The organism is Curtobacterium sp. PhB78 (genome assembly GCF_003751685.1).
In the GTDB taxonomy this organism is placed as follows: Bacteria; Actinomycetota; Actinomycetes; order Actinomycetales; family Microbacteriaceae; genus Curtobacterium.
Window position 1 is genome coordinate 514,666 of record NZ_RKIA01000002.1, and the last position, 56,600, is coordinate 571,265.

Genomic DNA, 56,600 nt, shown 5'->3' on the forward strand with positions numbered 1-56,600 from the left:
CCTGTTCCGCGACGAAGCACGCGTCGTTCGACGAGTGGTCTGTCGCAGAAGTGGTGCCACCCCCGTTCGGGGCGAGGGCTAACGCGGCCGGGGACGGGCACCGATAGCGCCACACGAGCACGGATCGCTCACCAGTTCGGCCACGGATCGGCCACCACCGCACGGCGACGCCCCACGGGCGACGCCTGACGAGGGGACCACCGTGTTCGATTCCGTGACGAGCGTCGCGCTGCAGAGCGCACTCGACGGCCTGTCGATGCGCCAGAAGGTGATCGCGAACAACATCGCGAACATCAACACGCCGAACTACCACGCCGAGAAGGTCCAGTTCGAGGACGCCCTGGCGAAGTCGATCACCGACGGCAGCGGGAACACCGCGCCGACGGTCGCCCGCAGCCTCGAGCCGACGAACACGAACGGCAACAACGTCAACCTCGACGAGGAGACGCTCTCCAACGTCGACACCGTGCTCCGGTACCAGTTCGCCACGCAGGCGATGAACTCCGAGCTCACGAGCGTCCGTGCGGCGATGCGGACGAACTCGTGACGACCTTCGACGCGATCGGCATCGCGAGCACCGGCATGACCGTGCACCGGAAGTGGCTCGACGCCGTCGCCGACAACATGGCGAACGCGAACACCGTGAAGTCGATGGACGACACCGCGTTCCAGGCCCGCTACGTCGAGGTCCAGGAGGGCAACGGCGTGTCCGGCGCCTACGTCAAGGGCGCCGCGTTCGGCAGCGCCGCCGGCCGCGTGACCTACGACCCGGACAACCCGCTCGCGAACGACGAGGGCTACGTCCGCATGCCGGACATCGACCTCGGCACGCAGATGGCGGACCTCATCATGGCCCAGCGCGGCTACCAGGCGAACGCCGCCGTGGTCGACCGTGCCAAGACCGCCTACGAGGCGGCACTGCAGATCGGGAAGAACTGATGCCCATCGACGCCGTCAACGGTGTGACCACCAACGCGATGACGAACGCACTGACCAGTGCGTCCGGCACCTCCAGCGACGTCACCGGCGCTGCGGGTGCGACCAGCACCGACGGCAGCGGGTTCGCCGCCAGCCTCGGGAACGCCGTCGACGGGCTGCAGGCTCTGCAGAGCGACTCGAAGACCCTCGCGCTCAAGGCCGTCACCGGCAACCTCGACGACATCCACGACGCGACCATCGCCGCCACCCGCGCGCAGGTCACGCTCGAGCTCGTCTCCGCCGTCCGCAACAAGGGCGTCGACGCGTTCAACGAGATCATGAGGATGCAGGCCTGATGCCCGTCGCCGTCAAGAACGTCTTCGCGCGCCTGTCCGCGTACGTGAAGGGCTTCTCCGCCGCCCAGCGCACCATCGCGATCCTGGTGATCGCCGCGCTCGTGCTCGGTGGGATCGCCCTGGCGTCGTGGCTCGGCAAGGCGTCCTACGCGCCGCTCTTCACCGGGCTGGCCGCCGCCGACGCGAGTTCCATCACCGACCAGCTGCAGACGGACGGTGTGCCGTACCAGCTCACCGACGGTGGCGCGACGATCCTGGTGCCGCAGGCGCAGGTGTACTCGGAGCGTCTCAAGGCCGCGTCGAACGGGCTGCCGTCGTCGAACGAAGGCGGCTACTCGCTGCTCGACCAGATGGGCGTGACGAGCTCGGAGTTCCAGCAGGACGTCACCTACAAGCGGGCGATGGAGGGCGAGCTCGCCAAGACCATCGGTGCGATGGACGGCGTGCAGACCGCGACCGTGCAGCTCGCGATCCCGGAGAAGTCCGTGTTCGTGTCCGAGGAGAAGGACCCGACGGCGTCGGTGTTCATCGCCACCGACAACGGCACCCAGCTGAGCACCGACCAGGTGCAGGCGATCGTGCACCTGACCAGCGCCTCGGTCGAGGGCATGCAGACCACCGACGTCTCGGTCGTCGACGCCAAGGGGCAGACCCTGTCCGCCGTCGGGACCGGTGCGACCGGCAGCGGCGCCGACCAGGCCGCCGACTACGACGCCGCCACCAGCAAGAAGATCCAGGACCTCCTCGACACCACCCTCGGCGCCGGCAACGCGACGGTCGTGGTCTCCGGCACGATGAACCAGGAGTCCGGCACCCGCACGTCGGAGAGCTACACGTCACCGACCTCCGGTCCGGTCGCGCTCAACGAGTCGAGCACCACCGAGCAGTACGGCTCGGGTGCCGCGGGCGCGTCGAGCGGCGCGACCGGGGTCCTCGGCCCGGACAACATCGCCGTGCCGAACGGCACCGCCACGAGCGGCACCGGTGACGGCGGCTACACCAACGAGTCGGCGACGAAGAACAACGCCGTCGACCACACCACCGAGACCACGCAGATCCCCTCGGGGTCCCTCGACCGGCAGACCATCTCGGTCGCGCTGAACTCGAAGGCCGACGCCGTGCAGAACGCGAACCTGCAGAGCATCAACGACCTGGTGTCGGCCGCCGCCGGCGTCGACCAGAACCGCGGCGACCAGGTCAAGGTCGCGATGATGGACTTCGACACCAGCGGCGCCGACCAGGCCGCGAAGGCCCTCGAGGCGCAGCAGAAGGCCGACCAGCAGGAAGCCCTGTGGTCGTCGATCCGCACCGCCGGCATCGTCATCGGCATCCTGCTCGCGCTCATCGCCGTCATGTTCGTCATCGCCCGTCGCAGCCGGAAGCAGGAGCGCGAGGCCGTCGACCTCGGAGAACTCGACGCCTTCGCCGGCGAGACCTTCCAGCTGCCCCTCGCGATGGACGGCGCCGCCGACCGCGCGACCCTCGGTGCCGGTGACGCCCCCACCGCCGTGTTGTCGACGATGCCCGCCGGTGACCCGCCGACCGAGGTGCTGACGACCGACGAGATCACGGCCGAGCGCCGCCGTCAGGACATCTCCGCGCTGGCCGAACGCGACCCGAAGCGCACGGCCGAGCTCCTGCGCGGGCTCCTCGACGACCGGGCACCGGTGTGAGCGCCCTGATGCCGAGCGGCAGCAACGGCAACGGCAACGGCCCGGGCACCGGCAAGGGTTCGAACGACCGAGCGCTGACCGGCGCCCAGAAGGTCGCGCTCATCCTCATGCAGATGGACACCGACCGCGCGGCCGAGGTGATGAAGCAGTTCACCGAGATGGAGGCCGAGGAGATCTCGGCCGAGATCGTCCGGATGCGCCGCGTCGAGGACACCGTCGTCGACCAGACGATGTCGGAGTTCCACCGGATCACGATGAGCGGCCGACTGCAGAAGCGCGGCGGCAAGGAGACCGCCCTCGGGCTGCTCGAGGCGTCCTTCGGCGCCGAGCGCGCCGCGGGCGTGATGGACCGACTCGCCTCGAACCTGGCCGGCCAGTCCTTCGACTTCCTCGACGACGCCGAGCCCGGGCAGGTCATCACCCTGCTCGAGGGCGAGCTGCCGCAGACCATCGCCCTCGTCCTGGCGCACCTCAAGCCCGGCCAGGCGAGCGCCGTCCTCGCGGGTGTCGACGAGCGCGTCCGCACCGACGTCGCGCAGGCGTTCGCCACGATGGGCAGCGCGACCCCGGAGGCCGTCGGCATCGTCGCCGGTGTCCTGCGCCAGCGCGCCGGCGCCGTCGTGTCGCCGCGCGAGAGCGTCGAGGTCGTCGGCGGCATCGCGCCCCTGGTCGACATCATCAACCGCTCCGACGTCGCCACCGAGAAGGCCGTGCTCGACGGGCTCGAGGCCCGCGACCCGGAGCTCGCCGAGGACATCCGCTCGCGCATGCTCACCTTCGAGGACATCGTCAAGCTCGAGTCCCGCGACATCCAGCAGGTGCTGCGTGGCATCGACTCGAAGCTCCTCGCGACCGCCATGAAGGGTGCGGCCGGACCCGTCGTCGAGACGATCCGCGCGAACGTGTCCGAGCGCAACCGCTCGCTGCTCGACGACGAACTGCAGGCCATGGGCCCGGTCCGCGTCTCGCAGGTCGAGGAGGCCCGCGCCGAGGTCGTCCGTTCCGTGCGCGAGCTCGAGGCGCAGGGCGTCATCACCGTGCACCGTGCCGAGGAGGACGAGCTCGTTGACTGACACCACGACCGCCGGCACCGTGCAGCGCATCGCGTTCCCCGCGATCGGCACCGCCGCCGCGACCGACCGTGCGTCGGGCGCCGACGTCCGCGGCCACGCCGCCGGATACACCGCGGGACTCCGCGCCGCGCAGGCCGAGACGGACGCCCTGCGCGCCCGCCTGCAGGCCGAGCACGCCGCGCTGACCGCGTCGCTGCGCGCGGACACCGTCCGCCGCATCGCGGTCCTCGACGCCGCGACGAACGCGATGCTGTCCACGGTCGCGCCCGTCCTCAGCGACGCCGAGGCGTCCGTCGCCAGCGCGGCCACGGACCTGGCCGAGGCGATCGTCGGGTACGAGATCCGTGCCTCCCGTCCGGCGGTCGGTACCGATGACGACCGGGAGGCCCGGATCACGTCCGGTGCCGAGACCACCGTCCGGCGGGCGCTCGCGTCCATCGACCGCAGCGTCCCGGTGGCCGTCCGGCTCAGCCCGGCGGACGCCGCCCGCGTCGCCGACGTCGACCTGCCGGTGCCCGTGGTCGCGGACCCCGCGCTGCGGGACGGCGACGCCGTCGTCGACCTGCCGGACGGCATCCTCGACGCCCGGATCGCCACCGCACTCGACCGTGCCCGCACTGCACTGGGTGTCGAGCTGCAGGGGGTGTCCGCGTGACCGCCACGCTGCTCCGCCCGCGCGGGCTCGACGACGCCCTGCGGCAGGCTGCACCCCAGCGGGTCGGCGTCGTCACGAGCGCCGTCGGCCTCGGGCTGACGATCGCCGGGCTCGACGCCCACGTCGGGGAGGTCGTCATGGTCGGACCGGAAGACGGCGTGCAGACCGCCGTCGAGGTCGTCGCGACCGACGCCACCGGCGTGCGCTGCATGCCCCTCGGACGCCTCACCGGTGTGACCGCCGGCACCCCCGCACGCCCCACCGGCCGGCCGGTGCTCGTGCCGACGGGTGCCGGGCTGTTCGGCCGTGTGCTCGACGGCCTCGGCCGACCGATCGACGACCGCGGACCGCTCGTCGGTGCCGGTGGCGAGCCCGTCGACTGGGTGCCGCTCGACCACGCGACCCCGAACGCGATGGCACGCACCCGCATCGACACCCCGATGCAGCTCGGCGTGCGGGTGCTCGACACCCTCACCACGGTCGGCCGTGGCCAGCGCATGGGGCTCTTCGCGGGCTCCGGTGTCGGCAAGTCCTCGCTGCTGTCGATGATCGCCCGGGGGAGCGACGCCGCCGTCAACGTGATCGCACTGGTCGGGGAGCGTGGCCGCGAGGTGCGCGAGTTCCTCGAGGACGACCTCGGCGCCGAAGGCCTCGCCCGCTCGATCGTCGTCGTGTCGACCTCGGACGAGCCCGCCCTCATGCGTCTGCGCGCCGCGTTCGTGGCCACCCGCATCGCCGAGTCGTTCCGCGACGCCGGCCAAGACGTCGTGCTCATGATGGACTCGCTCACCCGCGTCGCGATGGCGCAGCGTGAGATCGGGCTCTCGGTGGGGGAGCCGCCGGCCACCCGGGGCTACCCGCCGTCGACGTTCTCGGTGCTCGCCGGGCTGCTCGAGCGTGCCGGGACGGACCGCGTCGGCAGCATCACCGGCATGTACACCGTGCTGGTCGACGGCGACGACCACAACGAGCCGATCGCCGACGCCGCCCGCAGCATCCTGGACGGTCACGTCGTGCTCGACCGGAAGCTCGCGATCACCGGGCACTTCCCGTCCGTGGACGCCCTCGGCTCGGTGTCCCGGGTGGCCTCGAAGGTGACGGAGCCCGCGCAGCGCGGTGCCGCGACGACCCTCCGCAAGGTGATGGCAGCGCGTGCCGCCGCCCAGGACCTGCTCGACGTCGGCGCGTACCAGCGCGGCTCGAACCCGCTCGTCGACGCCGCCGTCGACCACCAGGGCTCGATCGACGCGTTCCTGCGCCAGGGGATGGACGAGCGGGCGACCGCCGACGCGTCCTGGCAGCGACTCGGTGGTCTCGTGCAGCAGCTGGGGGTGTCGTGATGGCCCGCCGCTTCCCGCTCGCGGGGCTCCTGCGCCTGCGGCACACCGAACAGGACCGCGCCGCAGCCTCGCTCGCCACCGCGAACGAGCGCGTGCGCGACGCCGCCGACGCCAGGATCGCCGCGCGCCGCAGCCTCGCCGACGCCGAGGGCGCGCAGCCGATCGAGGACGCCGCGACCCTGAGCGCCGTCGCCGCTGCGCGTGCCGCGACCCGCGGGATGCTCGAGGAGCTCGACGCCGTGGTCCGGACCCGCCGCGCGGACGCCGACCGGGCACAGGAGGAGTACACCGCCGCACGACGTGCCGCGGTCGGCCTGGAGAAGCTCGAGGGCAAGCACGCCGCCGAGCAGGCCGCCGAGGAACTCCGCACCGAACAGAACGCCCTCGACGAGATCGCGGCACGACGCCGCACGGAAGGTGGTGCCCGATGAGCGTCGAAGCGGTGCTCTCCCGGATCTCCGAGATCCGGTCCCAGATCGACACCCTGCGCGGTGGCTCGGCCTCGGCGACGAGTTCGTCGTCGTCCGCCGCGTCGACCAGCGCGTCGTCGAGCGCCTTCGCCGATGCCCTGGCCACGGCGACCGGGACCACCGGCACCGGGACCGCGACCGCTGCTGCCGGCGCTGCGGCGGCCACCAGCAGCGCGCCCGCCACGTCCGTCGACGCCGGCGCGGGCACGCTCGCGACAGGCAGCGGCGCCACCGGCTCCGACGTCGTCGCGGACGCGAAGAAGTACCTCGGCGTGCCCTACGTGTTCGGCGGCACCACGACCGCTGGCATGGACTGCTCGGGGCTGGTGCAGACGGTGTTCAAGGACCTCGGCGTGACCATGCCGCGGGTCGTGCCGGACCAGGCGAAGATGGGCGTCGAGGTCGGCTCCCTGAAGGACGCGCAGCCCGGCGACCTGATCATCCCGAAGGGCGAGGGCCACGTCGTCATCTACGTCGGCGACGGCAAGGTGCTGCACGCGCCGCGCCCGGGCAAGGACGTCCGCATCGTCGACAACTGGTACTCCGACGCCGACATCGCCACCATCCGCCGCATCGTGCCGGCCCAGGCGTCCGCCACCCCGGCGACGACCGCGACCACGGCCGCGAGCAGTGCCACCGACCTGCAGACCGCCGCGCTGCTGTCCATGATGCAGACCGGGAGCGCCGCATGAGCCTGACCATCGCCACCCAGCCCGCGCCCGCTCCGGCGAGCACCACTGCGCCATCCCGCCCGAGCTCCGACCCCGCAGGGCCCGGATCGTTCGACGCTGCCCTGACCGCTGCCGCCGCGACCGGTCGTCGTGCCGGCGACCGGGCAGCGGCGCGCGACGACGGTGCCGGCACCGCGACCGACGACGGCACCGCCCCCGCGACGCCGCCCACGCCGGACACGACGCCGCCCACGCCGGACACGGCCACGGCCGACACGGCTGCGGCTGCCGACGCGCAGGCGCTGCTGCTCCCCGGACTGGTGCCCACACCCACCGCCGCCCCGGTTCCGGCGACCGCCGCCACCGCTGCTCCGGAGGCCGCCACGCTCGAAGCGGGGTCCGCCGCGGATGCCGCGACGACGGCTCCGGCGGTCCTGCGGTCGGCCGTGACCGAGACCCCGGTGGCCGGTGCGGTCTCGGTTCCGGCCCCGGCCGAGCTGTCCGCGACTCCCGTGGTCCCCGCGCAGTCGACACGCTCCGACGCAGTCGCCGGTGCGGACGCAGGGGAAGCGGCGGGCGAGTCCACCCCGGCGCCGGCACGCTCGACCGCTGCGCCGACCGCGTCAGCGCAGCTCCTGGTGGCCACCGCCCAGCAGGGGAGCGTTCCGCCCACCCCGACCGACGCCGGCTCGGCCGGAGCCGCCGTCCGCACGGCCGCCGCACCAACGTCCGCTGCACCCACGGCTGCCGCAGCGACCGCAGCCGCCGCACCGCTCACGTCGGCGGTCCCCACGCAGGCCGCGCCCACGAACCCGACCCCCGCGGACGGCACCGCGACCGCGACCCCCGTCGTCGTCACCGCCGTCGCGGCGACCGCTGCACGCGGTGCCCAGACCGGCCACGGGACGGAGCAGCAGGGGTCGACGGCGGGTGATCCGGGCCTCCCGGCAGTCACCACCACGCGCGGTGGCGAGACGCCCTTCGTCCTGCCCACGACGCCGACCGCCGCGCCCACCCCGGCCACCGCGGCTCCGTCTGCGTCGGCGACGCCGGCACCGCTCGGGCAGCAGCTCGCGCGCCCGGTGTTCTCGCTCGCGCAGGCCGGCCCCGGTGAGCACGTCGTCACCGTGCAGGTCGTGCCGGACAGCCTCGGACCGGTCACGGTCCGCGCACACGTCACGGCGCACGGCATGCACGTCGAGCTGTTCGCAGCGTCCGAGGCGGGCCGCGACGCGGTCCGCCAGGTGCTGCCCGACCTGCGGCGCGACGCCGCCGGCACCGGGCTGAGCACGACGCTCGACCTGTCCTCCCAGAACCACCCGGACACGGCGCCGGGTCGCGACCAGCGACCGGCCGACGGCCGCCTGCGTGCCGACACCGGCCTGGAGGCACGGCGCACGTCCGCCACGCAGCCAGCGTCCTCCGCCACCACCTCCACCATCCGCACCGCGGGACTCGACGTCCTCGCCTGACCGGCTCACGAACAGGAACCAGACCATGCCCATCGACGGCATCACCGGCAGCGTGGACCAGGCTGCCCAGGCCGCGGCCCTCGCCGCGAACTCGACCGCGAAGAAGTCCCAGACGATGGACTCCGAGGTGTTCATGAAGCTGCTCGTCACGCAGCTGCAGAACCAGGACCCGTCGTCGCCGATGGACACCAACCAGATGATCAGCCAGCAGACGCAGCTCGCGATGATGGAGCAGATCACCAACCAGACCACGACGGGGAACGAGAACTTCTCGCTCCAGATGCGCATCGCCGCCGCGAACCTCGTCGGCAAGCAGGTCAGCTACACCGACGCTGCGACCGGTACCGCCGTCACCGGGACCGCCTCGGCCGTGTCCTACGCGAACAGCGTGCCCACGGTCACCGTGAACGGGAAGGAGGTCGCTCTCGACGTGATCTCCGGCATCACCACCACCGCTCCGGCTTCCTGACCGTCCTCCTTCCCCTTCTCCTTCCTGCTCTCCCTGCCTCTCCGAAAGGACGCACCATGCTCCGCTCGCTCTACTCCGGGATCTCCGGCCTCCGCTCGCACCAGCAGATGCTCGACGTCACCGGCAACAACATCGCCAACGTCAACACCGTCGGCTTCAAGGCCTCGTCGACGGTCTTCCAGGACACCCTGTCGCAGATGACCCAGGGTGCCGGCGGACCGCAGACCGGTGTCGGCGGCACCAACCCGGCGCAGATCGGCCTCGGCGTCCAGGTCGCCGGCGTCTCCACCAACTTCGCGCAGGGCTCGGCCCAGGCCACCGGCAAGGCCACCGACCTGATGATCTCCGGCGACGGCTTCTTCGTCACCCGCCTCGGCAACGACACCGTCTACACCCGCGCCGGTGCGTTCGACTTCGACGCGGACGGCCGCCTGGTCACCGCCGACGGCAAGATCGTGCAGGGCTACCCGGCCACCAACGGCGTCGTCAACGACAACGGTGGCCTCGCCGACATCACGCTCCCGCTCGACGCCGCGGCACCGGCCGTCCGCACCACCTCCGCCTCGGTCGCCGGCAACCTGCCGTCCGAGACCGCCGTCGGCGACACCATCACCCGCGAGGCCACCGTCTACGACGCCTCGGGCGCCAAGCACACGATGTCCCTCGCCTACACGCGCACCGGCACCGGCTGGGACGTCACCGCGCGCAACGGGCAGGGGACCACCACGAACGGGTCGCTCACGTTCGGCACCGACGGCAAGCTGACCTCCGGCGGCGCCCTCACGGTCGGCGGCATCGCCGTCGACATGGGCGAGCTCACCGGCTTCGCCTCGCTCAACACCGCGTCGATCGGTTCGCAGAACGGCCGCGAGGCCGGCGCCCTGCAGGGCTACGCCATCTCGAAGGACGGCACCGTCACGGGCACGTTCTCGAACGGTGCGTCGCTCGCCCTCGGCCGCATCGCCCTCGCGACGTTCGCGAACCCGGCGGGCCTCGAGAAGACCGGCGCCTCGGGCTACCGTGCCACCGGCAACTCGGGCACCGCGACCGTCGGTGGTCCCGGTTCGGCCGGCGTCGGGTCGCTCGCGGCGGGCACCCTGGAGATGTCGAACGTCGACCTGTCGCAGGAGTTCACGAACCTGATCGTGGCGCAGCGCGGGTTCCAGGCGAACGCGCGCATCATCACGACCTCGGACGAGGTGCTGCAGGAGCTGACGAACCTGAAGCGGTAGGCGGACGGCGCTTCGTGAGCAGGAATGGTCGGGTCCAAGCCGGGCAACCCGACCATTCCTGCTCACGAGTTCGGCTGTCCGTTCGGGATCTGATGACTTAGTATCTGCGTGTGCACGTAGACAAGCAGCCATGCGGGCTCGATCCCGAGTCGGAGTACGTCGAACTGGCGGTCGAGGTCTTCGCGATGCTCGCCGACGCGACCCGGGTGAAGATCATCCTGGCGCTCCGGAACGCCGAGGAGATGTCCGTGAACCACCTGGCCGATGTGGTCGACAAGAGCCCCGCGGCGGTGTCGCAGCACCTCGCGAAGCTCCGGCTCGCGCGGATGGTGTCCACTCGCCGTGAGGGCACGACGGTCTTCTACCGACTCACCGACGAGCACGCGTCGGAGCTGGTGATCGACGCGGTGAAGCAGGCCGAACACGTCGTGGGTGCCGCGCCGCACCACCGCGGGGAGCAGGCCGGCGCGTGACCGACCACGAGCACGACGGGCACCAGCACGACCACGACCACGCGCACCCGCACGGCGGCGTGCGGGGCCTCCTCTACGACCTCGTCGTCCCACACACGCATGACTCCGCCGACTCGATCGACGACGCCATGGAGGCGAGCTCGGCCGGTGTCCGCGCGCTCAAGATCAGTCTCTTCGTGCTCCTCGGCACCACCGTCCTGCAGGCCGTGCTCGTCGCGTTCACCGGCTCGATCGCCCTGCTGGCGGACACCACCCACAACTTCGCGGACGCGCTGACCGCCGTGCCGCTGTGGGTCGCGTTCGTGCTCGGCCGACGCGTGGCTACCCGGCGGCTCACCTACGGGTACGGCCGCGCCGAGGACCTCGCCGGCATGTTCATCGTCTTCGTCGTCGCGCTCTCGGCAGTGGTGGCCGGGTGGCAGGCGATCGATCGCTTCGTGCACCCACGCCCGGTCGAGGCGCCCTGGTTGCTCGTCGCCGCGGGCCTGATCGGCTTCGCCGGCAACGAGGTCGTCGCGATGTACCGGATTCGGGTCGGCCAGCGGATCGGTTCGGCGGCACTCGTGGCCGACGGCATGCACGCCCGGCTCGACGGCTTCACCTCACTGTCGGTGGTCCTCGGTGCGGTCGGCGTGATGGTCGGCTTCCCGCTCGCCGACCCGGTCATCGGCCTGCTCATCTCGATCTCGATCCTGGTGCTGCTCTGGGGCACGGTGAAGTCGATCGGCGCGCGGCTGATGGACGCCGTCGACCCGGCGCTCGTCGAACGTGCCGAGCACGTCCTCGAGCACACGGACGGCGTCCACAGGGTCCGCGACCTCCGTCTCCGGTGGATCGGGCACCGGCTGACCGGATCGGCAACGGTCGAGGTGATGACGACGGATCTGCAGGACGCCACGGACGTCACCGACCAGGCCGCGGAACACGTCCGGCGGGCGATGGGAAACCTCGACGCCTTCACGGTGACCCCAACGCGCTCCGCTGTGCGTTCCTAGCCCTTCCAGACGGACTCGGCGCCCGCGTGTCCGATGACGACGACCTCGATCATCGAGACGACGCCGACTGCGAGCAGCAGCACCGGGCCGACGATCGCGACTGCCCGCAGCGCGCCACCGCTCGTCACCCGAGCTGTCCCGAACCGGTGCCATCCCCACCACAGCAGCAGGAGCACGAACACCGCGATCGACCAGGGGAGCAGCCCGTCGGCGAGCTCGGTGTGCCGCTCGAGCAGCGCGGTCTCCTGCTCGCGGTGTTCGAGCCATTCACCGGACGAGGTCGCCAGGGGGACCGAGACGAGGGCGACCAGCCCGATGATCGGTGCGCCGACTGCGAGCCACCGTCGCGCTGCGGGCCACACCGCGACCACGATCGCGGTCAGCGCCGCGACGGGGACCGCGACGGAGGTCAGGTGGACGAAGAGGGGGTGGAGCGGGATCCCGCCGAGCTGCCAGTCCATGACGGCCTTTCACGTCGTGCGCCGGACGGTGCCGGCGGTGTTCGACCAGACAACAGGATCCCGCGGTCCGCATCGTTCGAAACCTCACACGAACGGGGCGACCCGGACATGGTTCGCTGTGACCATGAGCACCTCCGAGCCGCACGCGGGCGAAGCCCACACGGGCGACCTCGCTGCGCGCCTGAACTGGCTGCGAGCCGGAGTCCTCGGCGCGAACGACGGGATCGTGTCGACGGCGTCGATCGTCGTGGGCGTCGCCGGCGCGTCGTCGTCCGTCCCGGCGATCGCGACCGCGGGGATCGCAGCGCTCGTGGGCGGTGCCGTGTCGATGGCGCTGGGCGAGTACGTGTCGGTGAGCAGTCAGAAGGACAGCCAGCAGTCCCTCATCGAGAAGGAACGCCGCGAACTGGCCGACGACCCGGTCGCCGAGCTCGAGGAGCTCACCCAGCTGTGGCAGGGCCGTGGTCTCCGACGGTCCACGGCCGAACGTGTGGCGTCCGAACTGACCGAGCGGGACGCCCTCGCCGCGCACCTGACCACCGAACTCGGGATCGACGAGGACGAGGTCGTCAGCCCGTGGCACGCCGCGTTCGCGTCGGCGGCCGCGTTCTCGATCGGTGCCGTCCTGCCGCTGCTGGCGATCCTCCTGTCGCCCGAGGCCGTCCGGGTACCCGTGACGTTCGTCGTCGTCCTCGTCGCACTCGCGTTGACCGGGGCCACGGGCGCCCGGATCGGAGGTGGCTCGGTGCGGCGGGCGACCGCACGCGTGGTCGTCGGCGGAGCCCTCGCCCTGGCGGCGACCTTCGTCATCGGATCCCTGCTCGGGACGAGCGGGGTGGTCTGAGATGGCGAACATCCTGGTTGTTGAGGACGACCCCGAGATGGGTGCCCTCGTCGAGCGCGGACTGACCGGCGAGGGGCACACCGTCACGGTCGTGACGGACGGCGTCGCCGCACTCGTCCAGGCGCGGTCGCAGGCGTTCGACGCCGCAGCGATCGACGTCATGCTGCCCGAGATGACCGGCTTCGAGGTCTGTCGACGACTCCGTGAGATGGGGTCGGACTTCCCGGTGATCCTGGTCACCGCACGCGACGCCGTCGACGACCGCGTGTTCGGACTCGACTCCGGGGCCGACGACTACCTGACCAAGCCGTTCGCGATCGCCGAACTCAACGCGCGGATCCGGGCGCACCTGCGACGTCGTGCCGCCGGTGGCACGACCACCGTGGAAGCCGGCGCGGTGCGGCTCGACACCGTGGCCGTGCGTGCGTCGGTGCGCGGGCGCGACATGCCGTTGAGCGTCAAGGAGTTCTCGCTCCTGCGGTTCCTCATGCAGGGGGCGCCCGACCCGCGCACCAGGACCGAGGTGCTCGAAGAGGTCTGGGGGAGCGCCGAGCACTTCGACCCGACCATCGTCGACCAGTACGTCAGCTACGTTCGCAAGAAGCTCCAGGCCTCGGGCGCCGACGTCGCGATCCGGACGGTGCGCGGTGTGGGGTACGCGCTCGAGGTCGTGCCGTCTCCGTGAGGTTCCTCCGTCGCCTGTCGATCCGCGCTCGGATCACCCTCGGGAGCCTGCTCGTCGGTGCGGTCGTGCTCTCCGGGGTCGCTCTCGTGCTGCACGTGCAGATCGAACGCGCGACGCTCGCGACCGACCGCTCCCTCGCATCCGGTGACGCGGCGCCGTTCGTGTCCGACCTCCGGCACAACCCGGACGAGCCGCCTGACCGTCCAGCAGAAGACGTCCTCGTCGGGATCCGGTCAGCGACCGGAGACTGGGTCGTGGACTCGCTGCCGCGCGACGTCCGCGCCGTGCTGCCCTCGCCGGTCCCGGACGACGACGTCACGCTGCGACTGCACACCGGCCACCGTGTCGTGACCGTCGTCGGCATCCCGGTCACGAACGACGCCGGATCGTTCGTCGTGTGGGCCGCGCACGACGGCCGGGCCGGGCAGGAGACGGTGGCGCGGGTCGACCGGTCCCTGGTCGTCGGAACGTTCCTGGCACTGCTCGCCTTCGCGGCGACGGCCTGGCTGCTGTCGACCATCGCCCTCCGCCCAGTGGGGCGGATGCGCCGGACCGCCGAGCGCCTCAGCGCCGGGAACGGTGGCGGCCACCTGCCAGTCGGCGCCTCCGACGATGAACTCGCGGCCCTCGCCCGGACGCTCAACACGTTCATCGACCGCCAGCGTGAGAACACCGAGCGCGAGCGACGGATGGTCTCCGACGCCAGCCACGAGCTCCGCACGCCGCTCGCTGCCCTCACCGCCCGACTCGAACTGGCACACCGCTCGTCGGGCGACGCCGTCGCGCTCGAGCGCGAGCTGCGCGCCGCCGAGGGCGATGCGGCACGGCTGGTCGCGCTCGCGAACGCCCTCCTGGAACTCAGCAGGCTGGACGAGGCGGAGGGTGTTCCGTCGACGTCGGCCGCTGCGCTCGTCACGGAACTCATGGGATCGATCGACCGCGCCCGCGCCTTGACACACGTCGGGGCGCGCGACATCGACTTCGCCGTCGAACTGACGGCGCCGGACGAGCACTACGGACTCGAGCCCGCGGCGTTCGCGCGGGTCGTCGACAACCTCGTCGCCAACGCGATCGCCGCGGGGGAGGACGGCGGGGTGGTCCGGGTCACGCTCGACCAGTCCGCCGACGGTCGACTCGACCTGTGCGTCGTCGACGACGGCCCCGGCGTCCCGGACGACTTCCTTCCGCAGGCCTTCGACCGCTTCACCCGGGCCGACAGCGCCCGACGTGCCGTCCTCGGCGGGAGCGGCCTGGGGCTCGCCCTCGTCCGCGGCATCGTCGAACGCGCAGGCGGGACGGCGGACCTCTGCAACGCGGCGTCCGGCGGTGCCGTCGCGACGGTCAGCGTCCCCGCGCGCTGACCGGGACCTCGGTCCACGCCGATCACTCGAGGTCTCGAACGAACGGGGCGCTCCGTTCGGGGTCCGTCCACAGGACCGCTCCTGATGCTGTGAGTCACCCGATCGCATGCTGGAGAGGACCGAGACGATGATCGAGACCGCTCGCGCCACACCGAGGACACCCCCGAGCACGACCGAACGCGCGCGCCTGCGGGACGCCGTACCCCCGGCGGAGTCCCTCGACATCGCCGCGCGCCGCCGCCGTCGAGCCGGTCGCCGCCGGAGCGCCATGACGGATCTGCTCGGGATCCTCGCATGGGTCTCCGCCTCGATCGCCGTGACGCTCTGGCTCGCCTCGCCCGGCTCGCACAGGGTCGTGGGGATCGGCGGCTGGCTCACCGACGCCGGGATCGTGGCAGGGCTCGTCGCCACGGACCTCGTCCTCGTGATGCTGGTGCTCGCCGCCCGGGTACCGCTCATCGACCGGACGTTCGGCCACGACAACGCCGTCGCGGTCCACCGTTCGCTCGGCAAGCCGGTGCTGTACCTGCTGCTCGCGCACGGTGCGTTGCTCACACTCGGCTACGGCGCGTCCGCGGGGACCGGTCCGATCGCCGAGACGATCGCGCTCTTCTCGACACCCGACATGCCACTCGCCTTCCTCGGCCTCCTGCTGTTCCTCGTCGTGGTGGTCTCGTCCTTGGTCGCCGTGCGCCGTCGGCTGCCGTACGAGGCATGGCACCTCATCCACCTGCTCAGCTACGCCGCGGTGCTCGTCGCGTTGCCCCACATGCTCAGCGTCGGCAGCGTCCTCGCGCAGGGCACCTGGCAGCGTGTCTACTGGATCGCCCTGTACGTCGTGGCGCTCGGACTCATCGCGCTGTACCGCTTCGCGGTGCCGATCGTGGTGACGTTCCGGCACCGGATCCGTGTGGCCGGCATCGAGACCGTCGCGCCGGGGGTCGTGTCGATCCACCTCGCCGGACGGGACCTCGACCGCCTCGGAGCCCGCGGCGGGCAGTACGGGGTCTGGCGGTTCTGGACCGCGAAGACGTGGTGGCACGCGAACCCGGTGTCGTTCTCGGCGGTCCCCGCCCGCGGTCGTGCACGGATCACCGTCCGCGACCTCGGTGCAGGCTCCGCCCGTCTCGGACGCATCACGCCTGGGGCGTTCGTGTCCCTCGAGGGTCCGTACGGCCTGTTCACCAGCCGGGCCCGGACGGCCCCGTACCTCGCGCTCGTCGCCTCCGGCATCGGGATCACCCCCGTGCGCTCGCTGCTGGAGGACACCGACCTCCGTCCGGGCGAGGCCACCGTGCTGCTGCGCGGGACCGACGCCGACCAGCAGTACCTGTGGCACGAGATCGCGGACCTCGCCGAGGCGACGGGCAACCGGCTGTACACGATGGTCGGCCACCGATCCCGCTCCCGCGAGAGCTGGATGACCGAGGAGGACGTCCGGCGCGGGGTCTCCCTCCGGTCCGTGTTCCCGAACCTGCTGCAGTCGGACCTGTACGTGTGCGGGCCGCGGGCGTGGTCCGACCTCGTGGTCCGCGAAGCGCGGTCGGCAGGGGTGCCGGAACACCAGATCCACCAGGAACGGTTCGAGTCATGAGAGCACGCATCATCGCCGGCGGTGTCGTCTCGTCGATCGCGGTCCTGGCCATCGGGTGGCAGCTCGGCGGCCAGCCCGCGGTCACCGCACCGGCACAGCAGGGCACGACGTCGGGTGTCGGCACGACCGGCACCGGGTCGACGAGCGACAGCGCCGGCAGCGGGACCAACGGCGGCAGCAGCGGCACCGGCACCACTGCTGGGTCGTCCGCCTCCGGCACCTTCGCCGGCGACACGACGCAGACCCGGTACGGCCCGGTGCAGGTGCAGATCACCGTCGCGAACGGGACGATCACCGACGTCACCCCGCTGCAGCTCACGAACAGCGACGGCCGATCGGTGCAGATCAGTCAGCAGGCGGCACCGGTCCTGCGCCAGGAGGGACTGCAGGCGCAGTCCGCACAGATCCAGTCCGTCAGCGGTGCGACCTTCACGAGTCAGGGCTACACGACGTCGCTCCAGTCCGCGATCGACAAGGCCGGGCTGTGAGCGTCCAGACCCTCGAGACCATGGGTACCGTCGTCAGCCTCCGGGGAGCCACCCCGGAGGCCGCCGCCGAGGTGCGCGCCGTCTTCGCCTCCTACGACCACCGGTACAGCCTGTACGACCCGGCGTCGGTGCTGAGCCGCGTCGCCGACGGATCGCTCCGGCTGTCCGACACCCCGGCGTCGGTGCGCGACGTGTACGCGCTCGCGCTCGACTGGCGGGAACGGACCGGTGGTGCGTTCACGCCGCACCGCCCGGACGGCGTCGTCGACCTGTCCGGTGTGGTGAAGGCCCTGGCGATCCGTGACGCCGGAGCAGTCCTCGACGGCATCGCCGACGACTGGATGATCAGCGCCGGAGGGGACGTGCTCGTCCGGGGACACTACCGCGACGACGAATCGTGGAGCGTCGGGGTGGTCGAACCGGCACGCCGCGACACGGTCGTCGGCGTCGTCCACCTCGATGCGCCGCGCCGCGCCGTCGCGACCTCGGGGACCGCCGAGCGCGGCGAGCACATCTGGCGACGAGCGACCCCCACCTTCGTGCAGGCGACCGTCATCGCTGACGACATCGTCACCGCGGACGTGCTGGCAACGGCGGTCGTCGCGGGCGATGCTGACGACCTCCGCGGGCTCACCGGCAACGGGAGCGTCGACGTGCTCGCGTTCGACACGGACGGCATCGCGTGGGCGACACCGGGGGCCGAGGCGGTCGTGTGTCCATGAGCAACCTCGTGGACGCCCTTCGTCGGTGTCATCGCACGTACTGCACGACCCAGGTGCGGGTGCGTTGCCAAGTGCGACTCCGACGGAAGCCGTCGCGGGTGAGTGCCTGCGTCACGATGGTGCGGACATCGGGCTCGACCGCGGTGAGCAACCACACCACCTTCGCGGCACCGACCTCCTCACGGATGTCCCGCAGTGGTCGTTGCGTTCCCCACAGGCCAGCGGACTCGCTCGCCGGAGCAACCAGGAGCGGGTCGCGAAGTCCGGAGAACGCCGCTGGATAGGTATCCGCGATGGTCCTGGAGGTGGCGAGGGGATGGCGTTCGAGGGGCCCGAAGACAACCGCGTCGCGTTCCCCGACGGGCTCCTCGGACCGGTGCGCGACGATGACGGCGGCTGCCTCGTTCCAGGCGGCGTCGTCCTTCGCTGCGACCGTGCGCTGCTGCGCCCACGTCGGTGCGGTGAGCGCCGCGGCGACGACGAGGACGGTGGCCACGGCGCGTCGTGACCACCGAGTCGGTACGGCGGTCACGGCGGCACCCAGGCACAGCGCCACCGCCGGGGCGGTGAACGCGGCGTACCGCGGGGAGTACAGCGGGTTCGTCACCAACGACGCGGCGATCAGGCCGATCGTGGGAACGAGCGCCCACGGCAGCGCCACCACGAGGAGCCGCCGGCGAGTGTCGTTCCGGTGCATCAGGACGACCCCGACGACAGCAAGGGTGCACCCGAAGACCGCGAAGCCCGGGTTCTTGGTGAACCACTGCGTCAGCAGCACCTCTTGGATCGTGTGCGCACTGATGGGATCGATCCAGGCGATCTGACGATCCTGGCCAGCGGATGCCGAGGCGAGCGGCAGCAGCGCACACGCCGACAGGGCAGTTGCGGCACCCCAGCGCAGGAGCACCTTCCGCCTGTCTCGATCACGGCCAGAACGCCGCAACAGCGGCAGCGCCGCGGTCACGCCGTGACCGACCGTCATCAGTGCCAAGTAGAGGAACACCGCGCCGCTGAGGATCGAGATCGCCGCGTACGACACCCACCACGGCCACGACCGGGCTCCCTGTCGGGTGCGATCACGGGCGGCGACGAAGAGGATCGTCGTCCCGACTGCGAGGGCGGTGTCGATGGCGAACGACCGCCCTTCCGACCCCATCCACGTCACCCGTGGGAAGAGCGCGAAGAGGACCCCGGCGACGAGACCGGTCCTCGGGCTGGCGAGTGTGCGTCCGAGGACCACGAGCAGTGCCGCGGCGACACCGATCGCGATCGAGGAGGGGAGACGCAGGGTGAACGGCGTGTACCCGACGAGCGCGAACCAGCAGTGCATCACGGCGTAGTACGTCGCGTGGACGACGTCGACCTGTTGCACCTCGCGTGCCAGCGCCGCCCAGGGGCGGGTGGCGGACACGACCGTCGCGGCCTCGTCGTACCAGATGGACGGCACCCAGCTGAACGCCGCCGCCACGGACGTGGTTCCGACACCGACCAGTGCGGGGACCACCCACAGCCGTACCGGTTGGGCGCGTGTGCTGCGCACCGGTACGACACTCGGCGACGCGACGGCGGTCATCGGTCTCGCGCCTTCCCCACGAGTGATCGAGGCCGGAGACCGGCAACAGCGGTGGGGCCGCGACGAGTGGGCGTCTGACTTGCTCTCGTCCAGGTCAGCGCGATGTGACGCACGACGACCCAGACTGCGGACGTCCACACGATCGCGGCCAGGACGTCCGTCGGGTAGTGCACGCCGAGTGCGAGTCGGGAGGTCGCGACCACGATCACGACGACGGTCCCGATAGAGGCGACCTGCGCTCGAGCCTTGCCGTGCGTCACGGCGACGAGTCCGAGCACCAGGGCAGTGACCAGCGCGACGTGCCCGGACGGGTACGACCAGCTCTCCACCGCGTGGTGCACGCCGGAGAGCACCGGGCGTGACCGGTGCACCAGCAGCTTGACCGGCTCGACCGACACCCACGAGACCCCGGCGATCCCCACGAACTGCATCGCGGCGACCCGATCGGACCGCCACCAGACGACCGCTCCGATGGCCACGAGGATCGCAAGACCGCCGGCGGGCTCGAGGAGCACGCCGATCCCGGACGCGATGAGCAGCGCGGTCGGCGTCAGGTGTTCATGCAGCAGCTGGTCGAAGCCGGTCTCGGTCGCTCCGACACCCGGAACGGCTGTCAACGTGATTCCGATGAGCACCACGATCACCGCTGCTGTGAACGCCGATCCGAGTTGCCACAGTGCGCGTTCACCTCGCATCGGACGACCGCCCTCGATCCGCCTCGGTCGCCACGGCGAGCAACGCGGCAGCTGCCGCCGTCGCCACGATCAGCGCAGCGACAGCGCCGGCACCTCCGAGCACTCCAACAGTCATGTCCACGACCTCCGAACAGCACCCTTCCGCCGCCGCTCCAAGGAACCACCCAGATGCACCAGACGAGCGAGCACCCCGGACGGTCCGGCACGATCGTCGTCGGGACGAGTCGTCAGCGGATCGGGACCACGTGCGGCCGGGTCCGCACCGGGCCGATCCAGCGGGTCACGAGGACGGCGGTGATGCTTCCCGTCGCCATGATCGCCGCGAGGACGACGATCTGGAATCGCCCGGCTTCGAGGGGAGAGACGCCACCGAACACGGCGCCCACGAACGCGCCAGGAAGGGTGACGAGTCCGGTCGTCTTCGTCTGGTCGACTGTCGGTATCAGAGCGGCGCTCACAGCGCGTCGAACCAGGTCCGCGGTGGCGCGGCGCGGTGTCGCTCCGAGCGCGAGCCACCCCTCGACCTCGTCCCAGCGATCGTCGACGAGCTCGCGGAATCGACGGCCGGCGATGGTCGCGATGGACATCGCGTTCCCGATGACGATGCCGCCGATCGCGAGGGCGTAGCGGGGTGAGAGCGTGATCGCTCCGCTCCCGAAGACGACGACCGCGCTGACCAGGATGCCGGTCGCCATTGCTCCGGCGACCGGCAGCACCATCGTCGGGAGGTCCCCGAGCCGTCGAGCCGACGTGCAGGACGCGACGACGAACATCACTCCGAGCGCGAGGCCGATCAGCAGGGGCGATCTGATGACTCCGGTGAGCACGAGGCTGATGGCGGCGAGCTGCAGGGCGCCGCGGACGATCGCCACTGCCGGAGCCCACGGCGCCGACGCGCGAGCAGCAAGCAGGACGACCGTCGCGACCGCGACGAGAGCGAGCACACCGAGCAGGGTGCGCACCAGGGCGTCCGCGGTCATGCCTGCTGCTCAGTCATCAGGTGCACTGTACGGCCGGCACGGTGTCATCCGTCGAAGGCCGTGCGCCGCCCACCACGCTGACGGTCACCGGTGGACCGATCCGTGATCTGGTTCGGCACCGTTCGGGTGCTGGTCGCGCTCAGCGGTCGCTCGCGATGGGCTGTTCATCCTGGTCGTCCTGGTCCGTTCGGCTGCTCAGCCGCTTGCGGACCACTCCGATCAGGATCGGCAGGATCGAGAGGATGACGATGACGATCATCAGGACGTCGATGTTGTGCGCGACGAGCGGGATCCCGCCGAGCAGCCCCCCGACTGCCGTGAGTCCGCACGCCCAGCCCACCGCACCGACGACGTTCCACAGGAAGAACCTCCGGTAGCGCATGTCGGCTGTCCCCGCCGCGAGCGGGACGTAGGTCCGGACCACCGGCACGAACCGGCCGAGGACCAGGGACAGGCCGCCCCACCTGGCGAAGAACACTTCGGCCTCGTCCAGCCGAGCGGTCGTGAGCACCCGTGCGCCGTCACGGAAGAGTCGGCGGCCGAAGCGTCGACCGATCCAGTAGCCGACCTGGTCCCCGGCGACGGCGGCGAAGGACGCGACGACCGCGACCTGCCATGGTGCGACGCCCAGCGCGGCGCTGGTGATCGCGGCAGTGACCAGGAGCGAGTCACCCGGGAGGAACGGGAACAGCACCCCGGACTCGATGAAGACCAGGACCGCGATCCCGGCGAGGACGGCAGGGCCGAAGGCGTGCAGCACGGATCCGGCGTCGAACAGGTGGACAGCGAGGGGGAACCGGTCGATCACGACGAGAGCTGCTCACGGGTGCCGGCCCCGACGCGATCACGACGGCCGATTGAAACCCATGCGATGAGCGCTGCGATGACCGCGAGGAAGACGATGCTGGTGGTGATGGTCCCGATGCCGAGTCCGCCGTCGTGTGTCGGCTGGGAGAGCAGGTCCCCGGTCGACGCACCGAGCGGGCGGGTGAGGATGTACGCGATCCAGAAGCAGGTGACGGCACCGCGACGGCCGATGAACCAGACGGCAGTGACCGCCACGATCGCTGCCGCGAACAGCAGCAGCGACGGCAGGTAGCCGAGGCCGGTCTGCTCGGCGATGAGGTCACCGGCTGCGGTGCCGAGAGCGAAGGTGAACAGGATCGCCAGCCAGTAGAACGCTTCCCGCCTGGTGGTGTCGATCTCGTGGATCGAGAGCGTGCGCTCACTCCGGTACCAGACGATGAACACCACCGCGAGAGCCACCGCGAACACTGTCGTGCTCACCCCCAGCGGGACGCCGAGCCCGTCGGTGAGGTTGTCCGTGATGCAGGTCCCGACGATGCTGATCAGCACGACGGTGACCCAGTACGTGACCGGCCGGTAGGCGCGGGTGCGGAACTGCAACACCAGGAACACGACCAGGACCGCGGCCATCACGGCCGTCGTCAGCGGGAGACCGAACCCGAGGGTGTCGCTGAGCAGATCGGCTGCGGTCTCACCGACGGTCGTGGCGAGGACCTTGATGATCCAGAACGACGGGGTGGGGTCTGGCACCTTGTTGCGCTTCGGGCGGGGCCGAGCGGTCAGCTGGGTCATGGCGTGCTCCTCGTCGTGACCGGGCCTCGTGCCCGGGTCGGTGCGACGACGGTACGAACGTGCCTGCAAGACTCCACCAAGAAACCCGGGTGTCCGGATTCGACCGCATCCTTGGTGTTTCCTTGCCTTGGGTGAGGGAGCCTCGGAGCACCCCGGACGGCGGTGTCAGGAGCGGAGGAACCGATTGATCGACACAGCATGGAATCGACTCGTCGACGCCACTGCGCGGTGGTCCCTCCGTGGCGCTCCGGACCGGGATGCGGATCGCCTCGCCTCTCGACGGTCGGTCATCGGCATCTCCATCCGCGTCGCGGGGGTGTCTGCGGCGTTGGTGATCGGGATCATCGCCCTGGTCGTCGCGTACGTCGCTTGGCAGCTCACCCCAGGCCAGCAGCGGGAGCAGCCCGGTCCCTTCGACGTGCACATCACCCTGGACACGCTCGACCTGACGGTCGCGATCATCGGGGTCGGCGGGCTCGCGATCCTCTTCGCGGGAGTCGCCTCCTGGTTGATCGCGCGACGCGCGGTCCGGCCGCTGACGGAGGCGCTGCATGTGCAGCGGACCTTCGTCGCGGATGCCAGTCATGAACTCCGCACACCGCTCGCCGTCCTGCATGCCCGCGTCCAGCGGCTCCGCATGCAGACCCCCGACGACGACCCGCGCCGCCGGATCGTCGATGATCTCACCAGCGACACGCGGATCCTCATCGACATCGTCGACGACCTCCTCGAAGCTGCTGCAGGTACCCGATCCGAGCCGGGTGTCGCCGGCCTGCAGGATGGACTGGCAAGGCTTCGACGTGACATGAGCGTGCTCGCCGATGATCGGCACGTGCGTCTCCACGTGGTTGACCACAGCGCCAGCGTGGGCATGACGCCGACACAGCTGCACCGCTGTCTCGTCGCGCTCACGGACAACGCCATCGGCCACACCCCACCGGGCGGCACCGTCACCGTGACCACCACGCCGGAACACGACCGGGTGTGCGTCCGCGTGCAGGACGACGGCTCCGGCATCTCCGGGATCGAACCGACGCGGGTGTTCGACCGGTTCGCACACGGAACCGGCCGCGGCAACGGTCGAGGCCACGGCCACGGCCACAGCGCGGACGGAACCCGCACGGGGAACGGCATCGGGCTCGCCCTGGTGCGTGAGATCGTGGTCCGCGCCGGCGGTGACGTCACCGTCGAGTCCACCGGCGATCACGGCACCGTCTTCGCGCTCCGCATCCCGACAGTGCACGCGGCGACGTCCGCGCCGACCATCACTCGTCGCGCCGAGGGAAGATGAACACCATGGGACAACGCCTGCTCCTCGTCGAGGACGACCCCAGGCTCGGACCGCTCGTCGCCGAGGTGCTCAGCGAGGACTGGGATGTCGTCCTCGCGTCCGACGGTGAGCAGGCACTCGTCACGGCAGTGGAACGGTACTTCGACGTCATGGTCGTTGATCGGCGGCTTCCCGGCATGGACGGCACCGAGTTCATCAGCGCGATCCGGCGCCAGCGGATCAGCACCCCGGTGCTCATGCTCACAGCACTCGGCGAGCTCCGCGACCGCGTCTCCGGTCTCGACGCCGGAGCGAACGACTACCTCGTGAAGCCGTTCGAGTTCGACGAACTCGCCGCCAGACTCCGGGCGCTCACCCGCGACTACACCGGCACCGGAACGGGCGTGGAGATCGGAGGGTGGACCTTCTACCCCGATGACCACAGCATCCACTCGCCGTACACCGGTCGGGTCCTCCTCACCGAGAAGGAGAGCTCCCTGCTCCGGGTCCTCGCTGCGGAACCAGCGCGCGCGTTCTCGCGGCGACACCTGCTCTCCGCGGTGTTCGAACACGGCGAGCAGGAGAACACCGTCGACACGTACGTGCACTACATCCGGCGGAAGACCGACCGCGACCTCATCACCACCATCCGCGGCACCGGCTACCAGCTCGGCACGCCAGCCTGACCCCGCTCGGAGCGCGCCCGAGGTCAGCCGGTCGACGCGTGCTCGCCCGCACCGGTGCCGGAGGGCGCGTCGGCGGCCAGGCCGATGCCCTCGACGAGCCGGATCGTCACCTCGACGACGTCAGCGGGTGCGCCCGTGCGCTCGTCGACCAGGTCGCGGATGCGTTCGCCGACCTCACGGATCGTGTCGGTCGCCGGCCGGGTGTCGTCGACGGCGATGCCCGCCCCGACCCGGAGGGCCGCGCCGTCGCGCTGCACGTCCACGAGGACGTCGGGTTCCTGCAGCGAGAGGGTCGACGCGACGGCCTCGGCGGCGGCGTGCACGATCGGTCTCCTCGGGTAGACGCCGGTGACTCCCGGAACGGTGCGGATCCGGTCGGTGAGGACTCGGGACAGGGCTTCGTCGCTCACGTCGTGCTCCTAGGGCAGGGAGACGTCGTCGAACACGACGTCGATGGACGCAACGGTCAGGGCAGTGTGGCGGTCGAGAGCCGCGGCGATCCGCGACCGCAGGAGGTCCGCGGTCTCCGCCGCAGGTGCCCCGTACACCAACCCGGCGGTCACCCGCACGTGGACCGGGGCTCCGAGGTCGCCGAGTTCCCCGTCGAGAGCGCAACTCCCCATCACGACCCCGCCCATCGTGTCACCGGTCCGACGAACCAATCCCCGGACGGCGGCCTCGGTCATGGTGAGGCGCAGTCGTGGGTCGGGATGGGGGACCGGCACGTCGCGGCCGGGTCGGACCTCGGAGCGGATCGTCGCCAGCAGACGGTCGACCCAGTCGGTCTCGCGGTCCGGCTCGGCGTCGGCCCGGTGTTGCAGGGCGCCGAGCGACAGCTCGCGCAGGCGCTCCATGTTCGACAAGGCGAGGCGGCACGAGGCGGAGCGCTCGATGGACGGGTCACGGGGTGAACGGCCCCGGTCGAGGTACTCGGCGAGTTCCTCCATCGTGTGGCCGTCGAGGTCGTCCTCGGGCACGGGGACGTCGTCGAGGTCGCTCATCGCCATGCCTCCATCTCCGCGGTCAGGAACCGACGGGCCCGAGCGAGCAGCCCGCGCACCGTCGACACCGGTAGTTCGAGTTCGTCGGCGATCTGCTGGTAGCTGTAGCCGGCGGTGCCACACCCCTGACGCAGCTCTGGGTCTTCATCGTCGCCCCGATCGTCGGGGCCGTCGTCGCGGGCCTGGTCGTCCGCGTCACCGGACGGCGCCGGATCACCAGCTGACGACGCCCGCCCGAGGCGGTGGCCACGCGGGTCCGCACCGGCGTACCGTCGCCCGGATCACCACCACGGACGATCGGGAGAACGCATGAGCTCGCACACCACCGGCACCGCTTCGGTCACCGCCAAGACCCTGCTCCGCATCGCCCTCGGAGCCGTGCTCGTCTCGCACGGCTCCCAGAAGCTCTTCGGCGCGTTCGGCGGCGGAGGCATCGAGGGCACCGCGCAGGGCATGCACGCGATGGGGTTCCGCCCCGCCAAGCGGAACGCCGTGCTGGCCGGCATCGGCGAGGCCGGCTCCGGTGCCGCCCTGGCACTCGGGCTCGCCACCCCGATCGCCGGTGCGGGCGCCGCGACGACGATGGGCGTCGCGTCGAGCGTGCACACCCCGAACGGCTTCTTCAACGCGGACGGTGGCTTCGAGTTCCCGGCGTTCCTCGGCTTCTCGGCGGCGATGTTCGCGCTCGGCGGCCCCGGTCCGGTGTCGCTCGACCACGCCACCCGGCACGTGTTCGACCGCCCGTGGCTGCGGGCGGTCGCCCTCGCCGCGATCCCGGTCGCGATCGCGGTCCAGGTCGCGCAGCGTCGGAAGGCGCTCGCGTCCGACGCGGCGGCGCCCGAAGACGCGTAGACCACCGGACGGGAGGCCCGGTGCCAGCTGGCACCGGGCCTCCCGTCCGGTCCGTGGTCGGCGCTCCTGCCGCGCTCGCGCCCGTCTCAGACCAGGACGGGGAACGTGGCGAGCAGGCACGCCCCGCCGACGAGGCCGATGACCGCGGCGACGAACAACGCGATGCGGGCCCACTCGCGGCCACCTCGGTCCGACACGGCCGCGAAGAACAGGACGAGGGCGAACAGCACCGTCAGGAGCGAGTAGTCGTCGGACTGCTGGTTGTCGGCGAGGGCACGGTCGAACTGCCGGTCGGCCTTCGCCGAGAGCGTTGCCGCGCGGTCCGATCCGGCGGGCACGTACGCGTCCGTCGCGAACGGCCCGTCCGCGGTCCGACCGGTACCGTCCCACTCCTCGAACGCGGTGCGGAGCTCCGGGGAGAACCGCTCCTGCACGTAGCTGCGGAGCGTGGCGTCGTCCCGTGAATCGGCGAGCACCCACTGCACCCAGATGGTGACGTCCCACTGCCGTGCGTCGCGCGCGCCGGACGCGGCGTCGGCGGCCTGGATCCGGGCACTCGACGCCTGGCTGAACGAGATGGACATCTCGCCGCCCCACTTCGACGCCTGGAAGCCGCACCAGGCGGTCACCACCGCGGTGATCGAGAGGAGGACCACGGTCGCCACCTCGCGTCGGCGCGTCCAGTGGGGGCGCTCGGGCTTCTCGGTCATCGTCATCGTCATCGTCCTGGTCGGTCAGGCGCCCGGCAGGGGGAGCGTGCGTGCCCACCGTCGGATGGCGGTGTAGGCGGTCTCGCGGACCCGGGGTTCCGAGAGCATCACGTCGTGCAGGGCGCCGTGGATCCGGGCGATGCTGACGTCGTCGCCCAACGAGAGTGCCCGGTGCGCGACGGCGTCGACGTTCAGTGCGACGTCGACGTGGGTCATCTCCTCCGACCACTTCGGGGACAGCAGGCTGTGCGTGCTGAGCAGCACGAGCGTCGGGGTCTCGGCCCCGAGCCCGTGGGCGACCTGGTCCTGACCGGCGAACACCGCTGCGAGCCACCCCGGGTGGAGCGGGAAACCGCGCTCCGGACGCCAGGCCTGGTTGTAGGTCCAGCTACCGTCGGACCCGCTCGACACGGTGCGGGTGTAGAAGCCGGGGTCGACGGTCGGGAGCGGTGCGAGGGGGTTGCGCCGCGCACCGAGCTTCATCAGCGGTGCGATCAGCTCGCGGGCGAAGCCGGTCGCCTGGAACTCCAGCCACGGACTGTTGAGCACCAGCCCGGCGGCCACACCCCGGTGGCGGCTGTTCCAGAGTGCCAACGTCAGCCCGCCGGTCGAGTGGCCGAACAGGATGAGTCGTCGACGTCCGTGCTCGGGGTCACCGTGCCCGATGGTGTCGAGTGCCGCAGCGATGTCCTCGTCGTAGACGGCGAGGTCGTCGACGTACCCGGGGGTCTGGTGCGGCAGCAGACTCCGGCCGTACTTCCGGAGGTCCAGGGCGAAGAAGCGCGCACCGAGCGCCTCGAGGTGCTCGGCCATCTCGCGTTGGAAGAAGTAGTCGGACCACCCGTGGACGTAGAGCACGTCGGCGCCGCCCAGGGGGAGGTGGTCCGACCGCCACGGGATCGCGGTCCGCCACCGTCGCGGGAGCCGGTGGGTCCGGGTCAGCCGTACGAGGGTCGCGGTCACCGGCCCTTCTTCGTCGGCCTCGAGCGGCAACGAGCGGGCCTCGAAGTCGGGACCGAGCACGTCCTGGGCCCACCTGCTCGACGGATCGTCGCCGCGACGGGCTGGTCTCGTCGGCCCGGCACCCGGGCGCGCCGTCACCCGGACCACCTGGTCCCGTCTCGACGTCGACGGCGGGTGGAACGGCGGATCGCGATGCCACCGGTGAGCAGGAGCGCGGCGATCGCGAGCGCCACGACCGCCTGACGACCGTCGTAGCCCGTGGACGCCAGGGAGTCCGGAGCGGGGCCGACCGGACCCGACCCGCTGCCGTCCCCACCCGGTGTCACCGACGGAGGACCCGGTGCCGGTGTGGGTGTCGGGGTCGGGGTGGGCGTCGGCGTCGGCGGGGTGGGGGTGAAGTCGTAGTCGTTGGTGATCGTCACGACCTGCAGGGTCGGCACGCTCTGGTCGGCCGTCGACGCGACCAGCACCCGGACCGTGCTCGGGCTGACGGTCCGGGCGTCCTCGCCGTACGAGCCCACTGCACCGCGTTCCGCGACGTCGCAGGTGGCACCGACCGGGATGCCGTCGATGCGCGCCTCGAGGGCGTTCTCGGACGTGAGGGCCACCACGGCGGCACCACCGAGGTCGAGCGCGACACCGGCCACCTCACACCGGACGTCGGCGTCGAACCGATCAGGGGCTCGGCCTGCGCCGGTGCCCGTCACCTGCTTCCGGATGAGCATCGACCCGACGGACGGTGCGACGCCGACCTTCACCGGCGCCTGGGCGATCGGGAGTCCGCCGTCGCTCAGTGTGGCGGTGGTCCCGACCTGGTTGAAGGCCGTCTCGTCGCGGAGCGGGACCGTCGTGGGGACACCGTCCGGGTGCGCGGCGGTCACCGGCTCGTCGACGGTGCGGTACCGGGCCGTGACGGCTTCGCCCGGGTCGAGCCCGCCGACGGAACCGAGGTCGACCGAGACGCGCAGGCCCGTCACGTCGTCCCAGTCGCCGGTGAACGCATCGCTCGCGGCCCACGTGCTCGTCGAGCAGAGCGAGTCGTCCGTCCAGGTCGTCGAGTCGGTGGTCGAGCACACGGTGCGGTCGGTCGTGACCTGCCAGGTCGTCGTCGCACCGAGCGGTGCGTCGACCTCCACGCCGAAGGAGTCGTCGAACACCGGCCGGTAGCTGCTCCCACGCGGAGCCCCGGTCGCGAGGAGCCGGTCGCCGGGCTGCGGGAGCGGGTCGACGAAGGTGACCCGGTCCTGGTCGACGGTGCCGGTGTTCGTCGTCCGGACGCGCCACTCGTCGGTCCCGCCGACACGCGTGGCGGCGACGCAGGGCGGGAGGGTGAAGCCGTCGTCGTCCGGGGTGCAGGACGTGCCTGGGTCCGACGGGTCGGACGCACCCGAGACGAGCGGGTCGACGACGTCGCCACGCACCGCCTTGCTCGTCTGCAGCGCCGGCCCGGGCGTGGGCTGCACGTAGTTGGTCGTGCCGCACTCCTCGGCAGGGAGTCCCGAGATGGTGCCCTGCCCGTTGCCGGAGTCGTTCGTGCAGCGGTCGAGCGCCGAGCCGGTGACGGCGACGGCCGAGTTCGTGGCGCGCTCGTCCTCGTGCAGACCGGGTTCCAGCGTCAGGGGGATCGTGATGGTGAACGTCTCGTCCGGGGCCATCCGGTCGTCGTCGGTGGGCCAGGTGAACGTGATCGTCCGGCCGTCCTGGACCGTCGTGACGTCGGCGGACAGTGTCCCGTCGGGCGAGGTGCGGAACGTCGGGTCCGTCCCGTCCCACGTGAGGCCCTCGGGGAGCTCGTCGCGCACGGACGTCAGCGTGACGATGCCGGTCCCGGTGTTGCGCATCGTGACGGTCCACGGGACCGGGGTCCCGACCGGCACGGTGTGCTGGTCGTTCGCGGGCGCCTTGGCGACGTCGAGCTGGCGGGTGCCCGGGTCGAGCGTGAGGGTGTCGTCCGCGGCGGCGGTGGCGTCGGGGAAGAGCGTGTCGTCGCTGCGATGGGCGGTAACGGTCGCCGAGTCGTCGAGGGTGCCGGGGAACCGGACGGGTGCACCGTCCCGGCCGACCGGGAGCACGACGACGTGGAGCACCGCGGCGGCGGTCCAGGCTGCCGGCGGGTCGGCGTGGGAGAGGACGTCGCCGTCCGCTCGGTCGAAGACGAAGCGGATGCCCGTGATCGCGGCCGTGTCAGACGTCGGCAACGTCGCCGAGTCGGATGCCGCCCCGAGCTCCCACGCAGGCTGGCCGTCGAGCTGGACGTCGACGCGCACCCGGTCGGCCCCGGCCGGGAACGTCACGTCGTCCGCGGAGAACGCTGCGAGCCGGACGTCGTTCCAGAAGTCCTGGTCGGTGTCCTCGATGGTCACCGTGTCCGGCGAGACCGTCGCGTCGTCGCCCTGCGCACCGTCGAGGCGCACGTCGATCGTGTCGCTGCGGTCGGCCTCGAGCAGGGTGTCCGGTGTGAAGGTCTTCTCCGCGGTGACGTCGAGGACGCCGCGGACCAGCGCGACGGCCGCGGAGGCCGTGTCCGTCGGGGTGCTGGTCTGACCGGACGGCGCCAGGACGGGGTCGTACGACTGCGCGAACGCCCGGTTCGTGACGGTGGTCGTCGCGGTCACGGGGACGGACGGCAGGCTCCGGAGCGTCGCCCGCAACTGCGTGTGCATCGTCATGGTCAGCGGTCGGCCGGTGGAGATGGTCCCGCCGGTGCGGGTGGGGTCCGTGCCCTGGTAGACGACGCTGACGCCGACGACGTCCGCGAGCTGTGCCGCGGTCTGGGCCCGGGCGCCGGTGATCGAGGTCGTGCTGCTGGAGGTCGTCCCGGTGTCACTCCGGTGCAGCAACGTCACCGTCGATGCGTCCGCGTCGACCTCGTCGTCGTCGACGCTGAAGTCGAGTCCGGTGAGGGTGAACCGTTCGAACGGGTTGCCGGTCGTGGAGTCGGCTCCGTCGAAGGGGTCCGCCGACCACGCGTCGGGGTCGCTCGTGCAGTCGGAGAGGGTCGCCGGTGTGCACGGCATCGGGTCGGTCACGCGGACGTACGACGCGCGCGAGGCGGAGCCGTTCGTGGCGGTGACGGTGAAGTCGTTCGTGGGGTACTCGTCGGGGTCGACGTCACCGCGTGCCGGGACGGCGAGGCTGTCGTGCTCGGAGGTCTTCGCGAGCCCGACGAGGGGCGGCCGGTCGAGGATGACGAGGTCGTCGACCGCAGTGGAGCTCTGGTCTCCGTCGTCGGTCGTGGCCGTGACGTCGACCGCGTTGCGGACGGACCCGGCGGTGCTGAGGTTGTAGTCGGTGGTGCCGTTCACCCACTCGACGTCGGCGGTGCCCGGTGCTCGGAGGGAGTTCCGGAGCTCCCAGGTGAGGTGGAACGGTCGCGGCGTCGTGCTCGTGGCGATCCCCGACCCCGGAACGGGTCGGGTCGGGTCGGTGCTCGCCGCGCGGGCGTCGTCGTCGGGCGCCACGGTGATCCGGACGCCCGTCGTCGCAGCGGTCTGCTCGCTCGTCAGCGCGTACCCGACGAAGCCGGTCTGGTCGACCCAGCCGGAGGTCGGCGCCGGGACGGTGGACCACGTCCCGTCGCTGAAGAGCTCGACGGAGGTGACGGTGTCCCACCGCCAGAGCGGGTCGGTGCTCACCGCGATCGGGTCGATCGACTCGAGGTCGAACGCCTGGAAGACGGTGGCGGCCGGGTTCCCCGCGTTGCCTGCTGGATCGGTGACGACGATCTGGGACGTCCCGGTCGTCCGCGAGCCCCACTCGAGGACGGACCCGACCTGCTCGCCGGACTGGCTGTCCACGGTGGTCCGGTCGGTGGCGAAGTCGGTGTCGGTCCACCGCTTCCCGGCGATCGTGCTCCCCGTCCCGGTCGTCGACTCGATGTCGGCGTCGGCGTCGGCCTCGACGACGTCGCTCTCGATGGTGGTGCCGCCGTCGACGGCACCCTCGCCCTGTGCGGTCGCCGTGTTGGTGTAGGTCGACGGACCGGCGTCGGGGGTGCTCGTCGATCCACCGCCGTACCGCTGGTCCGCACGGGCCTGCGAGACGACGTTGGGTTGCACGGTGGTGCCCTGCGGGAAGCCGTCCGGGTTCGTGAACACGAACCGGAGTCCGGTGATCGCGCTTCGGAGGTCGGCGGGGACGGTGCCGGAGAAGTTCGTCGGGCCGGTGGCGGGGAGGCCGTCGATCGGGAGCGGCTGCCAGGTGGCGCCGTCGTCGGACGTGTAGTCGATGGTCAGCGTGGTGCCCGCGGGCACCTGCGTGGGCGCGATCGCGACCGGGTCGAACGCGTTCCAGAACGATCCGTCGTCGTGGGGCGTCGGCGCGACGTCCTCGATGGTGATCGTCGTCGGGGTCACGAACGCGGAGTCCGTGCTGGTCGTGGCCGGGAGCTGGGCCACGACCGTCCCGCCCGGTGCGATCGGCTCCTGCGGGCTGAGGGTCTTGGAGAGCGCGATCTCGATGTCCGGGCGGAACACGTCGAGCGGCGCGGACGCGCCGTCGTCGGCGGTCGCACCCCCGTTGCGTACGGAGGCCGTCGCACGGTTGGTGGTCCGGAGTGGTGCGTCGTCGGCAGCATCGAGCGCGGTGTCGATGCCGAAGCGCGTCGTCGTCGTCGCGTCGGCATCGATCGGGCCGTCGTACACGATCTCGAACCCGGTCACGAAGGTGCCGTCCGGGGCCGCGGCCGCCGGGGTGTCGCCGTCGGCGAACGGATCGGTGCGGGTCGTCCCGTCGCTGAAGTGCCAGACGACGTCGGCGCCGGTGGCGGTCGCGGGGTACGCGAGCGGACTGCTGAACCCGGCGAAGCCGACGTCGGCGGTGAAGTAGTCGAGGTCGCTGACGCGGAGTTCCTCGACCGGTCCGTCCGACGTGTTCGTGGCGGTCACGCTGCCGACCGCGTTCGTGCCCGCGGGGACCCGCGCCGGGTCGATCGACTTGGTGACCGCTGCTCCGAGGTTCGTCGGTGAGACGGTGTGTTCGGCGGAGGCCGTGCTCGTCGCGGGGTCCTGCCCGGGGACCGAGACGGTGGCGGCGGCGGTGTTCGTGGCGGACCATCCCTCGCCGAGCTCGACGTCGGAGTCCCGCTCGGTGCTGCGCTGTCCGACGTCGAGTTGGATCGAGGCAGCCGGATCGCCGGGCGTGAGGACGGCCCCGTCCGGGCCGGTGAAGGTGTACCGGACCCCGGCGACGTCGGCGTCGTCGACGCCGGCCGGGAACGTCGCGGATCCCGGCGGCGAAGGAGTCCCGGTGACCCAGCGGTAGGTGCCGGTCCCGGGGTCGAGCACGTACGCGTCGACCTGCACGGCGGTCGCTTCTGCGGGCAGGGCGATCGTGCCGGGTCCGGTGACGTCGACGTACCGGAACGGGTTCGTGGCGTCCAGCGTCGCCGCACCCTCCGCCGCGTTCGACGGGTCCTGGACGACGAGGGACGTGGCGGGGACGTTCGACGCGTTCGAGGCGGAGAGCTCGATGGTCGACGGTGCGCCGGGGGAGTACTGCTCGTTCGTGGGCGTCCAGGACTTCGTCGTCGCGACGTCGACGGTCGTCGAAATGTCCACGGTGACCGTCGCGGCGCTGGACGCGGTCGCGGCGTTGTCCGCGGTGCCGGTACCGGTGTTCGTGATCGGCTGGCCGTTGTAGGGCCACGTCGGCGGGAGGTCGGCGGGGACCCGAAGGGTCGCCGTGAGCGTGTACGCCTGGCCCGCGGCGAGGCCCTGGGAGCCGTCGGCGAGCGGTTGGACGAACTCGAGGGTGCCCACGCACGGCGGGTCGCTGGTGACGACCGTCGCCGGTGTGCCGCCGCAGCCGGTGTGGGTGACGACCCAGTCCGGGTCTGCCGGCGCGGCGGGGTTGGGCGGAGTGGCGCTGAGGTCGACGATCGGGAAGCCCTCGAGCTCCGCCGGCAGGGTGTCGACGATCCGGGCGTCCACACAGTCGGCGTCATCGCACCCGAGTCGGATCGTGAAGGTGAACTCGTCGCCGGGGCCGAGGGTGGCGCTCTTGCCGCCGTCGACCAGCTTGTTCACCTCGATCGCCGCAGGGTCCGCAGCCGATGCGGGGACCGCTGTCGTCACGATCGCCCCGGTCGCGAGGAGCACCGCGGTCGTCGCGGCGATCGCCGAGCGCAGCACGTGGTTCCGGCCGATGCGCTTCACGTCGGGAACACCGTGGCCCAGTCGTCGCGGACGCTGACCACGGTGATGTCGCGCTCGTCGGCCTCACGGAGCACGACCTCGGCGCCCTTGTCGTACGGCTGGTCGCCGCGGCCGGTGTCGTCGTCGTGGTGGACGAGCAGACGGAGTCCTGCGTGTCCGGGCACGGTGTACTCGAGCATCTCCCGGTCGCCGTCGGAGTTCCCGACCGCGACCGCCGGCCGCCGTCCGATCCGGCTCCAGACCCGGACGGGCTTCTCCGGGCCGTCGTCGAAGAACGCGAGTGCGTCGACGTAGCGGACCTCGCCGTCGACGTACTCCAGGCCCATGGCGGAGCCGATGACGTGTTCCGGGGCGATGCCGTAGTTCTGCTCCGTCATGGGACGCATGAAGTCGCGTTCCCCCGCGGACACCACGTAGCAGGTGAACCCGTGCTCGTGCAGGAGCCGCACGAGCTCGACCATCGGCTGGTAGACCGTCGCCGCGTAGGGAACGCCGAGCACGGGGTGTTCGGCGTGCGCGTAGAAGTCCGAGACGAGCCGTCGGTAGTCATCGACGCTCATGCCAGCGGTCACGCGCCCCACCGCCGCCAGCAGCAGCCGGAGATCGGAGTCGTCCCCGCTCGCGTGCCGGTCGACGGCGCCCCCGATCCACGACAGGTCACCGGACTGCGCGGCCGCGTAGGGCTGCGTGCGAGCGAGCTCCGGGTCGGCGGACGCTGCAGCGGCCCACTGCTGGACGAGCCAGTGCAGCTGGGTCGGCATCGGCTTCTCGTTCCAGAGCGTGCCGTCGTTGTCGAAGACGGCGACGCGGTCGTCGACCGGCAGCGGGGTGTCCCCGCCGGTCGTGCGGGCCAGGAACCGTTCGACGGCGTCGCGGGCGTGCCCCGGGCGCCAGGAGGGGAGTGTGTCCATGCCCCGGATCGTCCGGCCGCGCGGGCCGGTGCGCACCATCCTGATCGGGTGAACCGGGAAGCCCGTCGCGCCGGATCGCCCGAAGCGGGTGGTGCCGGCCGCGCGCCGTCGGCGCTAGACAGCAGGCCCACGCACTCCTGAAGGGAACACGATCATGGACTTCTGGTACACGTTCTGGGCAGTGATCTGGTACGGGCTGCTCATCTCGGCGCTCATCGCCTCGCTCATGGCGCTCTTCTCGGTCCTCGCGGACCTCGTGCGGGATCGTTCGCTCAGCGGGTGGTACAAGGCGATCTGGGTCTTCTTCCTGGTCTTCGTGCCGTTCCTGACGACGTTCGTCTACCTGATCGCACGCGGTCGTGGGATGGCGGACCGCAGCGCGGAGTCCGCCCAGCGGCAGAAGGACGCCGCCGACGGCTACATCCGCGACGTGGCGGGCACGTCCCCGTCCGACGAGATCGCCAAGGCGCGCGCGCTCCTCGACGCCGGCACGATCACGGCGGCGGAGTTCGACGCGATCAAGGCGAACGCGGTCGGCAGCACCCGCGCGGCGCCGGCACCGGCTGCGGCGTGAGCGACCGGGCGACCGAGCTCGTCGTCATCGCCTTCGACGACGACGACGGCGCCCGGGCGGCGCACGACGCCGCACTGCGCCTCGACCGCCGCGCGGAGATCGCCCTCGACGGCATCGCCGTCGTGCACGTCGACGAGCACGGTCGCACCCACGTCGACTCCACCGGGCGTGATTCGCAGCGTGGTGCACGGGCGGCCTCGAGCGCGGTGTTCGGCACCGTGCTCGGATTCCTGTTCCTCGTGCCGTTCGCGGGGCTCGTCGTCGGCGGAGCGGTGGGGGCGCTCTTCGCGAGCCTGGACCGTGCCGGCGTGGACGCGGACTTCCGGGAGCGTCTCGCCGCCGAGCTGGCGCGGGGCGGGGCGGCCGTCGTCGTCTCCGTGGCGTCGGTCGACGGGGACCGGATCGTCGGCGCGATGACGGACCTCGGCGGCACGGTGCTCCGGACGACGCTCTCCGACGAGGACCTCCGGGCGATCGCGCACGACCTTGGTGGGCACCCGTGACGAGCGCAGTCGGTCCATCGGCTCGGACACTCGTCCTCGTGACGGCGGCGTCGCTCGTGTCCACCGTGGCCTTCTTCGTCGTCTTCGGCCTCGTGGCGCCCCTCGACTGGTGGTGGACGCTCCCGATCGCGGGGGTCGGCCTCGTGGTCGTCGTGGTCCTGGGGTTCCTGCTGCGCCGGTTCGACGGTCGGCACCTGGTGGTGCGGTCGACCGCCACGGCGGCCCAGGGACTCGGGCTCCTGCCGATCGCGTGTGCGCTGGCGACCGCCGTCGCGGTGGCCGTCGCGCTGCTGACGGGCTGAGCAGACGACGTCCACGATCTCACCCGGTCGGGGTGGCCCGCACCGGAGCGCACCCGAGCACGATCCATGCACGAGCACGACCACACGAACGAGGAGGACAGCGATGCCGAAGGACAAGCCGAACATCCTGGTCATCTGGGGCGATGACATCGGGATCACGAACCTGAGCGCCTACAGCGATGGCCTGATGGGCTACCGCACACCGAACATCGACCGGATCGCGGATGAGGGCATGCGCTTCACCGACTCCTACGGGGAGCAGAGCTGCACCGCCGGCCGGTCGTCCTTCATCACAGGACAGAGCGTGTTCCGCACGGGGCTCAGCAAGGTGGGCATGCCCGGCGCGGACCTGGGGCTCCGCGCCGAGGACCCGACGATCGCCGAGGTGCTGAAGCCGCACGGGTACGCCACCGGGCAGTTCGGCAAGAACCACCTCGGCGACAAGAACGAGTTCTTGCCGACGGCGCACGGGTTCGACGAGTTCTACGGCAACCTGTACCACCTGAACGCGGAGGAGGAGCCCGAGTCGGCGAACTGGCCGTCCATCGAGGAGTTCCCGGCCTTCAACGAGCGGGCCCGGCCGCGCGGCGTGATCCACTCGTGGTCGACCGACGAGGACGACGACACCGAGGACGGTCGATACGGACGACGTGGCAAGCAGCGCGTCGAGGACACCGGCCCGCTGACCAAGAAGCGCATGGAGACCATCGACGAGGAGTTCGCGGACGCCGCGATGGACTTCATCGGGCGTCAGGCGGAGTCCGAGACCCCGTTCTTCGTCTGGATGAACACCACCCACATGCACTTCCGGACGCACCCGAAGCCGGAGAGCCGGGGGCAGGCCGGCCGGTGGCAGTCGCCGTACCACGACACGATGATCGACCACGACCTGGTGGTCGGCTCGCTCCTCGACCAGCTCGACGAGCTCGGGATCGCGGACGACACGATCGTGATCTACTCCACGGACAACGGCCCGCACATGAACACGTGGCCGGACGGCGGGATGACCCCGTTCCGCAGTGAGAAGAACACGAACTGGGAGGGCGCGTTCCGGGTCCCGCAGATGATCCGCTGGCCCGGCCACATCGAGGCGGGGTCGATCTCGAACGCGATCATCCAGCACCACGACTGGCTCCCGACGTTCCTGGCGGCGGTGGGGGACACGACCACGGTCGAGGAGCTCAAGGTCGGGAAGACGATCGGCGACCGGACCTACAAGGTGCACATCGACGGCTACGACTTCCTGCCGTACCTGACCGGGGAGGTCGAGCAGGGTCCGCGACCGGGCCTGGTGTACTTCTCGGACGACGGCGACGTCCTCGCGCTCCGGTTCGACAACTGGAAGGCGGTGTTCATGGAGCAGCGCGTCACCGGCACCCTGCAGGTCTGGTTCGATCCGTTCGTCGTGCTGCGGGTCCCGAAGCTCTACAACCTGCGGACCGACCCGTTCGAACGAGCGGACCAGACGTCGAACACGTACTTCGACTGGTTGTTCGAGAACGACTACCTGCTGCTCGCCGCCACGACGCTGGTCACCCAGTTCCTGGACACCTTCGAGGAGTTCCCGCCACGACAGCGCGCGGCGACGTTCAGCATCGACCAGGCGGTCGACAAGCTGCAGTCGTTCCTGGCCGGCGGCGACTGACGGTGCCGACCACCACCGGCCCGGCCACCGCCACGGCGATCCGCTCCTCGATGGTGCGGATCGCCGGCGGCGCGTTCACGATGGGCTCCGACCAGCACTACCCGGAGGAGTCCCCGGCGCGCAGCGTCACCGTCGCCGCGTTCGAGATCGCCCCGCAGGCCGTGACGAACCGGGAGTTCGCGGCGTTCGTCCGTGCCACCGGGTACCGCACGGTGGCGGAGCGGCCCCTCGACCCGGCGCAGTTCCCCGGTGCCCCGGCCGAGAACCTGCACGCCGGCTCGATGGTGTTCACCGGGACGAGCGGGCCGGTGGACCTCCGACACCTCAGCCAGTGGTGGGCGTGGACGCCCGGCGCGAACTGGCGTCGTCCCTCCGGTCCCGGCTCGACCATCGCCGACCGCGCCGACCACCCGGTCGTGCACGTGGCCCACGAGGACGCGGCTGCCTACGCGGTGTGGGCGGGCGGGCGACTGCCCACCGAAGCCGAGTGGGAGTTCGCGGCGCGCGGTGGCCTCGAGGGCGCGGAGTTCACCTGGGGGGACGAGGCGGAGCGCCCCGGGGAGCGGCGCGCGAACTACTGGCACGGCGACTTCCCCTGGCGCGCGGAACGCGGGTACGGACGGACGTCGCCGGTCGGGTCGTTCCCACCGAACGGCTACGGTCTGCACGACACGGCGGGCAACGTCTGGGAGTGGACGAGCGACCGGTACGTGGACCCCGCCGCCGAGCACGACTGCTGTGCGCCGGCGTCCGAGGCCGTGACCGTCGAGCGCCGGGTCGTGAAGGGCGGATCGTTCCTGTGCGCCGACAGCTACTGCCGCCGGTACCGTCCGGCGGCACGGCGTGGCCAGGAGTCCGACACCGGGATGAGCCACATCGGCTTCCGCATCGCGGGCTGACCGCCCCCGACCGGTCTGACCGCGCGCGACCGGTCTGACCGCCCCGTCCGGTGTCCCGCTACGCGGGGGTGATGCCGTCGAGTCGCGCCTCTTCCGCGTCGTAGCCGGCGCGGACCTGGCGGAGCACCAGGTCGTCGATCTCGTCCGAGTCACGGAGCCGCAGCAGGGTCGCGGCCTTGTGCTGCACCAGGGCGAGCTCGAGCGCGACGGCGGTGTCGTGCCGCTGCACCGCCGGGTGGTCGTCGTCGTCCTCCTCGCGTGCCTGGATGACGTCCAGGTGCGCCTCGTAGTCCTTGCGCACCCGGTCGACGGTGGCCTGGTCGGCTCCGGTCGACCGTGCCAACCGCGGCAGGGCGTCGAGGGCCTCCTCGATCGCGGTCCGCTCGGCGTAGCGACGTTCCTCACCGACCGACTCGTCCTCGGGCAGCGCAGCCCGCCGCAGGACCGCCGGCAGCACGAGTGCCTGACCGACGATGGTGACGACGACCACGCCCGCCGTGACGAAGACGATGAGGTCGCGGTCCGGGAAGTCCGCTCCGGACTCCAGAACGCGGGGGACGGCGACGGCCATCGCCAGCGAGACCGCGCCGCGGAACCCGGCGAAGCCGCTCACGAGCCGGTCGCGGTGGCCCTCGCGGGGCGCGCCTCCCGTCCGACGGGTGACGAGCCAGACGGTGCCGCCCGCGGCGTTGAGGAACGCGAACCGGACCACGACGAGCACGACCGCGACGGCCAGGACGACGCCGACGGCGCGGAGCAGCTCGGACGGCGTCAGCGCCCGGGCCGCGACCATCGCCTCGATGCCGACCAGGACGAACAGTGCACCGTTGAGCAGGAACGTCAGGAACGACCAGAAGGCGCGGACCTGCTGCCGGGTCTCGGCGCGGTCGAGCTTCGGCCCGACCTGGCTGACGACGATGCCGGCCGCCACCACGGCGAGCACACCGGAGGCGCCGATCGCCTCGGCAGCCAGGAACGCACCGAACGGCACGAGGAGCGTGACGAGGTTCTCGAGCACCACGGTGTCGACCCGGCGCAGCACGAGCGTGCCGACCCACGCCGCGGCGAGCCCCGCGGCGACCCCACCGAGGTACGACAGGACGAGCATCCCCGACACGCCCCAGAACGTGAGTTCCTGCGTGCCCACCGTGACGGCGACCGCGATGCCGTAGACGACGAGGGTCGTGCCGTCGTTCACCAGGCTCTCCGCCCGCAGCACGGTGACGTTCCGGCGCGGCAGCATCTTCGTGAGCACTCCGACCGCGGTCGCGTCGGTCGGGGCCACGGCGGCGCCGAGCACCCAGGCCGGACCCCACGGCATGCCGAGCAGGTGGAGCAGGACGGCGACGGCGCCCGCCGTGGCGACGACGAGCAGCGTGCCCATCAGGACGATGCCGCGCAGGTTCTTCCGGATCTCGCGCAGCGACGTCGTCAGACTCTCCCAGTACAGGAGCGCCGGCAGGAACAACAGCAGGACGGCGTCGGCCGGCAGCTCGACGTCCGCGAACTCCGGCACGAAGGCCAGCGCAGCGCCGAAGACGAGCAGCAGGACCGGAGGGGCCACCCGGATCCGGTCCGCGATCCCCGCCGTCAATGCGATGGCGAGGCCGAGGACGACCACCAGTTCAGGACCCAGCACGTGCACTCCTCGTTCGACCGACACTCCAGTCAACGCGGCCGACGGTGATCGTGCACACGGGTGCCGGAGCGACGCTCGGCTCAGGACCCGTTCGCCGCGTCGTGTCGCAGGCGCGCGAGCACCCGCCGGAGGGCGTCGACGTCCTTCGGACCCCAGTGGGCGAGGACCGCATCGAGGTCCTGGCTGAGCTGGTCGCTGATCCGCTCGCCGTACCCGCGGCCCTCGGCGGTGAGCGCGATCAACACGCTGCGCTCGTCATCGGGAGCCGGTACCCGTACCACGAGCCCGATGTCCTCGAGCCGGTTCGCGATCTTCGTGAGGTTGGCACGACCGGTGCCCAACGCCCCCGCGAGCACGCTCGGCTTCGTCGCGCCGCGGTAGGTCAGCTGGTTGACCACCAGGAACATCGACAGATCGGCCACCGGGAAGTCGATCGCGGTCATCATGCGCTGCCGGACCTGCGGGCTGTCCGCCCAGTGCACGATGCCCGCGAGCGCGACCCGGATGTCGAACGGGTCGGGGGTGATGACGGGGCGCAGGTCCACACCGCTCGGTCGTCCGCCGCGACGGGTCATCCGACCACCAGACGAACGGGACCGAGCAGGCCGTGGTCGCGGACGTGTGTCGTCTGCACCGCGTCGGGGTCGCCGAGCAGCTGCGCGATGACGTCGGGGACGTCCTCGTAGTACCCGCGGGCGAGCAACCGGTTGTTGAGTGAGCTGGCGACCCGCACGACCACCGTGTTCTCTCCCACGCGCAGGTCGTCGGTGACGTCGACCACCGGGTGCGAGGTGTCGAACCCGCGTGCCGGTCCGCCGTTGAGCACGACCGAACCGAGCCCGCCGGCCGTCGACCCGAGGTCGAGCAGGAACCGGGCGCCGTCGTCGTCCACCGTGTCGACGGTGAACGACGTGGCGTACTCGCCGACCCCGGAGACCTCCGGTCCCACGGCGGGCAGGTCCTTCCACGGACGGAGCGGACCGGTACCGGCGTCGAGTCGTCGGACGTCGGTCAGCGGCCGGACCTCGCGCGTGATGTAGCCGTGGCCGCGGTCCTCGGTGATGAGTTCCTCACCGCCCGCGTCCCAGCTCTCGACCGCGATCCGCCAGTCGGTCATCTCGACGACGACGTCGGTCGTCGTGCGTCCGCCGAGCCGGGCGTCGAGTGCGGTCTCGCGCGCAGGCCCGCTGCGGTCGAGCGTGAACAGCGCGGTCTCACCGGGCGCGAGGTCCACGGTGACGATCGTCCGGTCGCCCTCGGTCCGTGCGGCCGGGTGGGGGAACACCGCGCCGGACCAGGCGTCGACGCGGTACACCGCGCCGGTGCCGGGCAGCGCGACCTCCACGGTGGTCGCCGAGGTCGTCTCGTACAGGAAGTGGTACAGGTACACGTGCAGCAGGTCACCGTCCTCGCGCAGGTGCGACAGGACGCTCCGGTCCTCCGTCACGAACTCGGCGCGGCCGGTCACGCCGAGGCCGCGCAGGGCGGCGACGGTGTCGGCGGCGTCGTCGATCGCGGTCACCGACGGCAGGGCCAGCAGCCGCTCGACGGTGTCCGCGAGCTCGGCGTCGCGTCCGTCGAGGCCCGGGGTGCGGGCGGCCGCTCGGGGGTGGTGCGTGTCCGTCCCGGCGATCAGCGACTTGAGCTCACGCGTGCCGTGCACGACGAGGATCCGCACGCCGTCCTCGGCCCAGGCGAGCAGGCGTGCTGCGACGTCGGCATCGAGCGCGCTCTGGAAGACGAGCAGTGCCTGGTACCCGGGGCCGTCCGGTTGCACCAGGCCGCCGTCCACCCGGACGTCGTCGCGGAGCAGCAGCGACCCGTCGAGGAACTCGTACGTCCACCCGGCGTCCTGCATGCCGAGGTCGCGCCACCAGTGGTTCTGCCGGTCGCGCATCCAGTACTGGCCGTAGGCGACCTCGTCGGGGACGCGGCCACCGTCGGCGTCGCGGAACACCATGCCGGACGCGTTGTCGGTGAAGTGGTCGGTGTGCAGGATGCCGACGTCGATCCGCGGGCGTCCCTGGCGCAGGACGTACTGGTACCGGCCGATCGCGTCGTTCCAGAGCGGGTAGAACTCGGCAGCGGGCTGCCGGGCGTCGAAGCGCTCCGAGAACATGCTCCACATGCCCTCGTGTCCCGGCCAGCTCGTGACGCCCTCGGCGCCCGTGGTGCTCGCCCAGCCGTGCAGGACGGTCTTCGTGATGCCGGCGGCGAGCTGCGTCGCGACGATCTGGTCGTAGAACCGGTGGTCGAGCATGTGGTTACGGGTCGTCGCACCGGTCTCCGACGAGTACTGCTTGCCGAACAGGTGCGCCGGCCCCGCGAGCAGCCGGTACGCGTCGATCTGCGCGGCGAACTCGAGCGACTCCGTCTCGATCCCGTCGACCTCCGGCCCGGGGCGCGTCAACTCGAACGGCAGCCCGTAGCTGATCTCGGACCGCAGCGTCATGCCGTTGGCGTGCAGGAACGCCGCGAACGGGCGCAGCATGTTCTCGATGTACAGGTCGGTGAGCGTCCGGACGTAGTCGAAGCGGACCTTCTCGACGTCGACCGCCCGGTCCGGCACCGGTTCGGCGTGGTACGTGGTGCTCGACGCCATGAACGGAGCGCTGCGGGTCAGGAACGGCAGCCACGGCGTGATCGGGTAGCCGCGGCGCGTCCGGAACTCCTCGGCGACGTGCGCTCCCCAGAAGAGGCCACCGTCGCCGTAGGTCGACAGCTCGAGGGAGTCCATGTACATCTGGGCACGGGGATTGCGGGCGATCTCGGCGCGGAGGCCAGGGGTCAGGACGACGTGTTCCCAGTAGTCGATCACGGCATCCACGCCCGCTCGCTCCAGGTAGTTCACCGTCCAGTTGACCGTCGCCGACGGTGACGCCGTCTGGCCGGTGCCGTGGCTCCAGAACGTGGACAACCGCCAGGTGCCGCCCTCCGGTGCGGTCCAGTCGAGTGCCTCGTCGGTGACCGCGCTGGTCAGGTCCACCACCGAGTCGGGGTCCAGCACGGTTGCGGCGCCGGAACCGGCGGAGTCCGGGACGACGCGCGTCGCGACCACCGCGACGAGCGTCTGGACGCGCACCGTCCCGCGTTCACCGGGGAGCGTCGTGTGTGCGATCGGCGCGTCGAGGTCGATCCGACGGAGCGCACCCGAGCGGCTCGTCCCGCCGGGCAGGTCCTCGTGCACGACGTCGAGTTCCTGCGCAGCGGCGGGGTGGTCTGCGTCGATCGTCGGCAGGTTCGCGTTCGACCAGTTCGTCCCGGACGTGAAGCTCACCGACATGCCCCTGGCGGTGGTCTCCTCGACGACGATCTGCGAGTCGTGCACCCACTCCTCGGATCCCCAGCCGTACCGGCCGTGGTCGATCGCCCCTTCGTCCATCGCCAGGAACTCCATGCCGCCGAACCCGAGTGCGTGGGCGGTGTCGACCTCGCGTCGGAGGGTCACGTCGGTGTGCAGCCCCTCGGCGAGCCACCACCGCAGCTCCGGACGGTACTCGATGGCCGGATGGGCGACGCCACGGGCGAGGTGCTCGATCGACATGGTGTTCTCCTCGGGAACGCGCGGCGACGGTGCCGCTGCGATGACCGTAGGTTCTGGGAGCGGCGGAAGTCAATGTCCTCAGGAAACGAACAGCGAGGCTGTGGACAGCAGGCGCAGTGAACGATCCTTGCGGTTGCGGCACTCGGCGGGCTACAGTGCCGCCGACTGGTTGAACCGTTTCATCCGGTGTTCGGCCGACGTTCAAGGGAGAACGCAGTGAACCGACCCCAGCAGCCCACCCGGCGACCGCACCCCTGGTGGGTCGCCGTCGTCTCGGGGATGGCCTCGTACATCGACGCGGCCGCGATCGTGAGTTCCGGCACCGCGCTCGTCCTGTACCAGCAGTCGATCGGCATCACCGGCACGCAGATCGGGGTGCTGTCCGGCGCGCTCACCTTCTGCATCGCGATCGGCGCGCTCTCCGGCGGGCGGCTCGGCGACCTGTTCGGTCGTCGGGCGGTGTTCATCGTGACGATGGCGATGACCGTCGTCGGTGCGGGGGTCCTGGTGGCGAGCCCGGCGTTCACGGGACTGCTCATCGGCACGATCCTCGTCGGCCTCGGCACCGGAGCGGACCTGCCGGTCTCGCTCGCGACGATCTCCGAGGCCGCGACCGACGAGAACCGGGGCGGGCTCGTCGGCTTCTCCCAGGTGCTCTGGTTCGCCGGGATCCTGGCGACCTACGCCATCTCGGCGGGCGTCGGGGACCTCGGCCGCGCCGGTGGTCAGATCATGTTCGCGCACGTCGGGGTCGTCGCACTCGTCGTGATGGTCCTGCGCTTCACGATCCCGGAGTCCACCACGTGGTCCGACGCCCATGCCGAGAAGGCAGCGGGCGCACACACCGTCCGTGCTGCCCGCCACGGCATCCGCGACGTCCTGACGCAGCGCATCTTCCTGCTGCCGTTCCTGTCCCTGCTGGTCTTCTACACGTTGACGAACCTCGGCGCGAACACCGGCGGGCAGTTCGGCGCCTACGTGGCCGTCAACGTCGTCGGGCTGTCGGTGCCGTTCTTCTCGACGATGAACCTGATCAGCGTGCCGATCGGGATGCTGCTCGCGTTCTGGTTCATGCGCATCGTCGACGGTCGGCTGCGGATGCCGTTCTACATCGTCGGCGCCGTGTGCCTCGTGGTGAGCTACGGCCTGCCGCTCGTGTTCGGCTTCTCGCTGCCGACCCTCGTCGCGATGCTCGCGTTCGGCGCGGTGGGCAACGCGTTCGCCTTCGAGGCGATCATGAAGGTCTGGTCGCAGGAGTCGTTCCCGACGTTGCTCCGCGGTTCGGTCCAGGGCACGATCATCGCGGTGGCCCGGATCGCCGCGGCGCTGCTGGCATTCGTGACCCCGCTGCTCCTCGACCACCCCGAGGTCATGTACGGCATCCTCACGGGGCTCGTCGCGGTCGGTGTCGTGGTCGGGTGGCTCGGGTTCCGGCACGCGGTCTTCGACGCGTTCTCGATCGAGGGCAAGGACCTCGCCGACGCGCAGGAGGCACTCTTCGCCGCCGGTGTCCGCGATGACGCTCCCGCAGCCGCCGCTCGCCGCGACCACCGCTGACTCACGGAGCGAGACCGCTGCTGCTGCGCGACCTCGCGGACCCCCGCGCCACCCGACGCCACCACGCCCGCCACGGCAACGAGCTCGCGAGCGCCGAACCGATCACCACGCTGCCGAACCAGGCGACGACGACCCCGGGGATCGGCACGAGCAGGCTCGCCCACAGCAGCACCGCGAGCACCCCGAGCACGTACGCCGCCCCGGCCTTCAGGTACCGCAGCCGCTTCAGCCCCGCGGCCTCGTCCAGCCGCGAGGTCAACCGCGCCAGGAACACGGCACCGACGCCGATCGCCGCCACCGCGACCGCCGCCTGTTCGAGCGCTCCGAGGCCGTCGGCGCCGAGGGTCCCGGACCCGGACAGGCTGTACACGCCGTCCAGGATCTCGAACAGCATGAAGACCACGAGCCCCCGCTCGAACACGACGGTCGACGCGTAGGCGTGGATCCGCCAGGCACCCCGCCCGACCCCGATCGACGCGGTGTCCGAGCCGACCCCGTCGAGCGCCCAGGCGGCGACGCGCTTCGACCCGAGGTACGCGGCGATGCCCGCCGCACCGCCGAGCACGACCGGCAGCAGGGCACCCAGCGACCACGCGCGGTCGACGCCGACGAGGACGGCCGTGACGGCGACCCCCGTCGCAGCGGTGACCAGGGACCAGACGCGAGGACGCGCGACGGCGGCGAGCCGGGCCTCCAGGCGGCCCAGCCAGGACCTGCGCGACGCACGGTCGGTGTTGAACAGGTACTCGGCGAACACGAGCCAGATGAAGGCGGCGCCGAAGGCGGCGAGGGCGGGGCGCACCTCGGCGAGGTGCGCCGAGAACGAGCCGGGGGCGAAGACGGCTTCCTGCACGGAGCTCGCGGGGTCGGTCGCGTCGCCGACCGCGACCGCCGCCGGCGGCAGGAGCAGCCGCATCGCGAGGACGCCCGCGACGATCCCGAGCGACAGGAACAGCCGTCGGGCGGGGGAGTGCAGCCGTCCGGCGATGCCGGCCATCGGCACCGACGAGTCGGCGGCCATCGCGATCTCGAGGAGCGCGAGCGCGACGAACGCCAGCGCGGCGGCGGGGCCGAGGACGAACCAGGCCGCCGCGGCGGCCGCGACGGTGATGAACAGGGGGACGGTCAAGAGCGATCTCGTGGCCATCACCCCATCCAGCACTGGTCGCCTGGGTGGGTGGTGGAGCGCTCCTGCGCATCAGCCTGGAGGCACGGGTCGATCCGCGCAGAACGGGTGACGGCCCGTCCCCACTTGCGGGGACGGGCCGTCGGGTCACGCGGGCAGGCGGTCGCTTCAGTCGTGGAACGTCTCGATGGACGCGCCGAGGGAGTTCAGGCGCTCCTGCAGCTGCTCGTAGCCGCGGGCGATGATGCCCACGTTGCGCAGGACGCTCTCGCCCTTCGCCGCGAGCATCGCCAGCAGGATGACCACCGCGGGGCGGAGGGCCGGCGGGCAGCTGATCTCGGCACCGGAGAAGTGCGTCGGACCGGTGACGTCGAGGCGGTGCGGGTCGCGCAGGGTGACGCTCGCGCCGAGACGGGTCAGGTCGAGCAGGTGGATCGCCCGGCCCTCGTAGACCCAGTCGTGCACGAGCGTGGTGCCCTCGGCCATCGCGGCGATGACGACGAAGAACGGCAGGTTGTCGATGTTCAGCCCGGGGAACGGCATCGCGTGGATCTTGTCGATCGGTGCGTGCAGCTCGGACGGGTGCACGGTGATGTCCACCAGACGGGTGCGGCCGTTCGCGGCCGGGTACTCGTCGGTGACGTCGAAGCGCAGGCCCATCTCGGCCAGGGTCGCGAGCTCGATCTCGAGGAACTCGATCGGCGCCCGGGTGACGGTCAGCGTGGAGTCGGTGACGATGCCGGCGGTCAGCAGGCTCATGGCCTCGACCGGGTCCTCGCTCGGCCAGTAGTCCACGACCTCGTCGATGCGGCTCTTGCCGGTGATGCGGAGCGTCGTGGTGCCGATGCCCTCGACCTGCACCCCGAGCAGCTCGAGGAAGAAGCAGAGGTCCTGCACCATGTAGTTGGGGCTGGCGTTGCGGATGACGGTCTCGCCGTCGCGGGCGGCCGCGGCGAGGATCGCGTTCTCGGTGACGGTGTCGCCGCGCTCGGTGAGGACGACGGACTTCGCGGGGACGTCCTGGTTCGCGACGCCGACCTCGTACCAGCCGGAGGTCGCCTCGACGTCGACGCCGAAGGGGCGCAGCGCGATGAGGTGCGGCTCGACCGTGCGGGTGCCGAGGTCGCAGCCACCGGCGTAGGGGAGCCGGAAGGACTCGTACCGGCCGCTGAGCGGGCCGAGGAACATCAGGACGCTGCGTGTGCGGCGGGCGGCGTCGGCGTCGATCGCGTCGAGGTGCAGGTCGGACGGTGCGACGATCTCGAGGGTCTCGCCGTCCTCGGACCACGTGACGCTCGCGCCGAGGCTGCGGAGCACGTCGATGATCCGGTCGACCTCGACGATCCGGGCGACCTTGTGCAGGCGGGTGACGCCGCGGTTGAGCAGCGAGGCGCAGAGCAGCGCAACGGCGGCGTTCTTGCTCGAGTTGACGGCGATGGACCCGCTGAGCTTCCGCCCGCCCTGCACGCGCAGGTGGGCACGCTGCGGGGCGCCGCCGATCGAGACGATCTGCTGGTCGAGGGCATCGCTGATGCGGGTGAGCATCTCGAGGGACAGGTTCTGCCCGCCCTGTTCGATGCGGTTGATCGCGCTCTGGCTGGTGCCGACGCGTTCGGCGAGTTGCGCCTGGGTCATGCTGCGGCCCTTGCGGGCGCCCCGGATGAGGGCACCGACCTCGCGGAGCGGGGCGGCGGATGCCGGGGTGGCCGGCGAGACGACGGTGGTGGTGTCGGACATGGCGCCAACGTAACACGCTCATGAGATAAAACGACTGGGGAACGACACCCGTTGCGCGTCCCGAGGTCTCGAATACGTCACAGCTGAGAGTTCGGGGGACGAGATGGTCAGTCGTGTCGTCGCCAGACCCCGGAGTTCCCGGGCCGCGACCACGCCGCCCACGTGCCGGTCCCGAGTTCGTGGTCGGTGAGCCAGTAGGCCGAGTCCGGCGTCCAGCCGGCCACGACGCTCGCACGGTCGTCGTCGACCTTGACCGCGTCCCCCGAGGTGCGGAACCACCCCGCGACGGTGAGGTGGACGAGGTCGTACTCGGCGGCCACCCCGGACCAGTCGGGCAGCACCCAGGTGCCCTGCCGTCCGGTCGCCAGCCGCCAGTCGTTCCGTCGGGTGGTCGTGGTCACGTCGAGCGGCCAACGACGGCACAGCGCGGCCCAGTCGTCGGGGCCGTCGACGGTGAACACGCGAGCAGCGGGGTCGATCGGTGTGGACAGCGCACGAGCGTGCTCCTGGCCGAAGGAGTCCTCCACCGCCCACAGTGCAAGGGGACCGGCGGACGGGAAGGGAGCCCGGGTCGTCTGCAGGAGCGGCCACGGCGGCGTGGTCCACCACACGCCGCTCGTCACGCCGGGACTGCCCGCAGCGACCTCGTCGCGCAGCTGCTGCGCCCAGTCGTGGAGCGCTTGCCCGGTGCTCGGGCGGCGCGGCTGGTCGTCGTCGTCGTCGAACACGACGGTCCACGCTCCGCCCTGCGGCTCGGCGAGCTGTCGGACGACCGGACTGTCCACCGCCCAGCGCGCGATCCGCGTCAGCGCCGGCCGCAACTCGGGACGGCTGAGCAGCGCGTCCGTGGCATCCGGGGGCTGCCACCAGAGCGCGCTCTCGGCAGTCGACTCGAGTGCCACCACGACGCTGTCCTCGCTGAGGACCGGCAGGGGCACGGCGGCGAGCGCGCTCGCCACGGCGTCGGGGTCGTCCGGTTGCTGCACCCCGTTGACGAGCTCGAAGCAGAACCGGCGCCCCCGCGGGTGGTCGAGCAGGTCCGCTGCGGTGATCACCAGTCAAGGCTAGTGACCGCTGCTAACGCCCCGGCCCCACCCGCCGATAGACCTCCGTGCAGGCCCACGGACGGGCAGCATCCCGCCCCACGGACGGCGGCGGGACGATCGAGAACCAGGACGGGCCATGATCGTCGTCACACGACTCAACGACAGCGCATTCGCTGTCAACCCCGACCTCGTGGAGCGCATCCACGAGACGCCGGACACGACGCTCATCATGGTCGACGGGGCGAAGTACATCGTCCGCGAGTCCATGGCCGACGTCATCGACCTGATCGCCGCGTACCGCGCCCGCATCGTCGGCATGGCCTACGGCACCGACCTGCCGACCGCGCGGAACGCCACCGGCCCCCAGCCGACGCTCGCCGCGGTCGCACCCCTCCGCACGCAGGACGGGGGACGCTGACGTGGACATCGCAACGATCGTCGGCATCCTGCTCGCCTTCGGCGCCCTGTTCGGCATGGTCGAGATGGAGCACGTCGAGCTCGCCGGGCTGTTCCTGCCCGCGCCGATGCTGCTCGTGTTCGGTGCCACCATCGGCTGCGGGATCGCGAGCACCACGCTGAAGGACGCCATCGCGAGCTTCAAAGCCGTCCCGAAGGCGTTCACCGGCAAGGTCACGCCGCCACAGTCGGTCATCGACGACGTCGTGGGCCTGGCGGAGACGGCTCGGTCGAACGGTCTGCTCGCCCTCGAGCAGGAGGCCGACAAGCACGACGACCCGTTCATGAAGAAGGCGTTGCAGAACATCGCGGACGGCACCGACGGCGACGAGCTGCGGATCCTGCTCGAGGACGAGATCGAGTCGAACGCGGCCCCCACGCGCAGTGCGAGTGCGTTCTTCATGGGGCTCGGCGGCTTCGCTCCGACGGTCGGCATCATCGGCACCGTGGTGTCCCTGACCCACGTGCTCGCGAACCTCGGCAAGCCCGACGAGCTCGGTCCCCTCATCGCGAGTGCGTTCGTCGCGACCCTGTGGGGCCTGCTCACCGCGAACTTCATGTGGCTGCCGATCGGCGGCAAGCTCCGGAAGCTCGCACAGCTCGAGTCGGACCGCCAGACGCTCCTGATGGAGGGGCTGCTCGCGGTCCAGGCAGGCAGCCAGCCGCGCCTGCTCGGTGAACGCCTCAAGGCGATGGTGCCGCCGGCAGCGCGCACCGACACCTCGAAGAGCAAGGCCGGCAAGAACAAGCAGGACGCCGACGCCGACGACCAGCAGCTGGCGGCCTGACGATGAGCGCGAACCCCCGTGGCCGTGGCCGCGGTCGTGCGAAGAAGGGCCACGACGACGCCGAGCACCCCGACGAGCGCTGGATGGCCTCGTACATGGACATGATCACGGTGCTGATGTGCATGTTCCTGGTGCTGTTCGCCATGTCGACGGTCGACCAGGAGAAGTACATCGCCCTGAAGAACTCCCTGGCGACCGGCTTCGGCGAGGTGAAGTCGCAGAAGGTCGACACCGCCAGCGGCACGGTGGTGACGAAGGACCAGGTCGAGGACGGCTCCGGGTACTCGACCGACAAGTCGCAGGCCGACCACTCGACGGCGTCGTCCGGCACGAAGGACACCAACGTCGACCCCGCGTCGACCGTCGTGCCGGTGACCGCGACGAAGCAGGACCTCGCCGACGCCCAGAAGGAGCTCGACGACCTCACCGCGATCGAGCAGGCGATCAAGCAGAACCTCGCGAAGGCCGGCCAGACCGCGAACGTGCAGTTCACGGTCGACGCCCGTGGCCTGATCGTCCGGCTCGTCGGCAGTGAGACCTACTTCGGCACGAACAGCGCGGACCTGTCCGACCAGGCGAGGTCGATCATGGACGCGATCGCCCCGGTCCTGAAGACGAGCCACCACGACGTCAGCGTCGAGGGGCACGCCGACCAGCGGAACTCGACGGCACCGTACGCCACCAACTGGGAGCTCAGCGCGGCCCGGGCGACGGGGGTGCTGCGCGACCTCGTCGAGCGTGGCGGGATGCCGGGCGACCACGTGCAGAGCGTCGGCTTCGGGTCGAGCCGGCCGCTCGCGAAGGGCGGGACCGACCAGGACCTCGCCCTGAACCGACGGGTCGACATCGTGGTCCTGTCGAACGCCGACCAGGACGTCAGCGCACTGATGCCGGCACTGGCGAAGGCGCAGGACGGAGCACGCCAGGGCTGACGCACGGCCGACGGGGCTGGAGACCCCGCATCCCCAGTACGGGGTACAGCACTGACGGGTGCCGCACAGGCGACCGATAGACGCACCCGTGACCGAGACCCTGCCAGCGCCCGAGGTGTACGACTTCGCGCGCCCGTCGACGCTCGCCCGCGAGCACGCCCGGGTCCTCGAGCTCGCGTTCGAGACCTTCGCGCGGCAGTGGGGCACGCAGCTCACCGCGAAGGTGCGCGCCGTGAGCCAGGTCACCTGCGAGCAGGTGCAGATGGTGACGTACGACGAGTACGCCGCCTCGCTGCCCGCGCTCACCGGCATGGTGCTGCTGCCGATCGCGGACGTCGTCCCGAAGGGCGTCCTGCAGGTCCCGCTCGACGCCGCGCTGACCTGGGTCTCGCACGCCCTCGGCGCCTCGAAGCCGCTGCCGACCCCGGAGCGCACCTTCACGCCCATCGAGCAGGCCCTCGTGCGCAAGATCGTCGAGGACGCCCTCGACGACCTCCGCTACTCGTTCGGCGGGTTGCTCGCGCACGACGTCACGGCTGGTGGCTTCCAGTTCAACTCGCAGTTCGCCCAGGCCGCCCAGAAGGGCGACCTGATGATCGTCGCGGCGTTCTCGATCCGCGTCGGCGACCGCGTCGCCCCCGGCACGCTCGCGTTGCCGGCCGAGGCCGTGCTGCCGCAGCTCGGCGAGGCCGCCGCGCACGTGTCGCCCGCCGACGCCCAGGCCCTGCTCGACGCGCAGCTCGCAGGCGTCCCCGTCGGCGTCAGCCTGCGCTTCGCCCCGGCGACGGTCCTGCCCACGCAGGTGCTCCGGCTCGCCGTCGGCGACGTCCTGCCGCTGCCGCACCCGCAGCACCGCCCCCTCACCATCGCGGTCGACGGTGAACCCGTCGGCACCGCCGCGGTCGGCGCGAACGGCTCGCGCCTCGCCGGCATCGTCGTCACCACCACGAGCACGGAGCAGCACTGATGACCGAAACGACCACCCTCCAGACCACCGCGGCCGAGTCGCTCGCGGCGCAGCTCCCGACGGCCGTCCCGCTGGGTGCGCTGCTGCTGCCGGGAGGCGCGACCCCGGTCGTGCTCGAAGCGGCGACCGACGCCGTGGTCGCGTCGTTCGTCGGCGGCCTGTCGGCCGATCTGGCCCTCGTGCTCACCGACCTCGAGGCCGTCATCGCTGCCGGCGGCACCGACCACGGGATCGTGGCCGTCACCGACGTGCTGCGTCCGTCGCTCGAGGCCGCCGCGTCGGTGCTCGGCGTCGGCGTCCTCGGCGAGGCGAGCCGCGAGTCGGCGGCCGCGCTGCTGGCCGACCCCGACACGGTGGTGTTCGAGCTGACCGCCGGTGGTGTCCCGAGCGGCTGGTTCGGCATCCGGGTGCGCGAGCACGGCACGGTCTCGGCCGCCGCGCCCGTCGGGGTGCCCGCCGGCAACCTCGGCCGCATCAACAACGTCGAGATGACCCTGACCGTGGAGATCGGTCGCACCCGCATGTCGGTCCGCGACGTGCTCGGCATGGAGCCCGGCGCGGTCGTCGAACTCGACCGGAGCGCCGGTGCGCCCGCCGACGTCCTGCTGAACGGTCGCCTCATCGCGCACGGCGAGGTCGTCGTCGTCGACCAGGACTACGCCGTCCGGATCACCCGCATCCTCGACGTCGCCGAATCCCTCTGAGCCCCGCGTGGACACCCTCCTCATCACGCTCCGCGTCGCGCTGTCGCTCGGCGTCGTGCTCGCCCTCATGTGGGTGCTGCACCGTGCCAGCAAGAAGCGCTTCGCCGGCAAGACCTCCGGGCGCCGTGCGGCGACCGTCGAGGTCGTCGGTCGCCAGGGCCTCGGCGGCAAGGCGAGCGTCGTGGTGGTGGACGTCGAGGGGGAGCGTCTGGTGCTCGGGGTCTCCGAGCAGGGCGTCAGCCTGTTGAGGAGCGGGCAGGCGCCCGTTCCGGAGCTCACCATCGTGACCGGACCCGTGCAGCTGCCCGTGCGTCCCGCCCCGTCGGCCGACGTGTTCGGTCAGGAACTGGCGCTGCAGGCGGACGCCCCCACGGGCCTCCCGTCCGACCGAACGGAAGCGACGGCGCAGCCCCTCCCGATGCGCCCGCGCAACCGTCGTCCGCAGCGCACCACGGTGCCGACCGCGCAGCAGCTGCAGGGCTCGATCCTGTCGGTCGACACCTGGCGGCAGGCGGCCGCCGCCCTGCGGAACCGGCGCGCCGGGTGACCGCGGTCCGCACCGGACGCACCGCCGCCCTCGTCCTGCTCGGGCTGGCGGTCGTCGCCGGCTTCCTCATGCTCACCGCGACCGGTGCCCACGCCGCCGGCGTCGTCGAACCGACCGCCCCCGCGACGCCGACCGCTCCCGCGAACGGCGACTTCAGCGTCAGCGTGAACGGCCCGGACGGCACCCCGTCGTCGGCCGTCGTGACGCTCATCGGCATCACGCTGCTCAGCGTCGCCCCGGCGCTCATGCTCATGATGACGTCGTTCACGAAGATCTTCGTCGTCCTCGCGATGACGCGGAACGCCCTGGGGCTGCAGTCGATCCCGCCGAACCAGGTGATCGCGGGCCTGGCGCTGTTCCTGTCGCTGTTCGTGATGGCCCCGGTGCTCGGGCACATCAACGACGATGCCCTGCAGCCCTACCTGTCCGGCCACCTCGACTTCAACCAGGCCGTCGAGATCGGCACGAAACCCTTGCGGACCTTCATGCTGCACCAGACCCGTGACGAGGACGTCGCCCTGATCACCCGCGCGGCGGGGCTCGACAACCCGAAGTCGATGGCCGACGTGCCGATGACGACCGTCATCCCGGCGTTCATCATCTCGGAGCTCCGCAGCGCGTTCATCATCGGGTTCGTCATCTTCATCCCGTTCCTGGTGATCGACCTCGTCGTCTCGGCGGCACTCATGTCGATGGGCATGATGATGCTCCCGCCGGTCATGATCTCGCTGCCCTTCAAGATCCTGCTCTTCGTCCTGGTCGACGGCTGGGGCCTCATCATCACGTCGCTCATCGAGAGCTACCACGTTGTCTAGGGGGCAGGCATGAACCAGCAGGCCGTCATCGACCTGGTCCTCCAGGCGCTCCTGGTCGCGGGCAAGCTCGCCGCTCCGGTGCTCGTCACGTCGCTCGTCGTCGGGTTCGCGATCTCGCTGTTCCAGTCCGTGACCCAGATCCAGGAGGTCACGCTCTCGTTCGTGCCGAAGGCGGTCGCCGTCGCGATCGCCCTGGTCGTCTGCGGCAACTGGATGATCTCGGAGATGGTGGCGTTCACGCACGTCGCCTTCGACATGATCCCGAAGCTCCTCGGCAGCGGCTGATGGAGCTCGCGATCAACGCCGACCGTCTGGAGGCGACCATGCTCGCCGGCGTCCGGCTCGTCGCGTTCTTCATCATCGCGCCGCCGTTCTCGTACCGGGCGTTCCCCGGCACCGTGAAGGTGATCCTCGGGCTCGGCCTGGCGATCGGCGTCGCCCCGCGCGTCGCCGTCGGCTACGAGTCGCTCGACACCGGGCCCTTCCTGCTCGCGCTGCTCACCCAGCTCGTCGTCGGGCTGTCGCTCGGCTTCCTGGTGTTCCTGGTGTTCGCCGCGGTGCAGTCCGCCGGTGCGCTCATCGACCTGTTCGGCGGGTTCACGCTCGCGCAGGCGTTCGACCCGCAGTCGCAGGTCAACGGCGCCCAGTTCACCCGGCTGTTCCAGATGGCGGCGCTCGCGCTCCTGTTCACCTCGGGCGGGTACCAGCTCATCGTCGGTGGGCTCGTGCGCTCCTTCGATGCCGTGCCGCTCACCGGCAGCTTCGCGGTCGACGGTCTGGCCCACCTGCTCGTGGCGGCGATGTCGCAGATGTTCCTGGCGACGCTGCAGATCGCCGGACCGCTGGTGGTCGTGCTGTTCCTGGCGGACGTCGGCCTCGGGCTGCTCACCCGCGTCGCACCGGCCCTCAACGCGTTCCAGATGGGGTTCCCGATCAAGATCGGGCTGACCGTCCTGTTCGCCGGAGCGCTCTTCATGGCCCTGCCCTCGGTGGTGTCGTCGCTGACCGGCGACGCCGTCCAGGCGATCACGGGACGGGGGTGAGGCGCCGTGTCCGACAGCGGTGAGAAGTCCGAGAAGGCCACCCAGAAGCGCATGCAGGAGGTCCACCGGAAGGGCCAGCTCGGCCGGTCCCAGGACCTCGGTGCGTGGATCGGCATCGCCGTCGTCGCCCTCATGGTGCCGTCGATGATCGGCAACGCGGCAGCCGCAGGCACGGCACAGCTCGTCGCCGTGCAGTCCGTCATCGCGAACCCGACGATCGGCACCATGAACCACGTGTTCGGCGACGCGATGGCCAGCGTCGGCGCGACCCTCGGCCCGATGCTCGCGGTGGTGCTCGTCGCCGTCACCGCGGCCGCCGTCGCGCAGGGCGGGGTGCACATCCGCAAGCTCGCGCCCGAGGCGTCGCACTTCGACCCCATCGCGGGCCTGAAGCGCGTGTTCGGCGTCCAGGCGCTCTGGAACGGGGCG

General features: G+C 71.3%; 58 protein-coding genes (1 of these 58 running past the window's edge). 39 read left to right on the plus strand and 19 right to left on the minus strand.

Translation table 11 applies throughout. From position 1 onward, the window contains the following. The first annotated feature begins 202 nt into the window (after positions 1-202). The 14 genes from EDF53_RS06140 to EDF53_RS06205 all read left to right on the plus strand — a co-directional run bounded on the left by EDF53_RS06140 (position 203) and on the right by EDF53_RS06205 (position 11,797). Entirely contained in the window at positions 203-547 is a 345-nt protein-coding gene (locus tag EDF53_RS06140) for a flagellar basal body protein (RefSeq protein WP_123292719.1), read from the plus strand. Continuing rightward, positions 544-939: a flagellar basal body rod protein FlgC gene (locus EDF53_RS06145; protein WP_235035933.1), complete on the plus strand. Its 396-nt coding sequence runs from the start codon at positions 544-546 to the stop codon at positions 937-939. Before EDF53_RS06140 ends, EDF53_RS06145 begins: the two co-directional genes overlap by 4 nt. Further along, complete coding sequence (gene fliE, locus EDF53_RS06150) at positions 939-1,274, plus strand: flagellar hook-basal body complex protein FliE (RefSeq protein WP_123292720.1); 336 nt, start codon at positions 939-941, stop codon at positions 1,272-1,274. Before EDF53_RS06145 ends, fliE begins: the two co-directional genes overlap by 1 nt. Then, positions 1,274-2,947 (plus strand): flagellar basal-body MS-ring/collar protein FliF, encoded by a 1,674-nt coding sequence (fliF, locus tag EDF53_RS06155; RefSeq protein ID WP_123292721.1) that lies wholly within the window; start codon positions 1,274-1,276, stop codon positions 2,945-2,947. Before fliE ends, fliF begins: the two co-directional genes overlap by 1 nt. Positions 2,948-2,955: 8 nt before the next feature. Next, entirely contained in the window at positions 2,956-4,020 is a 1,065-nt protein-coding gene (fliG, locus tag EDF53_RS06160) for a flagellar motor switch protein FliG (RefSeq protein ID WP_123292859.1), read from the plus strand. Next, complete coding sequence (locus EDF53_RS06165; protein ID WP_123292722.1) at positions 4,013-4,675, plus strand: hypothetical protein; 663 nt, start codon at positions 4,013-4,015, stop codon at positions 4,673-4,675. The genes fliG and EDF53_RS06165 overlap by 8 nt, the downstream gene beginning before the upstream one ends. Further along, the gene (locus EDF53_RS06170; RefSeq protein ID WP_123292723.1) at positions 4,672-6,015 is read left to right on the plus strand and encodes a FliI/YscN family ATPase; all 1,344 of its coding nucleotides are present in this window, start codon (positions 4,672-4,674) and stop codon (positions 6,013-6,015) included. The genes EDF53_RS06165 and EDF53_RS06170 overlap by 4 nt, the downstream gene beginning before the upstream one ends. Beyond that, the gene (locus EDF53_RS06175) at positions 6,015-6,446 is read left to right on the plus strand and encodes a flagellar FliJ family protein (protein WP_123292724.1); all 432 of its coding nucleotides are present in this window, start codon (positions 6,015-6,017) and stop codon (positions 6,444-6,446) included. The genes EDF53_RS06170 and EDF53_RS06175 overlap by 1 nt, the downstream gene beginning before the upstream one ends. Then, entirely contained in the window at positions 6,443-7,177 is a 735-nt protein-coding gene (locus tag EDF53_RS06180) for a C40 family peptidase (protein ID WP_123292725.1), read from the plus strand. The genes EDF53_RS06175 and EDF53_RS06180 overlap by 4 nt, the downstream gene beginning before the upstream one ends. Next, complete coding sequence (locus EDF53_RS06185) at positions 7,174-8,628, plus strand: flagellar hook-length control protein FliK (protein ID WP_123292726.1); 1,455 nt, start codon at positions 7,174-7,176, stop codon at positions 8,626-8,628. The genes EDF53_RS06180 and EDF53_RS06185 overlap by 4 nt, the downstream gene beginning before the upstream one ends. A 25-nt stretch (positions 8,629-8,653) precedes the next feature. After that, positions 8,654-9,097, plus strand: coding sequence for a flagellar hook assembly protein FlgD (locus EDF53_RS06190; protein WP_123292727.1), 444 nt, complete (start codon positions 8,654-8,656; stop codon positions 9,095-9,097). 56 nt (positions 9,098-9,153) lie between these two features. Then, entirely contained in the window at positions 9,154-10,329 is a 1,176-nt protein-coding gene (locus EDF53_RS06195) for a flagellar hook protein FlgE (RefSeq protein WP_123292728.1), read from the plus strand. A gap of 110 nt (positions 10,330-10,439) precedes the next feature. After that, a complete protein-coding gene (locus EDF53_RS06200; RefSeq protein WP_260154814.1) occupies positions 10,440-10,802 on the plus strand; it encodes a metalloregulator ArsR/SmtB family transcription factor in 363 nt (120 codons plus the stop codon). Beyond that, the gene (locus tag EDF53_RS06205) at positions 10,799-11,797 is read left to right on the plus strand and encodes a cation diffusion facilitator family transporter (protein ID WP_123292729.1); all 999 of its coding nucleotides are present in this window, start codon (positions 10,799-10,801) and stop codon (positions 11,795-11,797) included. Before EDF53_RS06200 ends, EDF53_RS06205 begins: the two co-directional genes overlap by 4 nt. Here the strand turns inward: EDF53_RS06205 and EDF53_RS06210 are convergent. Beyond that, on the minus strand, positions 11,794-12,258 hold the full coding sequence (locus tag EDF53_RS06210; RefSeq protein ID WP_123292730.1) for a DUF2231 domain-containing protein: 465 nt from the start codon (positions 12,256-12,258) through the stop codon (positions 11,794-11,796). The genes EDF53_RS06205 and EDF53_RS06210 overlap by 4 nt on opposite strands. 124 nt (positions 12,259-12,382) lie before the next feature. Here EDF53_RS06210 and EDF53_RS06215 point away from each other — a divergent pair, with 124 nt between their 5' ends. From EDF53_RS06215 to EDF53_RS06240, 6 genes are all read left to right on the plus strand, one after another. Continuing rightward, entirely contained in the window at positions 12,383-13,102 is a 720-nt protein-coding gene (locus tag EDF53_RS06215; protein WP_123292861.1) for a VIT family protein, read from the plus strand. 1 nt (position 13,103) lies between these two features. Beyond that, complete coding sequence (locus tag EDF53_RS06220; RefSeq protein ID WP_123292731.1) at positions 13,104-13,787, plus strand: response regulator transcription factor; 684 nt, start codon at positions 13,104-13,106, stop codon at positions 13,785-13,787. Then, on the plus strand, positions 13,784-15,148 hold the full coding sequence (locus tag EDF53_RS06225; RefSeq protein WP_123292732.1) for a HAMP domain-containing sensor histidine kinase: 1,365 nt from the start codon (positions 13,784-13,786) through the stop codon (positions 15,146-15,148). The genes EDF53_RS06220 and EDF53_RS06225 overlap by 4 nt, the downstream gene beginning before the upstream one ends. Positions 15,149-15,275: 127 nt before the next feature. Further along, complete coding sequence (locus EDF53_RS06230; protein ID WP_123292862.1) at positions 15,276-16,742, plus strand: ferric reductase-like transmembrane domain-containing protein; 1,467 nt, start codon at positions 15,276-15,278, stop codon at positions 16,740-16,742. Beyond that, positions 16,739-17,230 carry an FMN-binding protein gene (locus EDF53_RS06235; protein ID WP_123292733.1) on the plus strand — a complete coding sequence of 164 codons (492 nt, stop codon included), beginning with the start codon at positions 16,739-16,741 and terminating at the stop codon, positions 17,228-17,230. The genes EDF53_RS06230 and EDF53_RS06235 overlap by 4 nt, the downstream gene beginning before the upstream one ends. After that, positions 17,227-17,952, plus strand: a complete 726-nt coding sequence (locus tag EDF53_RS06240) for an FAD:protein FMN transferase (protein WP_123292734.1) — start codon at positions 17,227-17,229, stop codon at positions 17,950-17,952. Before EDF53_RS06235 ends, EDF53_RS06240 begins: the two co-directional genes overlap by 4 nt. 28 nt (positions 17,953-17,980) lie before the next feature. Here EDF53_RS06240 and EDF53_RS06245 read toward each other — a convergent pair whose 3' ends face one another. From EDF53_RS06245 to EDF53_RS06265, 5 genes are all read right to left on the minus strand, one after another. Beyond that, a complete protein-coding gene (locus EDF53_RS06245; RefSeq protein ID WP_123938138.1) occupies positions 17,981-19,492 on the minus strand; it encodes a hypothetical protein in 1,512 nt (503 codons plus the stop codon). Between the two features lie 29 nt (positions 19,493-19,521). Beyond that, the gene (locus tag EDF53_RS06250; RefSeq protein ID WP_123292736.1) at positions 19,522-20,220 is read right to left on the minus strand and encodes a phosphatase PAP2 family protein; all 699 of its coding nucleotides are present in this window, start codon (positions 20,218-20,220) and stop codon (positions 19,522-19,524) included. Positions 20,221-20,447: 227 nt separating this feature from the next. After that, the gene (locus EDF53_RS06255) at positions 20,448-21,200 is read right to left on the minus strand and encodes an ABC transporter permease (protein ID WP_123292737.1); all 753 of its coding nucleotides are present in this window, start codon (positions 21,198-21,200) and stop codon (positions 20,448-20,450) included. Positions 21,201-21,339: 139 nt separating this feature from the next. Then, positions 21,340-22,008 carry a DedA family protein gene (locus EDF53_RS06260; RefSeq protein ID WP_221181192.1) on the minus strand — a complete coding sequence of 223 codons (669 nt, stop codon included), beginning with the start codon at positions 22,006-22,008 and terminating at the stop codon, positions 21,340-21,342. After that, positions 22,005-22,799 carry a hypothetical protein gene (locus tag EDF53_RS06265; RefSeq protein ID WP_123292738.1) on the minus strand — a complete coding sequence of 265 codons (795 nt, stop codon included), beginning with the start codon at positions 22,797-22,799 and terminating at the stop codon, positions 22,005-22,007. The genes EDF53_RS06260 and EDF53_RS06265 overlap by 4 nt, the downstream gene beginning before the upstream one ends. Positions 22,800-22,983: 184 nt before the next feature. On the opposite strand from EDF53_RS06265, the gene EDF53_RS06270 reads away from it, so the two are divergent. Further along, positions 22,984-24,090 (plus strand): sensor histidine kinase KdpD, encoded by a 1,107-nt coding sequence (locus EDF53_RS06270; RefSeq protein ID WP_185020963.1) that lies wholly within the window; start codon positions 22,984-22,986, stop codon positions 24,088-24,090. Positions 24,091-24,095: 5 nt separating this feature from the next. Beyond that, entirely contained in the window at positions 24,096-24,755 is a 660-nt protein-coding gene (locus EDF53_RS06275; protein ID WP_311316831.1) for a response regulator transcription factor, read from the plus strand. Positions 24,756-24,778: 23 nt separating this feature from the next. Here EDF53_RS06275 and EDF53_RS06280 read toward each other — a convergent pair whose 3' ends face one another. From EDF53_RS06280 to EDF53_RS19820, 3 genes are read right to left on the minus strand one after another with little or no spacing between them, the layout of a single operon-like run. Continuing rightward, entirely contained in the window at positions 24,779-25,165 is a 387-nt protein-coding gene (locus tag EDF53_RS06280; protein ID WP_123292741.1) for a hypothetical protein, read from the minus strand. Positions 25,166-25,174: 9 nt separating this feature from the next. Further along, complete coding sequence (locus EDF53_RS06285) at positions 25,175-25,756, minus strand: hypothetical protein (RefSeq protein WP_148053756.1); 582 nt, start codon at positions 25,754-25,756, stop codon at positions 25,175-25,177. After that, entirely contained in the window at positions 25,753-25,890 is a 138-nt protein-coding gene (locus tag EDF53_RS19820) for a sigma factor-like helix-turn-helix DNA-binding protein (RefSeq protein WP_123292864.1), read from the minus strand. The genes EDF53_RS06285 and EDF53_RS19820 overlap by 4 nt, the downstream gene beginning before the upstream one ends. 175 nt (positions 25,891-26,065) lie before the next feature. Between EDF53_RS19820 and EDF53_RS06300 the strand changes: the two genes are divergently transcribed. Next, a complete protein-coding gene (locus tag EDF53_RS06300; protein WP_123292743.1) occupies positions 26,066-26,608 on the plus strand; it encodes a DoxX family protein in 543 nt (180 codons plus the stop codon). Between the two features lie 86 nt (positions 26,609-26,694). Here the strand turns inward: EDF53_RS06300 and EDF53_RS06305 are convergent, their stop codons facing one another. From EDF53_RS06305 to EDF53_RS06320, 4 genes are all read right to left on the minus strand, one after another. Further along, a complete protein-coding gene (locus tag EDF53_RS06305; protein ID WP_243648785.1) occupies positions 26,695-27,324 on the minus strand; it encodes a hypothetical protein in 630 nt (209 codons plus the stop codon). 18 nt (positions 27,325-27,342) lie between these two features. Further along, a complete protein-coding gene (locus EDF53_RS06310; RefSeq protein WP_260215225.1) occupies positions 27,343-28,341 on the minus strand; it encodes an alpha/beta hydrolase in 999 nt (332 codons plus the stop codon). Between the two features lie 74 nt (positions 28,342-28,415). Further along, a complete protein-coding gene (locus EDF53_RS06315) occupies positions 28,416-34,436 on the minus strand; it encodes a DUF5979 domain-containing protein (protein WP_123292744.1) in 6,021 nt (2,006 codons plus the stop codon). Further along, complete coding sequence (locus tag EDF53_RS06320; protein WP_123292867.1) at positions 34,433-35,347, minus strand: HAD family phosphatase; 915 nt, start codon at positions 35,345-35,347, stop codon at positions 34,433-34,435. Before EDF53_RS06320 ends, EDF53_RS06315 begins: the two co-directional genes overlap by 4 nt. 154 nt (positions 35,348-35,501) lie before the next feature. Between EDF53_RS06320 and EDF53_RS06325 the strand changes: the two genes are divergently transcribed. The 5 genes from EDF53_RS06325 (at position 35,502) to EDF53_RS06345 (ending at position 39,270) form a co-directional block, all read left to right on the plus strand. Then, a complete protein-coding gene (locus tag EDF53_RS06325; protein ID WP_123292745.1) occupies positions 35,502-35,921 on the plus strand; it encodes an SHOCT domain-containing protein in 420 nt (139 codons plus the stop codon). Continuing rightward, positions 35,918-36,424, plus strand: a complete 507-nt coding sequence (locus tag EDF53_RS06330; protein ID WP_123292746.1) for a DUF1269 domain-containing protein — start codon at positions 35,918-35,920, stop codon at positions 36,422-36,424. Before EDF53_RS06325 ends, EDF53_RS06330 begins: the two co-directional genes overlap by 4 nt. Next, the gene (locus EDF53_RS06335) at positions 36,421-36,726 is read left to right on the plus strand and encodes a hypothetical protein (RefSeq protein ID WP_123292747.1); all 306 of its coding nucleotides are present in this window, start codon (positions 36,421-36,423) and stop codon (positions 36,724-36,726) included. Before EDF53_RS06330 ends, EDF53_RS06335 begins: the two co-directional genes overlap by 4 nt. A 103-nt stretch (positions 36,727-36,829) precedes the next feature. After that, positions 36,830-38,371: an arylsulfatase gene (locus tag EDF53_RS06340; RefSeq protein WP_123292748.1), complete on the plus strand. Its 1,542-nt coding sequence runs from the start codon at positions 36,830-36,832 to the stop codon at positions 38,369-38,371. A 50-nt stretch (positions 38,372-38,421) separates the two neighbouring features. After that, a complete protein-coding gene (locus tag EDF53_RS06345; protein WP_131880222.1) occupies positions 38,422-39,270 on the plus strand; it encodes a formylglycine-generating enzyme family protein in 849 nt (282 codons plus the stop codon). 58 nt (positions 39,271-39,328) lie between these two features. Here EDF53_RS06345 and EDF53_RS06350 read toward each other — a convergent pair whose 3' ends face one another. The 3 genes from EDF53_RS06350 to EDF53_RS06360 form a co-directional block, all read right to left on the minus strand. Beyond that, on the minus strand, positions 39,329-40,909 hold the full coding sequence (locus EDF53_RS06350) for a Na+/H+ antiporter (RefSeq protein WP_123292869.1): 1,581 nt from the start codon (positions 40,907-40,909) through the stop codon (positions 39,329-39,331). An 80-nt stretch (positions 40,910-40,989) separates the two neighbouring features. Beyond that, a complete protein-coding gene (locus EDF53_RS06355) occupies positions 40,990-41,484 on the minus strand; it encodes a MarR family winged helix-turn-helix transcriptional regulator (protein WP_123292749.1) in 495 nt (164 codons plus the stop codon). Further along, entirely contained in the window at positions 41,481-44,453 is a 2,973-nt protein-coding gene (locus EDF53_RS06360; protein WP_123292750.1) for a glycosyl hydrolase, read from the minus strand. The genes EDF53_RS06355 and EDF53_RS06360 overlap by 4 nt, the downstream gene beginning before the upstream one ends. Before the next feature lie 216 nt (positions 44,454-44,669). Between EDF53_RS06360 and EDF53_RS06365 the strand changes: the two genes are divergently transcribed. Continuing rightward, complete coding sequence (locus EDF53_RS06365; protein ID WP_260215226.1) at positions 44,670-46,010, plus strand: MFS transporter; 1,341 nt, start codon at positions 44,670-44,672, stop codon at positions 46,008-46,010. 1 nt (position 46,011) lies between these two features. On the opposite strand, the gene EDF53_RS06370 is transcribed toward EDF53_RS06365, so the two are convergent. The 3 genes from EDF53_RS06370 to EDF53_RS06380 form a co-directional block, all read right to left on the minus strand. After that, complete coding sequence (locus EDF53_RS06370) at positions 46,012-47,139, minus strand: DUF475 domain-containing protein (protein WP_185020964.1); 1,128 nt, start codon at positions 47,137-47,139, stop codon at positions 46,012-46,014. A gap of 165 nt (positions 47,140-47,304) precedes the next feature. Beyond that, entirely contained in the window at positions 47,305-48,873 is a 1,569-nt protein-coding gene (locus tag EDF53_RS06375; protein WP_173168527.1) for a UDP-N-acetylglucosamine 1-carboxyvinyltransferase, read from the minus strand. 107 nt (positions 48,874-48,980) lie between these two features. Continuing rightward, positions 48,981-49,928: a hypothetical protein gene (locus EDF53_RS06380; protein ID WP_123292752.1), complete on the minus strand. Its 948-nt coding sequence runs from the start codon at positions 49,926-49,928 to the stop codon at positions 48,981-48,983. A gap of 127 nt (positions 49,929-50,055) precedes the next feature. Between EDF53_RS06380 and EDF53_RS06385 the strand changes: the two genes are divergently transcribed. The 10 genes from EDF53_RS06385 to EDF53_RS06430 form a co-directional block, all read left to right on the plus strand. Then, entirely contained in the window at positions 50,056-50,337 is a 282-nt protein-coding gene (locus EDF53_RS06385) for a flagellar FlbD family protein (protein WP_123292753.1), read from the plus strand. 1 nt (position 50,338) lies between these two features. Continuing rightward, positions 50,339-51,163: a motility protein A gene (locus tag EDF53_RS06390; RefSeq protein ID WP_123292754.1), complete on the plus strand. Its 825-nt coding sequence runs from the start codon at positions 50,339-50,341 to the stop codon at positions 51,161-51,163. A gap of 2 nt (positions 51,164-51,165) precedes the next feature. Further along, positions 51,166-52,095 carry a flagellar motor protein MotB gene (locus EDF53_RS06395; RefSeq protein WP_123292755.1) on the plus strand — a complete coding sequence of 310 codons (930 nt, stop codon included), beginning with the start codon at positions 51,166-51,168 and terminating at the stop codon, positions 52,093-52,095. An 88-nt stretch (positions 52,096-52,183) separates the two neighbouring features. Then, a complete protein-coding gene (locus EDF53_RS06400; protein WP_123292756.1) occupies positions 52,184-53,062 on the plus strand; it encodes a flagellar motor switch protein FliM in 879 nt (292 codons plus the stop codon). After that, the gene (gene fliN / locus EDF53_RS06405; protein ID WP_123292757.1) at positions 53,062-53,766 is read left to right on the plus strand and encodes a flagellar motor switch protein FliN; all 705 of its coding nucleotides are present in this window, start codon (positions 53,062-53,064) and stop codon (positions 53,764-53,766) included. The genes EDF53_RS06400 and fliN overlap by 1 nt, the downstream gene beginning before the upstream one ends. A gap of 7 nt (positions 53,767-53,773) precedes the next feature. Next, entirely contained in the window at positions 53,774-54,313 is a 540-nt protein-coding gene (locus EDF53_RS06410; protein WP_123292758.1) for a flagellar biosynthetic protein FliO, read from the plus strand. Further along, on the plus strand, positions 54,310-55,128 hold the full coding sequence (fliP, locus tag EDF53_RS06415; RefSeq protein WP_123292759.1) for a flagellar type III secretion system pore protein FliP: 819 nt from the start codon (positions 54,310-54,312) through the stop codon (positions 55,126-55,128). Before EDF53_RS06410 ends, fliP begins: the two co-directional genes overlap by 4 nt. A 9-nt stretch (positions 55,129-55,137) precedes the next feature. Next, positions 55,138-55,413, plus strand: a complete 276-nt coding sequence (gene fliQ / locus EDF53_RS06420; RefSeq protein WP_111084131.1) for a flagellar biosynthesis protein FliQ — start codon at positions 55,138-55,140, stop codon at positions 55,411-55,413. Next, a complete protein-coding gene (locus EDF53_RS06425) occupies positions 55,413-56,171 on the plus strand; it encodes a flagellar biosynthetic protein FliR (RefSeq protein WP_123292760.1) in 759 nt (252 codons plus the stop codon). Before fliQ ends, EDF53_RS06425 begins: the two co-directional genes overlap by 1 nt. A 6-nt stretch (positions 56,172-56,177) precedes the next feature. After that, positions 56,178-56,600: the 5' end (the start) of a flagellar biosynthesis protein FlhB gene (locus EDF53_RS06430; protein ID WP_123292761.1), read on the plus strand. 771 nt of this gene lie beyond the right edge of the window; the window shows 423 of its 1,194 coding nt (coding positions 1-423); the start codon lies at positions 56,178-56,180; its stop codon lies off the right edge, out of view.

What these genes read in the sequence shown, in the direction of transcription:
- EDF53_RS06230 (WP_123292862.1), top strand. Translation starts at nt 15,276, where the DNA reads ATGATCGAGACCGCTCGCGCCACACCGAGGACACCCCCGAGCACGACC.
- EDF53_RS06265 (WP_123292738.1), bottom strand. Translation starts at nt 22,799, where the DNA reads ATGACCCAGCTGACCGCTCGGCCCCGCCCGAAGCGCAACAAGGTGCCA.
- fliF (WP_123292721.1), top strand. Translation starts at nt 1,274, where the DNA reads ATGCCCGTCGCCGTCAAGAACGTCTTCGCGCGCCTGTCCGCGTACGTG.
- EDF53_RS06320 (WP_123292867.1), bottom strand. Translation starts at nt 35,347, where the DNA reads ATGGACACACTCCCCTCCTGGCGCCCGGGGCACGCCCGCGACGCCGTC.
- EDF53_RS06185 (WP_123292726.1), top strand. Translation starts at nt 7,174, where the DNA reads ATGAGCCTGACCATCGCCACCCAGCCCGCGCCCGCTCCGGCGAGCACC.
- fliQ (WP_111084131.1), top strand. Translation starts at nt 55,138, where the DNA reads ATGAACCAGCAGGCCGTCATCGACCTGGTCCTCCAGGCGCTCCTGGTC.
- EDF53_RS06395 (WP_123292755.1), top strand. Translation starts at nt 51,166, where the DNA reads ATGAGCGCGAACCCCCGTGGCCGTGGCCGCGGTCGTGCGAAGAAGGGC.
- EDF53_RS06375 (WP_173168527.1), bottom strand. Translation starts at nt 48,873, where the DNA reads ATGTCCGACACCACCACCGTCGTCTCGCCGGCCACCCCGGCATCCGCC.
- EDF53_RS06385 (WP_123292753.1), top strand. Translation starts at nt 50,056, where the DNA reads ATGATCGTCGTCACACGACTCAACGACAGCGCATTCGCTGTCAACCCC.
- EDF53_RS06360 (WP_123292750.1), bottom strand. Translation starts at nt 44,453, where the DNA reads ATGTCGATCGAGCACCTCGCCCGTGGCGTCGCCCATCCGGCCATCGAG.
- EDF53_RS06275 (WP_311316831.1), top strand. Translation starts at nt 24,096, where the DNA reads ATGGGACAACGCCTGCTCCTCGTCGAGGACGACCCCAGGCTCGGACCG.
- EDF53_RS06285 (WP_148053756.1), bottom strand. Translation starts at nt 25,756, where the DNA reads ATGAGCGACCTCGACGACGTCCCCGTGCCCGAGGACGACCTCGACGGC.
- fliG (WP_123292859.1), top strand. Translation starts at nt 2,956, where the DNA reads ATGCCGAGCGGCAGCAACGGCAACGGCAACGGCCCGGGCACCGGCAAG.
- EDF53_RS06300 (WP_123292743.1), top strand. Translation starts at nt 26,066, where the DNA reads ATGAGCTCGCACACCACCGGCACCGCTTCGGTCACCGCCAAGACCCTG.
- EDF53_RS06215 (WP_123292861.1), top strand. Translation starts at nt 12,383, where the DNA reads ATGAGCACCTCCGAGCCGCACGCGGGCGAAGCCCACACGGGCGACCTC.
- fliN (WP_123292757.1), top strand. Translation starts at nt 53,062, where the DNA reads ATGACCGAAACGACCACCCTCCAGACCACCGCGGCCGAGTCGCTCGCG.
- EDF53_RS06175 (WP_123292724.1), top strand. Translation starts at nt 6,015, where the DNA reads ATGGCCCGCCGCTTCCCGCTCGCGGGGCTCCTGCGCCTGCGGCACACC.
- EDF53_RS06355 (WP_123292749.1), bottom strand. Translation starts at nt 41,484, where the DNA reads ATGACCCGTCGCGGCGGACGACCGAGCGGTGTGGACCTGCGCCCCGTC.
- EDF53_RS06195 (WP_123292728.1), top strand. Translation starts at nt 9,154, where the DNA reads ATGCTCCGCTCGCTCTACTCCGGGATCTCCGGCCTCCGCTCGCACCAG.
- EDF53_RS06180 (WP_123292725.1), top strand. Translation starts at nt 6,443, where the DNA reads ATGAGCGTCGAAGCGGTGCTCTCCCGGATCTCCGAGATCCGGTCCCAG.
- EDF53_RS06250 (WP_123292736.1), bottom strand. Translation starts at nt 20,220, where the DNA reads ATGCGAGGTGAACGCGCACTGTGGCAACTCGGATCGGCGTTCACAGCA.
- EDF53_RS06190 (WP_123292727.1), top strand. Translation starts at nt 8,654, where the DNA reads ATGCCCATCGACGGCATCACCGGCAGCGTGGACCAGGCTGCCCAGGCC.
- EDF53_RS06255 (WP_123292737.1), bottom strand. Translation starts at nt 21,200, where the DNA reads ATGACCGCGGACGCCCTGGTGCGCACCCTGCTCGGTGTGCTCGCTCTC.
- EDF53_RS06345 (WP_131880222.1), top strand. Translation starts at nt 38,422, where the DNA reads ATGGTGCGGATCGCCGGCGGCGCGTTCACGATGGGCTCCGACCAGCAC.
- EDF53_RS06235 (WP_123292733.1), top strand. Translation starts at nt 16,739, where the DNA reads ATGAGAGCACGCATCATCGCCGGCGGTGTCGTCTCGTCGATCGCGGTC.
- EDF53_RS06340 (WP_123292748.1), top strand. Translation starts at nt 36,830, where the DNA reads ATGCCGAAGGACAAGCCGAACATCCTGGTCATCTGGGGCGATGACATC.
- fliE (WP_123292720.1), top strand. Translation starts at nt 939, where the DNA reads ATGCCCATCGACGCCGTCAACGGTGTGACCACCAACGCGATGACGAAC.
- EDF53_RS06220 (WP_123292731.1), top strand. Translation starts at nt 13,104, where the DNA reads ATGGCGAACATCCTGGTTGTTGAGGACGACCCCGAGATGGGTGCCCTC.
- EDF53_RS06325 (WP_123292745.1), top strand. Translation starts at nt 35,502, where the DNA reads ATGGACTTCTGGTACACGTTCTGGGCAGTGATCTGGTACGGGCTGCTC.
- EDF53_RS06425 (WP_123292760.1), top strand. Translation starts at nt 55,413, where the DNA reads ATGGAGCTCGCGATCAACGCCGACCGTCTGGAGGCGACCATGCTCGCC.
- EDF53_RS06210 (WP_123292730.1), bottom strand. Translation starts at nt 12,258, where the DNA reads ATGGACTGGCAGCTCGGCGGGATCCCGCTCCACCCCCTCTTCGTCCAC.
- EDF53_RS06305 (WP_243648785.1), bottom strand. Translation starts at nt 27,324, where the DNA reads ATGACGATGACCGAGAAGCCCGAGCGCCCCCACTGGACGCGCCGACGC.